The organism is Streptomyces sp. NPDC001381 (assembly GCF_042895685.1).
GTDB lineage: Bacteria > Actinomycetota > Actinomycetes > Streptomycetales > Streptomycetaceae > Streptomyces.
In genome coordinates, this window is sequence record NZ_JBIAWO010000002.1 from 1352399 (window position 1) to 1406595 (window position 54197).

The following is a 54197-nucleotide window of genomic DNA, read 5'->3' on the forward strand; positions in this document are numbered from 1 at the left end:
GTCGCCGTCGAGCGCCGCAGGCCCCGTGTAGCAGTAGCCGAGACAGCGGACGGTCTGTACCGAGACGTCACCGTTCGGCGAGGTCGTGCCGGGGGTGACCCCCAGCTCGTCCTCCACGTCCACGAGGTGCCGTCCGGCCCGCGCCGCGAAACACGCCGTCGCGGCGCACACCCGGACGTGACGGCGGCCGTGCGGGGCCGCGAGGTCGGAGTAGTAACTGGCCGGTCCGAGCGCGGCGGCGCCGGGCAGTCCGGCGCGGGCGCCCACGGACGGTGCCCAGACCTCCGGGCCGTCCGAGGTGGTGGCCCTGGCCTCGGCCAGCGACTCGATCAGCCTCGCTCCGGCCCGCCCCTGCCGGCCGGCCAAGGCCCGGAACGCGTCGAAACGGTCGGCAGGTCCGACGGGAACCATGTGTTCATCGTGGCGGTGGCCGGACGTGACCGCATCCCGGCTCACGGCGCCGGCCGCAGGACGCTCGGTTCATCGCCGCCCATAACGCCCCTGGAAAGGCACCTCGGTGGAAGGCGACCCGCCGGCTCCAGCGGGTGACGTCACCGGGGCCGGGCGTCCCTGGCGGCCGCACGGGACCGATCGCCGGGAAGCTGTCCGACCGGCTCCCGCACGGCCGTCGGCCGACAGAGCGGTCAGCCGGTGATCTCGATGCGCTGAGCCTTGCCCTTCTCGGTCTTGGGGACCTTCACCGTGAGGACTCCGTTGGTGAGATCCGCGCTGATGTGCTCCGTGTCGGAGTTCGGCGGCAGAATCGTGCGGTAGTCGAACTGGCCGACGTGGCGGGTCTGCCGCCGGACCGTCCCGGTGTGCTCCTTTTCCCTGATCTCGCCGTGGATGTCGAGCTCGCCTTCGGCGACCTCCACGGTGATCTGGTCCTTGTCCACTCCGGGCAGTTCCAGTTCCACCAGGTAGGCGTCCTCGGTGTCCTCGATGTCGGCCAGAGGTGCCCACGGTTCGGCCCCGCCGAACCCGGGGAAGCCGCCGCCCGGGAAGGCGGCGTGCATGAGCTGGTCCACCCTGGTACGCAGGTCCTCCAACTCCCGCAGGGCGGCCGGGAGCCCCCCTCTGCTGTGTCGTGCGGGATGTGTCATGGCTGATCCCTCCTTGACTTCTGCCTTGGCGGTCGATGTGCGAGGAGCAGGACGACGATCAGGACGCGGCGGAACCAGCGTTCGAACCTGTCGGACGCGCGCCGCAGGGAGGCCGCGCCCGAGGACGGGCCAGGGCCGCGCCCCGGCGGCGGACCGGACGTGTACGGCGAACCGTGCGTGCTCATGACTCGGCCTCCAGCGACTCGTCGGCCGTCCCCCGCCATCCGCTCCCACCGTCGAACGGCACCGCTCCCGGAGCACAGGGCCGAAGGTCCCTGCCGGTCCGACTTCCGGCCCGGGCCCACAGATTGCCGGACGGGCCCGGGACCAGTCTCCGCAGGCCGCGGTCATGTCGGTCATGTCTGGGGCACGACCGCGACAGGACACGGCGCGTGATGCAGCAGCGCGTGATTGATCAGGCCCAGTTGCAGGCCCGGATGCCCGTGTCGTCTGCGTGCGCCGACGACCAGGAGGTCCGCTTCCGCCGCTGCGTCCAGCAGCGCTCGGCGGGCCGGGCCCTCGATCACCGTGGAGCTTGGCCGGGCGTCGCGATACCGCTCCGCCAGACCGCGCAGGGCGTCGTCGAGCACCTGGGACGGCGGGCGCCGGTGCGCCTCCAGGGCGTACCACGACCGACCCGGCCGCGGGGTCAGAGCCCTGGACGACGGGTTCCAGGCGTGCACCGCCGTCAGACGGCAGCTCCGCACGTGGGCCTCCCGGAACGCGAACTGCAAGGCCGTGCCGCTGCCCTCTCCCTCCTCGACACCCACCACGATGTTCCCGAACCGGCCGTTCCGGTGCTCTGCGGTCCCGCGTACCACCACGACCGGGCAGTCCGCCCGGGCCGCCACGGCCAGGCTGACCGCGCCCAGGAGCATGTCGGCGAGGTCTCCGAGTCCTCTCGCCCCGAGCACCAGGGCGAAGGCGTCGCGGCCCCTGTCGACGAGGGCGGAGGCGGCGTCCTCGTGCAGCACCTCGCTCGACAGCCCGACCGTGGGGGCTCTCGCCCCGGCGCGCTCCGAGGCGGCACCGATCACGTCGGACGCCTCGGGTTCGCCGGCCGTCGCATGCAGGAGGTGGAGCGGTACGCCGTGCCGGACCGCCGCGTCGGCAGCCCAGTCCACCGCCTCCAGGCTCGCTTCGGACCCGTCGACGCCGACCACCAGGGAAACCGCCACCGCAGCTGTCTCCTCTCGAGGCGGGTGCCACGCGCCTCCTCCTCCACGGCTGCCCATGCGCGGGGGCGGGGATTGGGGTACTCCTCGAAGGAGAGGAGCACCGCGCTCGGCATGCCGGCGACGTCCGGACCCGGCACGCGGTCGGACTCGTTCACCGTCACCCACCGTCGTATCCAGCTTCGTACGAGACGGAGGCCGCCGCCATGCAACCGGTCGTCACCGTGGGCCTCGACGGCTCACCCGAGAGCCTCGCGGCCGCCCACTGGGCCGCCGACGAGGCCGAGAAGCGCAGGCTCACGCTGCGCCTGCTGCACGCGTGGCCCCTGCTCGCCCCGGAGCCCGCCCGCGTTCCCTCGGAAGTCGATCAGAACTACTGGGCGAAGCGTCTCGTCCACAGCGCGCGGGCGGAACTCCAAGCCCGCCATCCCGATCTGACCGTCGTCGAGAGCCTGGTGGCCGATGACGCCCAGAACGCCCTGCTCCGGGCGGCGTCGGAGTCGGAGATGCTCGTGCTCGGCTCGCGGGGACTGCAGTCCGTCGGGAGCTACTTCATGGGCGACATCAGCATGCCCGTCGTGGCCCGGGCGGAGCGGCCGGTGATCATGGTCCGCGCCGAGAACCGAGAGGAGGGCGCACACCCCGCGCCCGCGAGCCGTGTGGTGGTGGCCCTGAAACTCCACGGTTCCAGCGACGACCTGCTCGATTTCGCGTTCCACAGTGCTGCGGCCAGGGGTCTTCCGCTCCTCGCGGTCCATGGCCGAAGCGTGCCGCTCCACGCGCGCATGCCCTGGGGTACGGACCACGGCGTCAGCGAAGAGCTGACGAAGGACGCGCGTGAGGACCTGGGCAGGGCTCTCCGCTCCTGGCACGAGAAGTACCCGCGGGTGGAGGTGGTGGACAGCATCCGTCTGGCGAGCCCGGCCAAGGCCGTCGTACAGGCCGCCGAAGGCGCCGCACTGCTGGTCGTCGGCCGGCGCGCACACCGGCAGGGCGTGGCTCCCCACCTGGGTCCCGTCGCCCACGCCGCCCTGCATCACGGACGGTGCCCCGTCGCCGTCGTCCCTCATGACTGAGCCCGGCCACCACGGCAGGCGGCCACCGCGCGTGGAACCGCCGCTTCGCCCCCGATGTCTCGGGGAGGCCCGTGTTGCCGGGGTGTACCGCCGGGGTGACCGTGGAGGTGAGGCAGAGCGAGGGAGTGAGCATTGTGCGAGCGCTCGTCGATCACGGCCCGGGACACCTCTTCCGGGACACCGTCACGGGCCCCCCGACGGAGGAGACGGCCGACGCGATCGTGCGTGTGGACGCCCCCACCGTCTGCGGCAGCGACCTGCGCTTCCTGCGAGGAGAGCTCCCCGAGGTGAAGCGCGGAACGGTCCTCGGTCACGGGTCCACGCCGCACCGGCGGCCGGTCCCTCGGCCAGAATGCGGGCGGGGGCGCAGTGCCGGGAGGAGAACCGATGCACTGGGAAACCATCCGCAAGGACACCACGTCCGGTGTCCCGCCCCGTCTCGCGGACTACGAGCGTGCCCGCTCGGACTTCACCTGGCGGCAGGCCCGCGCCGAGCTGGACGGGCTGCCCGGCGGCGGGCTCAACATCGCCCACGAGGCGGTCGACCGGCACGCGAGCTCCGACGACGCGGACAAGGCCGCCCTGCGCTGCGTCGCGCGGGACGACTCCGTAACCACCGTCACGTACGCGGAACTGGCCCGCCGTACGGCCCGCTTCGCGAACGTCCTGCGCTCGCTCGGTGTCGGCGGCGGCGACCGGGTGTTCACCCTGCTCGGCCGCTGTCCCGAGCTGTACACCGCGGTGCTGGGCACGCTGAAGAACACCAGCGTGGTCTGCCCGCTCTTCTCCGCCTTCGGCCCCGACCCGGTCGCCCAGCGGCTGCGCCTCGGGGACGCACGGGTCCTGGTCACCACGGCGGCTCTCTACCGGCGCAAGGTCGCCGAGCGCCGCGCGTCCGTTCCCGGGCTGGAACACGTCCTGATCGTGGGGCCCGGCGCCGCGGAACTGCCCGGCACCACCTCCTTCGACGCCCTGATGACCGACGCTGCCGACACCTTCACCATCCCGCCGACCTCGCCCGACGACATGGCCCTGCTGCACTTCACCAGCGGCACCACCGGCACCCCCAAGGGCGCGGTCCACGTCCACGAGGCCGTCGTCGCCCACTACGCCACGGCCGCGTTCGCCCTCGACCTGCGCCCCGAGGACGTGTACTGGTGCACCGCCGATCCCGGCTGGGTCACCGGCATGTCCTACGGGATCATCGCGCCCCTCGTCCACGGCGCGACGGTGGTCGTCGACGAGGGGGACTACGACGCCCGGCGCTGGTACCGGATCCTCGGCGAGCACCGGGTCGGTGTCTGGTACACCGCTCCCACGGCCCTGCGCATGCTCATGCGCGCCACACCGCGCCAGGGTCCGTACGACCTGCCGCGCTCCCACGACTTGTCGGCCCTGCGCTTCATCGCCTCCGTCGGCGAGCCCCTCAACCCGGAGGCCGTCGTGTGGGGCAGGGACGTGCTGGGCCTGCCGGTGCACGACAACTGGTGGCAGACGGAGACCGGCTGCATCATGATCGCGAACTTCGCCGCCTGCGAGATCCGGCCGGGCTCGATGGGGCGGCCGCTGCCCGGCGTCGAGGCGACCGTGCTCGAGCAGGGTGAGGACGGCCGGGCCCTGGTCACCGACGGCCGGGTGAAGGAGGTGTCGAGCGCCGAGATCGAGGGCGAGCTGGCCCTGCGTCCGGGCTGGCCGTCGATGTTCCGCGGCTATCTGCACGACAAGGAGCGCTATGACGCCGCGTTCGCGGACGGCTGGTACCTGACCGGTGACCTGGTCCGCCGGGACGCCGACGGCTGGTACTGGTTCGTGGGGCGCGCCGACGACGTCATCAAGTCGGCCGGCCATCTGATCGGGCCCTTCGAGGTGGAGAGCGCCTTGATGGAGCACCCGTCAGTGGCCGAGGCCGGGGTGATCGGACGGCCGGACCCGGTCGCCGGGAGCATCGTCAAGGCCTTCGTGTCGCTGCGCCCCGGTGTTCTCCCGACCCCGGATCTGGAACGGGAGCTGCTGGCCTTCGGCCGCCGCAAACTGGGGCCCGCCGTCGCACCGAGGGAGATCACGTTCGACCAGAACCTGCCCAAGACCCGCAGCGGGAAGGTGATGCGCCGCCTGCTGCGCGCACGCGAACTCGGCCTGCCCACGGGCGACCTGTCCACCTTGGAGGGATCCTCATGAGCCTGGCCCGCCCCAGCCACGCGCGGCAGGACCCGGCGCCCCGCAGGTCCGGCGAGAAGAACGTGACGACCAGGAAGACGACCAAGAAGAAGACGCAGAGCACGACGGGCGACGGGCACCGGACGGACCTGCTGGAGTCCATGCTCCGTATCCGGCGCTTCGAGGAGCGGTGCGTCGAGTTGTACAGCGCCACGAAGATCCGCGGATTCGTCCACCTGTACATCGGCGAGGAGGCCGTCGCCGTCGGCGTCAACGAGGCCCTGACACCCGAGGACGCGATCGTCGCCACCTACCGCGAACACGGCCACGCCCTGGCCCGCGGCATCACGGCCGAAGCCGTCATGGCCGAGATGTACGGCAGGACGACCGGCTGCAGCGGCGGCCGGGGCGGATCCATGCACCTCTTCGACGCGAGCCGGCGCTTCTACGGCGGCAACGCGATCGTCGCCGGCGGACTTCCCCTGGCCGCCGGCCTCGCGCTCGCCGACCGCATGCGCGGACAGGACCGCGTCACCTGCTGCTTCTTCGGCGACGGAGCCTTCGCCGAGGGCGAGTTCCACGAAACGGCGAACCTCGCGGCCCTGTGGCGACTGCCCCTGCTGCTCGTGTGCGAGAACAACCTCTACGCCATGGGCACGGCCCTGGAACGGCACGAGGCGCAGACCGACCTGGCCATGCGGGCCGCCTCGTACGGCATGGTCGCCTGGGCCGTCGACGGCATGGACGTCGAGGCCGTGGAACAGGCCGCCCGCCGGGCCGCCGAGGCCATCAGGGCCGGTGCCGGGCCGCACTTCCTCGAACTGCGCACCTACCGCTTCCGCGCCCACTCCATGTACGACCCGGACCGGTACCGCGACAAGGCGGAGGTCGAGCGCTGGAAGGACCAGGACCCGATCAACCGGCTCCTCGACCGCATGCGCGAGGACGGCGACCCGGTCGACGAGACACTCGCCGGAATGGAGCGCAGGGTCGCCGCGGAGGTCGACCACGCCGTGGAGGCGGCCGAACAGGCGCCCGAGGAGCCGGTGGAGCATCTCCTGCACCACGTCACCAGCGCCCCGGCGGAGGTGAGCTGACCATGGGGAACGGCGAGCGGCCGGAGGCGGCGAAGACGACCTACCGGGAAGCGATGCGCGAGGCACTCCGGGATGCCCTGCGCTCCGACGACCGCGTCTTCCTGATGGGCGAGGACGTGGGCCGCTACGGCGGATGCTTCGGCGTCAGCCTCGGTCTGCTGGAGGAGTTCGGCCCCGAACGCGTCCGTGACACACCGCTGTCGGAGTCCGCGTTCGTGGGCGCCGGCATCGGCGCCGCCCTGGCAGGACTGCGGCCGATCGTCGAGATCATGACCGTCAACTTCAGCCTGCTCGCCCTCGACCAGATCCTCAACAACGCCGCCACGCTGCTGCACATGTCGGGCGGCCAGCTGGCCGTGCCGTTGGTCATCCGCATGACCACGGGCGCCGGGCGGCAGCTCGCCGCGCAGCACTCGCACAGCCTGGAGGGCTGGTACGCGCACATCCCCGGCATCCGTGTCCTCGCCCCCGCCACCCTCGAGGACGCACGCCACATGCTGGCCCCCGCACTCGCGGACCCCGACCCCGTACTGATCTTCGAGCACGGCAGCCTCTACAACGTCTCCGGCGAACTCCTCCCGGCCACCGCGCCCGTGGACCTGGTCCACGCCGCGATTCGCAGACCCGGCACGGACATCTCCCTGATCACCTACGGAGGTTCGCTGCCCAAGACCCTCGCGGCGGCGGACGAGCTGGCCGCCGCGGGCATCAGCCCCGAAGTGATCGACCTGCGCTCGCTCCGGCCCCTCGACGCCGAGGCCGTCGCGGCTTCCGTGGCCCGTACCCACCATGCGGTGGTCGTCGACGAGGCGTGGCGAACGGGAAGCCTCGCCGCCGAGGTGTCCGCCCGCATCGCCGAGGAGTCGTTCTACGACCTGGACGCCCCAGTGGAGCGGGTCTGCAGCGCGGAGGTGCCCATGCCGTACGCCCGACGGCTGGAGGAGGCCGCCCTGCCGCAGACCTCCGACATCGTCGCGGCCGCCCGCCGGGCGGTGGACTGATGGCCGAGTTCACCATGCCGTCCCTCGGCGCCGACATGGATGAGGGCACGCTCCTGGAGTGGCTGGTGGGAGCCGGTGACCTCGTCCACAAGGGCGATCCGGTCGCCGTCGTGGAAACCGCCAAGTCGACCATCGAGGTGGAGTGCTTCGAGACCGGAACCGTGGCCCGGCTGCTCGTCGAGCCCGGTACGACGGTGCCGGTGGGCACACCGCTCGCACTGATCGGGACGACGACGGAGAAGCCCGTCGAGGCGCCGGAAGAACCGGAGAAGGCGGAGAAGAGGAACGCGAAGGCGGAGAAGAGACAAGCCAAGGCGGAGAAGCGACGAGCGGCCGCTCGCACACCGAAGAAGGGCGAGCCGTCCAAGCCCCCGCCCGCGCCATCCGAACCGGCCACGGTCCCGGCCCCGGTGCCGTCCACCGCTCGACAGGGCGGTCACCTGGAAGCGGGCCCCCTGGCCCGGCACCTCGCGGAGCAGAGCGGTGTCGACCTGGAAACGCTGCACGGCTCCGGACCCGGAGGACGCGTCACCCGAACCGACGTCGAAGAAGCGGCGGCCGCCCTCGTCACGTCCCCGCCATCGCGCCTGAGGGCGACCCCCCTCGCCCGGCGGCTGGCCGCCGAACTGGGCGTCGACCTGACCACGGTGCGGGGGACCGGCAAGCACTCGGCGGTCCGCGCCGAAGACGTACGCCGTGCGGCTCCCGGTCCGGCGGCCGAGGCCCCGAGCGCCCACGCCGGCGCGCCCACGGTTCGCCCGGCCGCCGAGCGCCTCCCGCAGGACCGGGGGCCGGCCGTCCGCCGCGCGATCGCCGGTCTGATGAGCCGCGCCAACCGGGAGATCCCCCACTACTACCTCTCCACGACCGTGGACATGGGCGCCGCCATGGACTGGCTGCACGAGCACAACCGGCGCAGCCCGGTCGGCGAACGGCTGCTCCCCGCCGCCCTGCTCCTCAAGGCGGGGGCCCTGGCCGCCCGGGAGGTCCCCGAGCTCAACGGCTTCTGGACGGACGACCACTTCACGGGCGGCGAGGGCGTACACCTCGGCGTGGCCGTGTCCCTGCGAGGCGGAGGGCTTGTCGCCCCCGCACTGCACCACGCCGACACTCTGGCGCTGCCGCAGCTGATGGCGGCCCTGAAAGACCTCGTCACCCGGGCCCGCACGGGCAGACTGCGGGCATCCGAGGTGTCGGACGCCACGATCACGGTCACCAACCTCGGAGATCAGGGCGTGGAGACCGTGTTCGGAGTGATCTACCCACCGCAGGTGGCCCTCGTCGGTTTCGGGCGGCTGGTCGACCGGCCGTGCGCCGTCGACGGCCTGCTGGGTGTGCGGCCCGTGGTCACGGCGACCCTCTCGGCCGACCACCGGGCGACGGACGGCGCCGTCGGAGCCCGCTACCTCACGGCGGTCACCCGCCTCCTGCAGAACCCGGAGCAGCTGTGAACATCGACCGGACCGACGCACTGGACATGGTGAGGGAATCGATCGCCCGGGTCGTTCCGGACGCGGACGTCGCCGCCCTGAGGCCCGACGACGCGTTCCGTGACGTACTGGAGATGGACTCCCTGGACTTCCTGAGTTTCGTCGAGGTGCTCAGCGAACGCACGGGCATCCGCATCGACGACGAGGACACGCCGCGGCTGGCCACGCTGTCCGGCAGCGCCGACTTCCTCGTCGCCCGCGCGGGGTGACGCGCGCCCCCGCGGACGCAAGCGGCTCAGAGCGCTTCGGTGTTGTCGACGACACCCACCACGTCGTCGATGTCCCGTACCGAGGCGAGCAGTTCGGGGACGAGAGACTTGTCCACTCTCCCCGACACGGTCACCACGCCGTGCTCCACCGCGACCTCGACACCGCGCGGATCCAGCAGATGCCGGCCGACCAGGGACTCGACCTCCGTGAGGATGTCGGCGTCGTCGCGGATCAGGGCACGCAGCAGATCGAGTCGGCTCACCACGCCGACGAGCCGACCGTGATGGTCGGTCACGGGCAGCCGCTTCAGCCGGCCGTGCGCGGCGGTCCACGCCGCGTCCGCCACCCTCTGCTCCGGGTGGACGGTGACGGGCGGGAAGGTCATCAACGTGGCGGCCGTGTCGCCGTGGCTCTTGTCGTACAGGCGGTGCTGCCACAGCCTGCCGACCGCTCCGTGCCGACGGGGCTCCGCCATCACGGCGGCCTTGGCCAGCAGATCCGACTCCGAGACGACACCGATCACATGGTCGTCGGCGTCGACCACCGGCAGGGCGCTCACCTGCTCCCGGGCCAGTGTGTGGGCCACGTCAGGGAACGGCATGTCACCGGGGACGGAGGCCGCCGGCACCCGCATGACGTCCCGCACGCGCGGTACGGCCGGTTCCCGGGCGGGCGGCCGGGGCGCGGCGGTGGGGGGCGCCTCGGAACCCGCCGCGCCGTGGGGGCGCTCGGACTCCTCGGCGGTCCTCGCCGACGCGGCGCCGGCGATTGCCGCGAGGTAGCGGCGCAGAGCCTCCTGGCGGGGCTCCTCCTGGGGTGTCCAGGGACGGCCCGGTTGGGCACGGCGGGCTTCCTTCTCCGCAGAAATGTGCTCGAAGTCGCTCACGGCTGCCTCCCGGGGACGCCGTCCGCCTACCGGATCAGTTTCGCATCGTTCGACCCGTGCGGCCTCTGGGCCGAGCGGCCCTGGTGGGGGACTGGTGGGCCAGGCGCGACGCGACAGGTCACCGCCCACCGGGGAGACTGGGAAGCGGGGCCCCAAGCCCACCTGGAGGAGAGCGTGTGACGGGTTTCCGGGACTTTCTGACGCGGTTCCGGCCGGCAGCCTCGCCCGGCCGCGCCGCACCGGCCGGTGTCCCCACGGACCGTTCAGCGGAACTCCGCGCCGAACTCGCGCCACCCCTGGCCCTGCTCGACCAGACGGAGGCGGAAGCCGGGAGCATACGCGAACGGGCCGAGGCGACCGCCACCTCGCGCCGGCAGGAAGCCGCGCAGCGGGCCGAGGCGATCGTGGCCACCGCGCGTGAACAGGCCCGCCAGGTACAGGCGCGTACCGCCGAGCAGGCTGCCCGTGCGGCCGAGGGCGAGGCTGCGGCGCTCCTCGCCGCAGCAGAACGTGAGGCGGTCGCCGTACGCGACCGTGCCAGAAGCCGCACACCCGCGCTCGTCGACCGGGTGCTCGCCCTCGTGCAGGAGGACCTCGAGGCGGATGGGACGCCGAAAGGCCGGGGAGGCGGTTCCTGATGGGCGCCGGTTGGGTCGCGGGCGTGACCCGGGCACGGGCCCTGCGGACCAGGTGCCTGGGCGCCGACGGCACCGGGCAGGTGGCCGCGTCCCGCGAACTCGACGAAGCCCTGCGCTACTTGGCGGCCACCCCGTACCGGCACGATGTCACGCCGGGCGCCACACTCGCGGAAGCCCAGCGTGCGGTGTCGACGACACTGCTGTGGCATCTGCGAGTCCTCGCCGGCTGGCAGCCGGCCACCGGCGCCCACGCGGTCCGGGCCCTCGCCGCGGGATTCGAGATCTCCAACACCGAGCACCGACTGCGCGAACTCCTGGCCGGCCCGCGACAGCCGGGCACGGAACGTCTTCACCCCCCGCCCCACCGTCTGGGCGCGCTGGCGGTCGCCTGGACGCGGCTCGCCCGCACCCGCTCGCCGTCTGAGCTGCGCACCGCGCTGGCAGCCTCCGCCTGGGGCGACCCCGGGGGCGACTCGCCGGCCGCGGTCGCCACGGGCATGCGCGTCTCCGCCGCCGTACGGCTCGCCGCCGCCGTGCCCGATGCGGGGCGCTGGGCGGCGGCCCGGCTCGCCCTGCTCGTCGGCCGTGAGGTCTTCGTCGTCGGCCGTCGGCTGCCGGACCTCTCCGCCCGCCGGGCGGCCCGCCTGCTCGGCCGGCGAGCGCTCGGCGCGGGAACGTATGCCGACTTCCGGCAGGCGCTGCCGGCCGCCGCCGGATGGCTGCTCGCCGACGTCGGTGAGGCGGCGGACCTGTGGCGGGCGGAAGCACGCTGGTGGGACGCGGTCGAGCGGGACGGCCGCGACCTGCTGCGCCGGGCCGGCTTCGGTCCGCAGCCGGTCGTGGGGGCCGTGGCACTGCTGTCGGCCGATGCGTGGCGGACCCGCGGCGCCCTGGAGCTGGCCGCGCGGGGCGGCGGCGCCGGGGACTGGACCGCGGAGGTGTTCGGTGCCCCGCGCTGAGGCGGCGGTTCCCGTCAGGATGCGCCGGGTGGCCGTCGTGGCTCCCGAGCAGGCGCTGCGGGAGAGCCTGGTGCGGATCGCCGAGGCCGGCTGCGTCGAGATCGATCTGGCCGGGGACGGCGGGCCGGACGGCACCAGCGGCGACGCGGCGACGCGCCTGGGGCAGCTGCGCGCCGAGTCGGACCGAGCGGTTCTCAGCGAGACTCCTCCCGACCTGGACGTCCTGGAGCGCGCGGGCCGGACGGACCTGCTGGCGGGCGAGGCGCAGCTGGAGGAACGACTCGGCAGCGCCGTCCGCCACGGCGGGGCCGCCGCCCTGGCGGGCTGGTGCCCCGAGAGAGAGGTCGGCACCACAGCTGCGCGCATCGCCGGTGCCGGGGGCGCGCTGGTGGTGCTGAGGTCCCCGCGCGGCGTCGATCCGCCGACCTTGCTGACGGGAGCTGCGACGACGCCCCCGGCGGGAACCGTGCGCCGTTCCTTCACGCCGTTGGTCAGGACGTACGGCACGGTGCCCTACGCCGACCTCGACCCCACGCTGGCGGCCGGGATCGTCTACGTGGTGATGTTCGGCCTGATGTTCGGCGATGCCGGGCACGGGCTGCTGCTCGTCGCCCTCGCCCTTCTGCTCCGGACGGGCCGACCGCGTCGGCTGGCGGCGCTGCGCCCGCTGTGGCCCTTCGTCGCGTGGGCCGGGCTGGCCGCCACCGCGGCCGGCGTGGCGTACGGCGAGTTCTTCGGCCCGACCGGAGTGCTGCCGGTGCTGTGGCTGGCGCCGCTGGACGAGCCCATGCGGCTGCTGGCCGCCGCCGTCGTGCTCGGCGCCGTGTTGCTGGCCGTCGCCTATGCCGCGGGGATCGTGAACCGGTGGCGCGAGAACGGACCGACCTCGGCCCTGTACTCGCAGACCGGTATCGCCGGGGCCGCGCTCTATCTCGGCCTCGCGGCCGGTGCCGGATGTGTGTGGCTCGGCCGGACGGCGTTCGCCGCCGCGGGCGTCGTGGTCGCCGTCGCAGGACTCATCCTGGTCGCGGCGGGTCTGTACGCGACCACGGCGGGCGGGCCGGGCGGTGCCGCGCAGACCGGCGTCCAGCTCGTGGACGCGGTGGTCCGGATCGCCTCCAACGTCGTGTCCTTCGCGCGTCTCGCGGCCTTCGGGCTGACACACGCGGCGCTCGGCGCGATCGTCTGGGACGGCACGACCGCTCTGGCGGGCCGGGGCCCCGTCGGTGCCGCCGCCGCCCTGGTGGTGTTCCTCGCGGGCAACGTCCTGGCCTTCTCGCTGGAGGCACTGGTCGCCGGTGTCCAGGCACTGCGCCTGGAGTACTACGAACTCTTCTCCCGGCTCTTCGAGGGAGAGGGACGCCCCTTCAGACCCTGGCATCTGCCCGTCGAACACAGCCCGGTGAGGGAGGAGCAGCCGTGAGCGCCTGGTTCTTGGCCCTGCCCGTGATCGCGGCCGGATTCGTCGCCGCACGCCTGGCGCTGCGGCGCTCGGGCCGGACCGCCCTGTGGTGGATGATCGCTGCGGACGCCGTTCTCCTGGCGGCGGCCACCGTGGTCCTGACCCTGGCGCTCGGCAGCGGATCGGCCCAGGCCGCGACCACGGCAGCCCAGGACTCGGGCTCCGGCTCCGCCGCGCTGATCGGCGCCGCGATCGCGGTCGCCGGGGCGACGATCGGGGCGGGCGTCGCCGTCGCCTACACCGGCGCGGCGGCCCTCGCGGCTCTCAGTGAACGGCCCGAACTGTTCGGCCGCGCCATGGTCATCGTCGGGCTGGCCGAGGGCATCGCCATCTACGGCCTGGTCGTCGCGGTCATCCTCATCGGGAAGGCGTGACCATGGGACGCGTCGCCGCCCTCGGCGAGCGGTCCCGGGTGGCCGGTCTCGCCCTGGCCGGCGCCGTCGTTCTCATCGCCGACGACCCCGAGACGGTACGCCGGGGCTGGCGGAGCCTCCCGGCCGACATCGACCTGGTGATCCTCACCCCTGCCGCGGCCGAGACACTCGAGCACGAACCGGCCCTGCCCGCGGACCGCCGTCTGACCGTGGTGATGCCGCCGTGACGACCCGAGCTCCCGACCAGACGACGGACGCGCTCCAGCCGGTCCGGGCACGATTGCTGCGGGCCGCTCACGCCGATGCGGAAGCGCTCCTGGCCGACGCCGGGCGAGAGGCGGCCGCCCGGCTCGACCAGGCCAGGGCCCAGGCCCGGGCGATCCTCGACGACGCCCGCCGCCAGGGCGAGGCCGACGGCGTGGACGCCGCCCGTGACCTCCTCGTCAGGGCCCGGCGGCAGGCCAGGTCCCGCACACTCTCCGCTCGGCGGGAGGCGTACGAGGAGATGCGCCGCGAGGCGGCCGAACGGGTCCGCGCGTTGCGCCGGGCCGACGGCTACGCGTCGCTCCGGGAGCGACTGGAGCAGCGGGCCCGCACGCTCCTCGGCCCCGAGGCCCAGGTGACGGAGCATGCCGACGGGGGCGTGGTGGCCCAGGTGCCGGGAAGGCGGGTCGACCTGTCGCTGACCGCGTTGGCCGAGCGGGCCCTGGACGGCATGGGAGCGGAGGTGCGAAGCCTGTGGGAGCCGTGACGGAGTCCACCCGGACGGACCGGCCGCCCGCCTCCCGGCGGCCGGTTTCCCGGATCCTGCGTGTCACAGGGCCGCTGGTCGAGATCGGGTACACGAGCGGAACCGCGATGTACGACCTGGTCTCGATCGGCCCCGCCGGACTGCCCGGTGAGGTGGTGGCCATCAGCGATGACCTGGTCACCGTCCAGGCGTACGAGTACACCGGAGGGCTCGCCCCGGGACAGACGGCGCTGCCCCAGGGCCGTCCGCTGTCGGTGCACCTCGGTCCGCACCTGCTCGGCGGAATCTTCGACGGGCTGCTGCGCCCGCTGTCCGACGCCGGAGACTGGCTGCTGCCGGACACGCGGCGGACCGGGGCGGCGGAGCGCACCTGGTCCTTCTCCCCCCTGGTGGAGGAGGGCCAGGAACTGGCCGAGGGACAGGCGCTGGGGGAGATCCGCGACGCGGGGCCGGTACGGGTGAAGGTCCTGGTGCCACCCGGCTGCGGGGGTACCGTGACGGAGATCGCCGCTCCCGGGCACCATCCGACGGACGCCGTGGTGGCCGCGGTGGGCGGCGCCGAAGTGGGCCTGGGCGCCCTGTGGCCGGTGCGCAGCCCCCGGCCCGTGCGGGAGCGCGTCGACGCCCACGAGGCCCTCGGCACCGGCCAGCGGGTGATCGACCTGCTCTTCCCCGTGGCCCGGGGCGGCACGGTCGCGGTGCCCGGTGGCTTCGGCACCGGCAAGACGGTGCTGCTGCAGCAGATCGCGAAGTGGTGCGACGCGGATGTCATCGTCTACGTCGGCTGCGGCGAGCGCGGCAACGAGATGGCCGACGTCATCACCGAGCTGTCGGAGCTTCAGGACCCGCGGACGAGCGGACGCCTGGCGGACCGCACGGTGACCATCGCCAACACCTCCAACATGCCGATGATGGCCCGCGAGGCCGGCGTCCACACGGGGGTGACGGTCGCCGAGTACTTCCGTGACATGGGTCTGGACGTGGTGGTCATCGCCGACTCGACGTCCCGATGGGCCGAGGCGTTGCGCGAGTTCGCCTCCCGTACCGGCGCGCTGCCCGCGGAGGAGGGCTACCCGGCCGGACTTGCCTCGGCCATCGCGGCCTTCTACGAGCGGGCCGCCGCCGTGACCACGCTCGGCGGTGACCGTGGCTCGGTGACCGTGATCGGCGCGGTGTCCCCGCCCGGCGGGGACATGACCGAACCGGTCACCGCCCACACCGAACGCTTCGTCCGCTGCCTGTGGACCCTGGACCGCGACCTCGCCTACGCCCGTCACTACCCGGCGGTCTCCTGGGCGGGGTCCTTCTCCCGGGACGTCCCGGTGCTGGCCGCCGGACACCGGGCGGCCGGGGATCCGGCGTGGTCGCGGCGCCGCGACCGGGTGGGAGCGGCGCTGGCGGAGGCCGACCGGCTGGCCGACCTCGTGGACCTGATCGGGATCGCCGCCCTTCCGGCGCGGGAGCGGATCAGTGTGCTCGCGGGCCGGCTGGTGAGGGAGGGCGTGCTGCAGCAGAGCGCGCTGTCGCAACGCGACGCGTACTGCGGGCCGGAGAAGACGGCGGCGCTGGCCGACGCCGTCCTGGCGGTCGTCGACCGCTGCCGGGAGCTGGTGGACTCCGGGGTACCGGCGGCATCGGTCGAGGAGTTCGACTTCGGTCCGCTGCTGCGCGCCCGGGAGGACACCGGTCCGCACGACGCCACCGGCGTGGCGGCGCGCCGGGACGCCATGCTCTCCCGCCTGGGAGAAGTGCGGCCATGAGCCTGTCGGGCGGGACCGAGTACACGGCGGTGCGCGAACTGCGGGGACCGCTCGCGGTCGTCGAGGGCGTCTCGGGGGTCGGCTGGGACGAGTACGCGCACATCACCCTCGCCTCGGGCGAACGGCGCCACGGCGTGGTCCTGGACGCCGACCGCGGCCTGGCGGTGGTCCAGATGCTGGAGGGCACCGCGGGTATGGACCCGCAGGGCGTCCGCGCGGTCTTCACGGGCAGCCCACTGCGCGTCCCGGTCGGCACGGACTGGCTCGGCCGCGTCTGCAACGGCCGCGGCGACCCCGTCGACGACGGGCCACCCGTCTTCGGCTCCCACCAGGCCGAGGTGGGAGGCGCTCCCCTCAACCCGGTCCGGCGCGAGCCGCCGTCCGAACCGGTGCTCACCGGCGTCGGAGCCATCGACGCCCTGACCACTCTGGTACGGGGACAGAAACTCCCGGTGTTCTCGGTGGCCGGGCTGCCACATCTGGAACTGGCAGCCCAGATCGCCGCGCAGGCCACCGTCGGCGGAGAGGCGTTCTGCGTCGTCTTCGCGGGCATGGGACTCACCCACGCCGACGCCTCCTTCGTACGAGACGCCCTGGAGGAACGGTCGGCGGCCGGGGAACTGGTCCTGCTGCTGAACACGGCCGACGACCCGGTGATCGAACGGATCCTCACCCCGCGGATCGCGCTCACCGTCGCCGAGCACCTCGCCTTCACCGAAGGACGGCACGTCCTGGTCGTGATGACCGACATGACGACGTACGCGGAAGCCCTGCGCGAGGTCTCCGCCGCCCGCGGGGAGATCCCCGCCCGCCGCGCCTACCCCGGCTACCTCTACAGCGACCTGGCCTCCCTGTACGAACGTTGCGGACGCATCCGCGGACGGCCCGGCTCGGTCACCGTGCTGCCGGTGCTCACCATGCCCGCGGGTGACATCACCCATCCCGTGCCCGACCTGACCGGCTACATCACCGAGGGGCAGATCGTGCTCTCGCCGGAGACACACGCGCGCGGTGTGTATCCGCCGCTGGACGCCCTGTCCTCCCTCTCCCGGCTGATGCGCAAGGGCGCCGGCCCCGGCCGTACCCGCGACGACCACCTCGACGTCGCGGCCCAGCTGCTCGCCGCCCTGGCCCGCGCCCGGCAGGTCCGCGATCTCGCGGACCTGGTCGGTCAGGGGGCGCTGAGCCCCATCGACCGCCGCTACCTCGACTTCGACGAGGCGTTCCTGCGGGACTTCGTCGACCAGCGCGGCGACGAGTCCCGAAGTCTCGACACCTCGCTTGAGCGGGGCTGGCGGGCCCTGCTCACCCTGCCCCGCAGCCAGCTCTCCATGCTCCCCGCAGCGCTCCTCGACGCCCACGGCGCGAAGGGTGCCCCGGAGACGGAGGCGCACTGATGACCGGCGCCCGCCGGACACCGCCCGGTCGGGCGGGACGGCTGAGACTGCGGCACAGCCTCGCTGTCGCCGAACGCGGAGCCGACCTGCTGGAGCAGAAACTCCGCATCCTGCGCGCCGAGCACGAGCGGCTGCAGAGAACGGAGACGGAAGCCGCCCGCGCCTGGCGGGACCTGCTGTCCGAGGCCGAGGACTGGCTGCTGAGGGGGCTCCTGCTGGGCGGGGAACAGGCTCTCGGCACGGCCACAGCGGGTATCGGTCCCGCCGAGGTCACGGTGGGCTGGACCACCTCCATGGGGGTACGCCACCCCACGGCGGCCGCTGTTTCCGTGCCCAGCCGCCCGCCCACCGCCGCCGCTCCCACGAACACGGCTCTCGTGCACGCCGAAGCGGCCTACGGCCGGTCCCTGCGCGCCGCCGCCGAGTACGCCGCCGCCCATACCGCCGCCCAACTGCTGGGCGCCGAGGTCACCAGCACCCGGCACCGGGTCCGCGCCCTGCGGCGCCACTGGATCCCCCGCCTGCGCCAGGCGCTCGACCGGGCCGACCTCGCCCTGGAGCAGGCCGAACACGAGGACGGCGTCCGGCGTCGCTGGGCGGCCCGGAGCACCGAGCGGTGAAATCCGGAGCCCTCACCGCGGCGAGGCGCCTGAGCGCGGCGGCCGGCCGTACGGGGCAGCGAACCGAACCGGTCCGTGCCTCAGACCGGGACCGTGATGACCGGGCAGTGGGCGTGATGCAGCACTCCCTGGCTCACCGAGCCCAGCAGCATGCCCGTGAAACCTCCGTGCCCGCGCGTTCCCACGACCAGACCCAACGCGTGCTCCGAGGCCTCCGTCAGGACCCGCACCGGGTGGCCCCGTACGACCTCGTGGTGCAGCTCCACTTCCGGGTGCGTCGCGGTGCGGCCCGCGACCGTCTCGGACAGCACCCGGCGGCACTCCCGCAAGGCCGCGTCCTCGTCCAGGGCACCGAGGAGCGGCGGATGCCACACGTACAGGGCCCGGAGGGCCGCACCGCGCAGGGCCGCCTCGTCGAACGCAAGGTCCACCGCCGCCGCCGCGTGCGCACTGCCGTCCACGCCGACCACGAAGTACGCGGGCTCCTGGGTGATGTGCTCCGGCTCCGGAACGACGACGACCGGGCACGGAGCGTGGGCGGTGAGCGGCAGCGCCACGGCGGCGGAGGTGAAGAGTTCGCGCCGGGTGCTCAGATGCCAAGAGCCCACCACGACCAGCGAGGCGTTCCGAGCCTCCTCGCGCAGAACCCAGGCCGGCTCTCCTTCCGCCAGCACTGTCGACACCTCCACCGACGGCCGCCGGGACTCCACGAAGGCGACCGACCCCTTCAGCAACTCGGCACCCTCTTCGTGCAGCGTCCGGTTCCACTCCTCCCAGGACGGCCGTACCTCGCCCGACCGGTATCCACCCGTCGGTACGCCCTGGGCGTGCACGAGCCGTACCGGCAGGCCGTGTCGATCCGCCTCGTCGACGGCCCAGGCGAGTGCCAGCCGCTTCGAGGGATCCGGGTCGACACCCACGACGATCGGCCCACGCCCATCCCCAGCGCTCATGGCACCTCCAGCAGATTCCCGTACCGCCGTTCTTCCAGCGTGACCCCGGCCGTGGGGAGCCGCCACGCCACGGCGCTCCCCGGGCCGTCCCGGAGCCTCGGGGCTCAGCGGCGTGCGCCGCCCTGGCTCCCTGCCGTGCGGGTCACCGGCTCCCGACCCGCTCGTCCCCTGGGACGGTCGCGCCCCCGCCGGCCCGCACGGCGTCCACCACCGCCTGGTGCAGCTGCCTGCTGCCCTGCTCGGACAGGCAGGACACCGGGCTGCCGGCGAGGGTGTGCCACTGGGAGGTTCCGGTGTACCGCACCAGCACATCCGCCTGGACACCGTCCCAGGTGGTGCGCACGGTCAGGTTGCCGCTCATCACACCGCCCTCGTCCGTGCGGGTGCCTCCCCGCCCGGCGAACACGTCCGGTGTGGTCCATGTCGCTCTGGTCATGACGTCGTTCCTTCGCTCCTGATCGCCGACGCTCCTCCAGCCGCCGTGCCCGTCCGACGGGCGGCCTCAGCGGACCGCGGGCCCTTTCTTCCGAGCATGCTCGTCGGGCCGACCGATGCACTGGGCCGTTCGGGTACTCCACGTGGGCCGTGCGGCCCAAGGAACGACGGGTCGGCGGGGGACGGCGGTGCGGGCGCCGCGGGAACGGGGGGGCCGGACCCCTGATGTCCGGCCCCACCCTCGCCACCGCCTGCGTGGATGCGGTGGCTGCCCGACGGCCCGGCGCGTCGACGCGTCAGGTCATCCCGTCACCTCGGCCCCGGTCGGCAGGGGCGGTTCCGCCTCCCCGCGCCGCCGCTCCTCGTCGGTGAGCGGCCGGGAGCGCAGCAGGAACCGCACGCCCTCCGGGGCTTCCAGGGAGAAGCCGCCGCCCCGTCCCTGGACCACGTCGACGGTGAGGTGGGTGTGCCGCCAGGACGCGTACTGGTCGGCGCTCATCCAGAACGGAGTGTTGCCGGCGACATGACCGAGCAGGACGTCCGCCGCGCCGACGCGGAACTCGCCGCGCGGGTAGCACATCGGAGCGCTGCCGTCACAGCAGCCGCCGGACTGGTGGAACATGACCGGTCCGTGACGAGCCGTCAGCCGGCGCACCAGCTCCTCCGCGGGGCCGGCCAGTTCCACGCGCGCCACCCGGGTTCCCATCAGAAGAGGCCGAGCTTCTGCTCCGAGTAGCTGACCAGGAGGTTCTTGGTCTGCTGGTAGTGGTCGAGCATCATCTTGTGGGTCTCGCGGCCGATGCCGGATCCCTTGTAGCCGCCGAAGGCCGCGTGCGCGGGGTAGGCGTGGTAGCAGTTGGTCCACACGCGGCCCGCCTTGATCTCGCGGCCCAGTCGGTAGGCGAGGTTGCCGTTGCGGGACCACACGCCGGCGCCGAGTCCGTAGGGCGTGTCGTTGGCGATCTTCGCGGCCTCTTCGGGCGAGTCGAAGGTGGTGACCGAGACGACCGGACCGAAGATCTCCTCCTGGAAGATCCGCATGTCGTTGGTGCCCTTGAAGACGGTCGGCTCGACGTAGTAGCCGTCCAGACCGGGAACGGTGCGCGGGTTGCCGCCGGTGAGGAGTTCGGCGCCCTCCTTCTTGCCGATGTCGATGTAGGACATGATCTTCTCGAACTGGTCGATGCTGGCCTGCGCGCCGATCATCGTCTCAGGGTCCAGCGGGTTGCCGCCCTTGATGGCCCGGGTGCGCTCCAGGGCGCGGGCCATGAACTCGTCGTAGATCGAGGAGGCGATCAGGGCCCGGGACGGGCAGGTGCACACCTCGCCCTGGTTCACCGCGAACATCACGAAGCCCTCGACGGCCTTGTCCAGGTAGGCGTCGTCGGCGTCCATGACGTCGGCCAGGAAGATGTTCGGGCTCTTGCCGCCCAGCTCCAGGGTGACCGGGATGATGTTCTCGGACGCGTACTGCATGATCAGCCGGCCGGTCGAGGTCTCACCGGTGAAGGCGATCTTGGCGATGCGCGGGCTGGACGCGAGCGGCTTGCCGGCCTCGACGCCGAAGCCGTTGACCACGTTGAGCACGCCGGGCGGGAGCAGGTCGGCGATCAGCTCGACGACCACCAGCAGGCTGACCGGGGTCTGCTCGGCAGGCTTGATGATCACGCAGTTGCCCGCCGCCAGGGCGGGGGCGAGCTTCCACGCCGCCATCAGGATCGGGAAGTTCCACGGGATGATCTGGCCCACGACACCCAGCGGCTCGTGGAAGTGGTAGGCGACGGTGTCCTCGTCGATCTCGCCGACGGTGCCCTCCTGGCTGCGCACCACGCCCGCGAAGTACCGGAAGTGGTCCACGGCGAGCGGGATGTCGACGTTGAGGGTCTCCCGGACCGGCTTGCCGTTCTCCCAGGTCTCGGCCACGGCGATCTTCTCGAGGTTCGCCTCGATCCGGTCCGCGATCCGGTTGAGGATGTTGGCCCGCTCGGCGATGGAGGTGCGGCCCCAGCGGTCGGCCACGGCGTGCGCGGCGTTCAGCGCCAGGTCGATGTCGGCGGCGGAGGAACGGGCGACCTCACAGAACACCTTGCCGGACACCGGCGAGACGTTGTCGAAGTAGCGGCCGTCGACGGGGGCGACCCACTCGCCGCCTATGAAGTTGTCGTAACGCGGGGCGAAGCTGACGACACTGCCTTCTGTCCCAGGCTGCGCGTACACCATGGCGGCTCTCCTCAGTGGGCGATGCGGTGATACGACGGCCCTCGCCGTCGTGGTGCGCATCACTGTGAGCCCGCAAGGTTGGCGCGAGGTTGGCGTCCCGCCCCCGGTGTACGTCAGTCGCGCAGGGCCGTGGTCAGGCGGCCGGCGGGGATCGCGCGGCGGGCGTCGGCCCGGTCGAGCAGGCGCAGCGCGTGCTCGTGCACCTCCGCGTCGTACGGCGCCCGTTCGCCGTAGCGCAGGGCGTGCTCCGGGCGGGTGCTCGCCAGGACCGCCTCCCGTACGGCCACCTCCAGGCGGGTGCGCCACTCCTCGATCCCGGGCGCTTCGGAGCGCGGGAGCAGCGGGCCGCGGTAGAGGCGCAGCGCGGTGTCCGCGTCACCGCTCTCCAGTGCCCGCAGTACGTCGACGGCGTCGCAGGACACGGGGGTGGTGAGGGCGTAGCGGCGGGTGGCGACGCCGCCGCCGAGGGCGCGGCGCAGATGGGAGATCTCCGCCTTGAAGGTGGAGGCGGAGACGGGACGGTCGCCGTACAGGGCGTCGCGCAGCCGCTCCGGTGAGAAGCCGTCCGGCTCCAGCGCGAGGAGCGTCAGGATCTCGAGCTGCCGCGGGCGCAGGGGGAGCGACACGCCCTCGCGTACGGCCTTCTCCTCGCCCATGCACGACAGCCGCAGCTGCGGCAGGTCCGGGCGGGGCGACTCGCTGCGGAGTCCGGCCTCGATGGCGGAGACCAGACCGCGCACCGTGGACATGGCCAGCGGGTGCGAGCGGTCCCAGGTGGTCGACAGGTCCAGGACGCCGAGGACGTGACCGTCGGGGCTGTGGATCGGGGCGCAGTAGCAGACCCAGCCGTGCAACGCGGTCACCAGGTGTTCCGCCGAGAACACGGTGCTCGGGCGGCCGGTGCGCAGCGCCAGGGAGAGCGCGTTGGTGCCCATGGCCTGCTCGTCCCAGCGGCCGCCCGGGGCGAAGTTGACCCGCTCGGCTCGTCGGCGCATGTCCTGCCCGGCGCAGGTCCACATGATCGTGCCGGACTCGTCGGTGACCGCGGTGACGAAGCCGGCGTCGTCGGCGATGCTCCGCAACTCGTCGGAGAGGGCGCCGACAGGCCGGCGCAGCAGCGAGTCGGTCCAGCGGTGCTGGATCGCGCCGCCGTCGGTCACCGGGGCGCTGTCCCGGGCGGGGTCCACGCTCGGCAGCGAGCGCACCCAGGACTCGGCCACCTCGTGGCGCAGCGCCTGGTAGCTGCTCGGCGCCGAGCCCGTGGATTTCACCAGCGACACCGCACGGGACCACTCGTCCTCCAACGTGGCCCTGCGCCGCCGAAGGTCACTGCGCTGTGACATGTGCTTCCCTGTCGTGAAAGGAGCCGGCAACCATTATCCGCCTCGACGCGCGGAGCGCACCGCCCGATCAGGCGGTGGCCCCATCCGGCCGGCGGGTGCCGCGTCCGGCTGTACGCCCCGGCTTCGTCTGCGTGTGACGACAGTGTTATCGGCGAATGAAGCAGTGAAATCAAGGTGTCGCACAGACTACGGACTTCCCGCCCTACCGCAGGTCACAAGTCGCTCACGCCCCGTGCCGCTGCGGGCGCCCACCGGCTCGTGGGCGCCCGCAGCGGCACGCAGACCTCGGGCGTGCCCCAGGGCCATCGCCCGTCAGCCGACCGGCTTGAACGTCCACATCAGGTTGGTGCTCTGCGTCCAGGTCCACTGCTTGGTCACGGACCCCGCGGCGACCATACCGCCGCCGTCGAGGACCAGTCCCGTGCTGCGGTTGGCGATCGAGTACTGGCCGTTGCCGCGGTCGGTGATCTGCCACTGCTGGTTGCCGCCGCCGTTCCAGGGGCCCTGCCGGGCCGGGTCGCCGTTGTTGGTGGCGCCCCAGCCGTCGGCGACCAGGCCGTTGGTGCGATTGACGAGCCTGTAGTAGCCGTTGCCGAGTTCGATCGCCTGCCACTGGACGTTGGCGTTGTCCACGGGCTCCCACTGCTTCAGGTTCGAGCCGCTGCTGAAACTGCCGCCGCTGTCCAGCACCAGGCCGCTCGTGGCGTTGCCCAGGCGGAAGTACGTGGCCGGGTTGAACGTCACCTTCAGCGAGGCGATGGCGTCATTGTTGCCGGTCGTGCGAAGGTCGGCGGCGTTCGAGGTGAACGTCCAGGCGGTCCCGGTGAAGTTGTCGCCGGAGTAGCCCGTCACCTGGTAGCCGTCGGGCACCAGGATGGAGGAGGCCTGGGCGGGCCCCAGACCGGCGGCGGACAGCTGGGAGGAGGTGTAGCTGCCCAGCGTCAGCGCGGCGCGGGTGCCTTGGTAGCCGACGTTCTGGAACACCGTCGGTGAGACCCTCCTGGGCGTGCCCTGGACCTCGACGCACACCACGGAGAGGTCGGCGTTCGGCGCGGTGGCCGGCATGGTGACGTTGATCTGGTCGGTGACGGTGAACGAGAGCGAGACCGAGGGGTTGTTCAACAGATAGACGCGGTTGATCGTGTTGTCGATCGCCGGGATCTGGAGCTGGCCGTTCGTGGGCCAGGTGAAGACATGGGCGAAGAGCTTGCCGTTCTTCTTGGTGACCCTGCCCCATGCGGGGTCGCTGAAGAACGGGCTGGCGCCGGCGCCGTGAACGCTGTCGCTGTGCGTCGCCATCCATGAGGCCAGGCCGGTCAGGACCGTCTGGGAACCGGCGGTGACCGAGCCGTCGCCCTTGGGGCCGATGTTCAGCAGGAGGTTGCCGTCCCGGGACACCACCGTGACGAGCTCTTGGAGGACGTCCTTGACGGATCTGTAGGTGTTCTCCTTCGACGCGTTGTAACCCCAGGCGTCGTTCACGCTGGCGCACCGCTCCCACTGTCTGCCCATCGGCTCGGCGGGTATCCCGAACTCCGCGACGTCGTAGTCGGCGAGACGGTGGCCCCGCTTGACCCGTTCGTTGACGATGAGGTTGGGCTTGCGGGCGATCAGCCAGTTGTAGAGGTCGACGCCGTCCGACTCCAGCCACCAGTCCTGCAGGGTGGCGCTGGACGGCTCGTTGAACCAGTCGCCGTCGAACCACAGCAGCGCAGGGTCGTAGCGGTCCAGCAGTTCCTGAAGCTGCGCCTTCATGTCGGCGATGTAGCCCGTGCGGGCGGCCTGCGAGGACATCGTCGTGAGGCCGTTGTCGTGGCGGTCGGTCTGGGAGGGGTGGTTCCAGTCGAGGATCGAGTAGTACAGGCAGAACTTGACCCCACGGCTCTCGCACTCGGTCTTGAGTTGCATGAGCGGGTCGGCCTGGAAGCCCTTGTAGTCGTGCAGGTTGTACAGCTTGGTGCCGGTGGTGTCGGTGAAACCGGGGACGCTGGAGTCCCACATCGCGTAGCCCTCGTGGTGCTTGGCGGTGATCACGAGGTACTTCATGCCGGCGTTCGCGGCCAGCCCGGCGATCTGGGCGGCGTTGAACTGGGTCGGGTTGAAGTTCTGAGTGACCTGGGTCTGGTAGTTCGCCTTGCTCCACTGCTGCGTGGTGAACGCCCACTCGCCCTGGCCGAGCTGCGAGTACGACCCGAAGTGGATGAACATCCCGAACCGGGCCTGGTACCACCAGTCCATCTTCGAGGGGACCGTGTACGCCTCGGCGGTGGCGGGCCACAGGGCCTGCGGCAGGCCGATGGCCGCCATTCCTCCGGCGAGGGCGGCGGCCTTCATCAGAGAGCGTCTGCTGAGGGGGGCTGAGGACATGGTGCGGCTCCGTGTGTCAGGGAGAGGCCGGGCAAGGCGCAAGAGCGGAGGGGAGGCCTGGTGCCGTACTCGCGCCCCAGGAGAAGACATCGGATGGATTTATAGGATCACAAGGGTGGCTGTGTCCAGAGGTAAGGCAGAGTCAGCTATATAAATGGCCATCATCAGGCATCCTGAGGCTGGATTGGAGGGTCACTCGCTCCTCGACGGCAGACCCATACATCGGATCTATTCAAGGCCTGGCGTCACTTGGCCGATCTCGTCACAGCCGCTCCTCACGCGTGCGGACGGTGCGCTTCTCGATCTCGGCGACGCCTGGACCGCCATCGGCCCGGCCCCGCCGCCAACCTCCCGCCAACCCTCAGGGGTCACCGTGTCCACCTGGCGACGGTCGGCCGCCCGCCTCGGACGGCGGCCCCCTGCCGGTCAGCACCCCGCACCCCACTGGAGGATCCCGAATGTCGCGCTCCGTCCATCCCGACGTTCCCGAGAACCCGCTCGCCACCCGGGGCGCTGCCGTGTCCGGACTGCCGGAGCGAGCCGCGGCCGACCGTCTGGCCTTCTGGGCCCGGCAGGCCGGACAGCTCCACTGGGACACCGACTGGGACCAGGTGCTGGACTGGACGGACGCGCCCTTCGCCCGGTGGTTCACCGGCGGGAAGCTGAACGTGGCGTACAACTGCGTCGACCGGCACGTCGAGGCGGGCCACGGCGAGCAGGTCGCCTTCCACTGGGAGGGCGAGCCGGGTGACACCCGCACGATCACCTACGCGGAGCTCAGGCGCGAGGTGTGCCGGACGGCGAACGCCCTGCTCCGTCTCGGCCTCAGGCCGGGCGACCGGGTCGCCATCCAGCTGCCGATGATCCCCGAGGCGGTCTTCGCCATGCTGGCCTGCGCCCGCCTCGGCCTGCCGCACAGCGTCGTGTTCGGCGGGTTCTCCCCGGCAGCCCTGCAGGCGCGCATCGAGGACGCCCAGGCCAGGCTGCTGATCACCGCGGACGGCCAGTACCGGCGGGGCAAGGCCGAGCCCATGAAGGCGAACACCGACGAGGCGACCAGGGACACCCCGGGCATCGAGCACGTGCTGGTGGTCCGGCGCACCGGCACCGACGTGCCGTGGACCGAGGGCCGCGACCTGTGGTGGCACGACCTGGTCGACGCCCAGTCCGACGAGCACACCCCGCAGTCCTTCGACGCCGAGCACCCGCTGTTCATCCTGTACACCTCCGGGACGACGGGCAGCCCGAAGGGCATCCTGCACACCTCCGGCGGCTACCTCACCCAGGCCGCCTCCACCCACCGCACCGTCTTCGACCTCGACCCCGAGACCGACGTCTACTGGTGCACCGCCGACATCGGCTGGATCACCGGGCACTCCTACATCGTGTACGGGCCCCTCGCCAACCGGGCGACCTCGGTCATGTACGAGGGCACGCCCAACACCCCGCACGAGGGGCGGCACTTCGAGATCATCGAGAAGTACGGCGTCACGGTCTACTACACCGCCCCGACCGTCATCCGCACGTTCATGAAGTGGGGCGAGCAGATCCCCGCCCGCTACGACCTCTCCTCGGTCCGGGTGCTCGGCAGCGTCGGCGAACCGATCAACCCCGAGGCGTGGCGCTGGTACCGCACGCACATCGGGGCCGGCAAGGCGCCGATCGTGGACACCTGGTGGCAGACCGAGACCGGCGCCGTCATGATCTCACCGCTGCCCGACAGGTCCGGCGCGAAGCCCGGCTCGGCCCGGGCACCGCTGCCGGGTCTGTCCGCCAGGGTGGTCGACGACCAGGGCCGTCAGGTCGGCAAGGGAGAGAGCGGCTACCTGGTCCTCGACCAGCCCTGGCCGTCCATGCTGCGCGGGATCTGGGGCGACGCCGAGCGGTACCGGGAGACGTACTGGTCCCGTTTCGCCGACCAGGGCTACTACTTCGCCGGCGACGGCGCGCGCTACGACGAGGACGGCGACATCTGGCTGCTGGGCCGTGTGGACGACGTCATGAACGTCTCCGGGCACCGGATCTCCACCGCCGAGGTCGAGTCGGCGCTCGTCTCGCACCCCGCGGTGGCCGAGGCGGCGGTGGTGGGCGCGTCGGACGCGACGACCGGGCAGGCCATCGTCGCCTTCGTCATCCTGCGTGCGGGCACCGACGCGGACGTCACGGCGGCGCTGCGCGAGCAGGTCGCCCAGGAGATCGGCCCGATCGCCAAGCCCCGCCGGATCATGGTCGTCCCCGAACTGCCCAAGACCCGGTCCGGGAAGATCATGCGCAGGCTGCTCCGCGACATCGCCGAGCACCGGGAGGTCGGAGACGTCACCACGCTCGCCGACGCCTCCGTGATCGACTCGATCACCGCAGGTCTCGGCTGCGGGCCGCACGAGACGACGGGCCCTGCATGAACGGCCCTGCATGAACGGCCCTGAGCGCGGCGAGCCTCCCTGTCGCCGCGGGCCGCGCACGGCCGCTCGACCGAAGCACGCCGACGACGGCGAGAAGAAGAGCGAAGAACGACGAAGAACGACGACTGGAAGGCACGCACACGCTGATGCGACTCGTCCTCATCGGCCCTCCCGGAGCGGGCAAGGGCACCCAGGCAGCCATCCTCAGCGAGAGACTCGGCATCCCGCACGTCTCCACCGGAGACCTGTTCCGCGAACACGTCACCCGCCGGACGCCCCTCGGGCAGGACGCCGAGCGGTATCTCGACGCCGGTGAACTCGTACCCGACCACGTCACCGGCGGCATGGTCCGCCAGCGGCTGGCCGAGCCGGACGCGCGGCGCGGATTCCTCCTCGACGGCTTCCCGCGCACCGTGCCACAGGCGCGGGAACTCGCCGCGATCCTGGATTCCGCCGGAGTCGCCCTGGACGCGGTGGTCGAGTTCACCGCTCCCCGGGACGTCGTGGTGAAACGGCTGCTGAACCGCGGACGCCAGGACGACCACGAGGACGTCATCCGCCACCGTCAGCGGGTCTACGAACACCGGACCGCCCCTCTGCTCGACCACTACGCGGACATCCTCCTCACCGTCGAGGCCGTCGGACCGATCGAGGAGATCGCCGCGCGGGCACTCAAGGGGCTGCCGGAAGCGGCGCGCGGTCCCGCCCGGCACGCGCGCCCCGCACCGTGATCCTTCGACCCGGGGGAACGACGGCGGTACGTCCGGGACTTCGCCGTGCGGCCCGTGGGCGCGCCGCCGGCGCCCGCCCCATGTGCCGCGAGGGGGAGCGGGCGGACACGCGAGCCGGGCCGACGCCAGCGGGACCGTACGGATCCGACCGGCGCGCCGATCGGCCCATGGCATTGCCGACGCATACGGTCCGGCGGGATCCGCGCAAGCCGACGAGGCGTGCCGAGGCCGGGCACGACGGCGGCGCCTGGACGCGGTCGCCGGTGAGCATCACCAGCCGTCCGACGACCGGTGCTTGCGGCAGGGGACGAACACCGGCGCTGCCAGGGCCGGCCGGAGGCGTCGACGCCTGCCGGTCAGGTCCGGTCGTCGTCCGTGTGCAGGGCGAGGACGGGGCAGGCGGCGACGGCGCGGCGGGCGTGGGCGCGAAGCCGGTCGGGGACGGTCGCGCCCTTGAGGACCGGGTATCCCCATTCGTCGAGGTCGATGAGTTCCGGGAGGAGTTCGGCGCACAGGCCGTGCCCGGTGCAGGCGATGCGGTCGATGCGCAGGGTGCGGGTGCGGCTGATCGTGCTCATCGCCAGGTCTCCGGGGCGGTGGCGGGCGGCACGGAAAGCCGGGGCGGCTGACCGGCGGCCGGGCAGGTGCCGTGGGCGAGGTGGCGGGCGACGTCGTCGGCGAAGGCGTCCAGGGCGGAGGCCGCGAGGCGGGCGGCGCCGTCGGGATGGCGGCAGGCACCACGGCCCGGGAGCAGGCCGACGCGGCGGCGCAGGCGGGACAGCAGGGCCGCGTCCGCCCGTCCGGTGGCCAGGGCGGTGAAGTCCTCCGCCACGGCGGGCAGACCGACGTGGCAGGGGCCGCACTGGCCGGCGCTGTGCGCGGCCAGGTAGGTGAGGATGTGGGCCGTCTCGGTCAGCCCGCAGGACGCCTCGGGCAGCGCGACCAGCACGCCGGCGCCGGGTGCTGCGCCCAGCGGGGCCAGACCGCGCCGGGAGAGCGGGGTGCGCAGATGCTCCGGGCGGAGCCAGGTGCCGGAGAAGCCGCCGAGGAGGACCCCGCGCAGGGGCCGTGTGGCGCCGCCTGCCCGGGCGAGGACCGTGGCGAGCGGCGTGCCCAGCGCCACCTCCAGCACGGCGGGGGCGCGGACGGCGCCGGAGACGGTGACGAGCAGGGTGCCCGGCTCGTCCGGAGTTCCGGCCTGCCGGAACCAGGCCGGTCCGTGGCGAGCGATCAGAGCCAGATGGGCGAGGGTCTCGGCGTTGTGGACCAGCGTGGGGCGTCGGCCGACGCCCCGCTCGTGAACGTGCGGCGGGTGGCCCTGGGGCCGGGCGGGGCCTCCGTTGAGCCAGCGCACCAGAGAGGTCGACTCACTGGAGACGTAGGCGTGCGGAAGGGCGTGCAGCCGCAGCCGCACCTGGTCCAGGCGGGCGCGTCGGCGTTCGTCCAGGGCAGCGCTCACCTGTCGGTACTGGGCGGTGCGGTCGCGGGGCAGACACACGTGGACGGTGTCCGCGCCGACCGCCGTGGCGGCCAGCACGGCGCCGTCCAGGGCGAGATGGGGCGCGACGGCGATCAGGAACCGGTCCTTGAGGCTTGCCGGCTCGCTCTCCATGGCGTTGACGACGACCACGCAGCGGCCCGGCCGGGCGGCGACCGCGCCCAGCTTGCGGCCGGTCGGGAACCCGGCGCCGCCGCGCCCCGTGAGCCCCGCCGCCGCTACGGCCTCCACCAGTGGCAGGGAGCCGCCGTCTCCGGTGGGAGGCGGCCCGTGGCGCCTCAGATGCTCGGTCAGGTCGGCCGGTCGGCCTGAGGCGTACCAGCCCGCCAGCAGCCGGGCGTCGGCCGGATCGCCTGGTCCGGGGGAGAGGCGGTGGAGGGCGGAACGCGCCGCGGCCGAGGAGTTCACCTTCCACCTCCGAGGAGGACCGCCGTCGAGGCGGCGCGCTGGGACCAGCCGGGCGCCAGCGGTCCGGTGGCCAGGAAGGCGGTGAGCACCACCGGTACGGCGGTCGCGGCCACGGCAGCCGCCAGGCGCCCGGCGGCCCGCCCGGGACCGGCTTTCACCAGCCGCCACCACACGGCTGCGACCACCGAGCCGAGACACCCGGCGTACAGCCACAGCTGGAGGGGCAGCCGGGTGTCGGTGCCGGCGCCCACCCCGTGGAAGAGAGCGAGCGGCCAGGCCGCGTACGCCAGCCAGTGCACGGCTTTCCAGCGGCGTGCCCCGAGGCGTCGGCGCAGCGCGCTGGTGACCGCGACGGCCAGGAGCAGATCCAGCCCGGCCGTGCCGAGGCCGAGCCACAGCGGACGATAGGAGGCCCCGAACGGCACCACCGACACCGCCCACCCCAGGTGGACGAACGGATCGAGCACCGCCGTCACCACGTGCGCGACGAGGAACGCCAGCGTGAGCAGGGACAGGTTGCGGTGCAGCACGCCGAGCTCGAAGCGGCCGAGCCGACGCGGCCGGGCCCGTCCGCCGGAGGCGATCCCGAGCACCACGGTGGCGGTGAGCAGCAGCAGGGCGACGGTTCCGCTCGCGCGGCCGGCGTACCACAGGGGGCTTCCGGTCAGGGCCAGGGTCGTCATCGCGGATCTCCAGAGGCGACTTCGGTGGCGGAGGCGGAATCGGGCGGCCAGCCGCCGACACACACGGGGCGGCCGTCCAGCCCGACCAGCCGGGCGGGCAGAGCCGTGCCACGCAGCCAGTCGACCGCCGTGTCGCCCAGCACGACCGCCGCCGTACTGGCGGTGTTGGCGTCCACGCAGGTGGCGGCCGCGACGGTGACGGTGCGCCAGACGGGGGTGGCGGGTTCACCGGTGGCCGGGTCGACGATGTGATGCAGGGTGCGCCCGGCGCGGTGCCAGGTGCGTACCCGGAGGCCGGAGGTCGCGAGGGCCCCGCCGGTCACCGCGACGGCGGGGCCGTGGTCCCCGCCGGGCCGGGCGTGGTCGTCGGCGAGGGCGATCCGCCAGCCCCCGTCCGGGGCCGGACCGGCCACCGCGAGGTCGCCGCCGAGGCTGACCAGAACGCCGCAGCCGGCGGCCTCGGAGGCGCGGCGGGCGGCACGGTCGGCCGTGAGGGCCTTCGCGGTCGCGCCCAGGTCGAGGTGGGTGTACGGGGGCAGGCGCAGCCGCCGGGAGCGTGGGTCGAAGACGATCCGCCGCCATCCGGGGGCGGGCACGGCAGCAGGCAGCGGACGGGCGTCCTCGGGGCGCAGGGCGGCGAAGGTCCGGTCGTAGCCGAGGGCGGTCATGGCGCGCCCCACCGTCGGGTCGACGGCGCCGTCGGTGAGCCGGGCGGCGCGGAGGGCGGCCTGGAGCGCCTCGGCGAACCGTTCGCTCACCGTCGTCGGCCTTCCCGCGTTCAGATTGACGCGGGTGAGTTCGGAGTCCGGCCGGAAGCGGCTGCAGGCGCGGTCGACGGCGGCCAGTTCGGCCCGCAGGACGCCCTCCGCGGCGGGCAGGGCCTTCGGGTCGGTCACGAGCAGCACGGCCGTGGTGCCGAGCGCCGGGAACACGGCCTCGGCGGGGGGCGGTGCGGGAGCGCGGGTGGTCATGACGCCCCCGTCGTCGTGTGGGGCGGCTGCTGGGTGGGGGCGGGCGGCTGCGCCGGGGGCCGCGGTGCCGGCTGCGACACGGGGGCCGCTCCCGCATCGTCGTCCTCGCCCTCGTCCTCGTCGTCGTTCTCGTGGCGGGCCGCGTCGCCGTGGTCCCCGTCGTCGCCGGCTTTCGGGGCGCCGGCGGAGGGCGCCGAGGGGCTGTGCGGGGCCGGGTTCGACGGCACGGGTGAGGCCGAACTCCCGGGCACCAGATGGGTGTAGAGGCTGCCCAGGGCCGCCGCACTGGTCACCGCTACCGCGGCGATCCAGCGGGTGAGACGGCGGCCCCGCCGCAGGCCGCGATCGCGGTCGCGTGCGCGTGCCGGGTCCGGCGGCGGCAGCGGCTGGTCGAAGTCGTCGGGCGAGGGGTACATGGCAGCGGCTCCTGGTGGATCGGCGGCCCGGAATCGGCTGCGTGCACCTCCAGGCTGCGCGCAGCGCACCGGGGAACCTGCTCACGTCTTCTTCAGAACCGGTAAAGATCTCAGGGCTCTCCCGCCCACAGAGGCAGGTCCAGTACCACGGTCAGCCCGCCGCCCGGGGTGTCCCGCAACCGCGCGCTGCCCCCGTTCACGGTGACCAGCCGGTGGACGATGGCCAGCCCCAGCCCCGCGCCCCTGGCCTCGGGGTTGCCGAACCGGCGGAACGCGACCGCCTTGGCCGCGGCGGGCATGCCGGGGCCGTCGTCCGTCACGCACACCTGGGCCGACCTGCCCACCAGCCGGTGGCCGACGGTCACGTTCCCTTCGTCGGGAACGGCGTCCAAGGCGTTGGCGATCAGGTTGTCGAGGATCTGCTCCAGGTGGCCACCGCCCAGCGAGGCGGTCAGGGCGGGCCCCTCCGACGCTTGCAGCCGCACGCCGCGCTCCTGGGCCACCGGCGACCACGCGGCCACCCGCTCGGTGACCACCTCGTCCACCCGGACGGCGGTCGGCCGGGGCGTCGCCTGCTCGGCCCGGGCCACCGCGAGCAGCCCGTCGACCAGCCGTGACAGCCGTGCGATCTCTTCCTGGGCCGCGTCCAGCTCCGCCGCGACGTCGCCCTGGGCGCCGGTGCGCAGGACGTCGAGCCGCAGCCGCAGCGCGGCCAACGGGGTGCGCAGCTGATGGGACACGTCGGCGATCACGGCCCGGTGGCCGTGCACCAGGGCCTCCGTACGGGCGGCCATGGTGTTGAACGTGGCGGCCAGACGACGTACTTCCGGCGGTCCGTCGCCGGCCTCGGCCCGCTCGTCGAGGGAGCCCTCGCCCAGCTTCCGTGCCGTTGCGTCGAGTGCCGACAGCGGGCGGCTCACCCAGCGGGCGAGGCGGACGGACAGCAGCACGGACGCGGCGAGCCCCGCGGTGCCGATCGCCGCGGACCATCCCCAGATCGCGGCCGTGCGGGCGTCGAGCGGGGCCGCGGAGCGGGCGAGGACGACGGCGCCGGCGGGCCGGTGGACCTCACCGGCCGGTTCCGCGGTCAGCAGCCGGCCCTCGTCTTCCGGCGGTTCCGGCTCCTGCCCGGCCAGCACGTCCTTCACCAGCTCCTCCGCCTCCTCGCCCTGCGCGGCGGTGCAGGGGGTACTCGCCACCAGCCGCGCGGCGGCGTCGTACACGGCGGCACAGTCCCCGGCCCGTGCCGCGGCGTCCAGTTCCCGGAGCATGCCCCTCTGCGGCTTGCGGTCGGAAAGGTGCTCCTCGGCCGCCGCGGCCACCACACGGGTGGCCGCCCGCTGATCGTCGCGGAAGGCGACGCGCTCACGTGCCGTCATCAACACGGCCAGTGGTACGAGCGCCAGCACCAGCAGGACGGAGGTCAGGGCGAGCAGCGTCCAGGTGATGCGCCGGGTCACGGCTGCTCCCGCGCCCCTTCGGCCGCACCGAGCCGGAAGCCGTGCCCGTACACCGTCTCGATCAGTCCCGGCACGCCGAGCTTGCGGCGCAGCGCCGCGATGTGCACGTCCAGGACCTTGGTGGGGCCGTACCAGTGGGCGTCCCAGGCCCGCTCCAGGATCTGCTGGCGGCTCACCACCCGGCCCGGGTCGGCGGCCAGGCACTCCAGAATCCCGAACTCCTTCGGCGTCAGCGCGATCGGGCGGCCGTCCATCGACACCTGGCGGGTCCGCAGGTCGAGCGCCAGCGGCCCGTGCCGCAGGACTTCCGGACCGACCGGACGTCTGCGGCGCAGTACGGCCCGGACCCGCGCCAGCAGCTCGGCCAGCCCGAACGGTTTGACCAGGTAGTCGTCGGCGCCCTCGTCCAGGGCCACCACCCGGTCCGCCTCCTCACCACGCGCGGTCACCGCGATGATCGCGGCATCCGACCGCGCGCGCAGCATCCGGCACACCTCGACCCCGTCGATGTCGGGCAGCCCCAGATCGAGCAGGACGACGTCGGGAGACGCGGCGGTCAAGGCCGCCCTGCCGGTACGGACCCCCTCGACCGCGTATCCGGCCTGCCGCAGCCCGCGCACCAAGGACTCCGCGATGCTGCGGTCGTCCTCCACGACCAGCACCCGCGTCTCGGCCAAGCCCGTGACCTGCCCGTTCATGCGTCAGACCCGCTTTCGGACGATGAGATCGACGTCCCACGTCATCCAGTCTGCGTCTCCGGCACGGCCGCGCCACAAGGGGCCGTTCGACCCTCGGTCCTCCGTGGCGGGCCGCGGTGGGCCGATGAGGACGCCCGTCGCTGCTCGGGACCGACCCGGCAGCGTAAAATCGATCTATTGGGTGCGAATCGACCGTTTCGGGTGTGCCGCGCTGATCTGATCCACATCCGCGCCGGATCACCGGGCCGGCCGTTCCGTACCCGCATCGGTCTGAAGAGGCACGCAATGGATCCATGGCTGATCTGGTTGATCGTCGCGGCCGTGCTGGCTGTGGTGGAGATCTTCACCCTGACCGCCGCACTCGGAATGCTGAGCGCGGCCGCGCTGGTCACGGCGGGGTCGGCCGCGGTCGGGCTGCCGCTGCCCTTCCAGTTCCTGGTGTTCACCGTCGTCGCCACCGTCACCCTGCTGTTCGTGCGGCCCATCGCGCTGCGGCACGTGCTCCAGCCTCAGGCGGCGCGGTTCGGGGTGGACGCCCTGGTGGGCAGGACCGCCCATGTCGTCTCGGAGGTGACGGGCACGGGCGGCAGGGTGCTCATCGACGGCGAGGAATGGACGGCCCGCGCTTACGACGAGACGCTGGTGATTCCTGCCGGACGGACCGTCGACGTCATGGAGATCAGCGGCGCCACCGCGATCGTCTACCCCCGGGACTGAAACCATGGAGACCTCGGCGTTCCTCATTGCCGGCCTGATCGTCGCGCTGTTCGCGGTTTTCACCGTGGTGCGTGCGGTCCGTATCGTTCCCCAGGCGCGCGCTCGCAACGTCGAGCGACTCGGCCGCTACCACCGGACCCTGAATCCCGGCCTCAATCTCGTCATCCCGTACATCGACCGCGTGCATCCGGTGATCGACCTGCGGGAACAGGTCGTCTCCTTCAAGCCGCAACCGGTCATCACCGAGGACAATCTGGTGGTCGAGATCGACACCGTCCTCTATTTCCAGGTCACCGATCCGCGAGCGGCGTTCTACGAGATCGCGAACTTCCTGCAGGCCGTCGAACAGCTGACCGTCACCACGTTGCGCAACGTGGTGGGTTCCATGGACCTGGAGAAGACGCTCACCTCGCGGGACACCATCAACAGCCAGCTCCGTGGCGTGCTGGACGAGGCCACCGGGAAGTGGGGGCTGAGGGTCAACCGGGTGGAGATCAAGGCCATCGACCCTCCGCAGACCATCAAGGACGCGATGCAGAAGCAGATGCGAGCGGAGCGGGACAAGCGGGCCGCGATCCTCGGAGCCGAGGGGCAACGCCAGTCGCAGATACTCACCGCCGAAGGCGACAAGCAGGCCGCCGTCCTGCGCGCGGAGGGCAACCGTACCGCTGCGATCCTCCAGGCCGAGGGCCAGTCGCGGGCCATCGACGAGGTGTTCCAGGCCGTACATCGCAACGACCCCGATCCCAAGCTGCTCGCCTACCAGTACCTCCAGACGCTGCCCCAACTCGCGCAAGGTCCGGGCAACAATTTCTGGGTGATCCCGAGCGAGATCACCTCCGCACTTCAGGGCGTTTCCCGCGCCTTCACCGAGGTGCTGCCCCAGTCGCCGGCCACCCGTGAGAAGCCCTCGGACGACATGGTCGCCCAGGCCGCCAACGACAAGGCTCAGGCGGAGGAAGCCGCTGCCGCCGCCCTCGCCGACGCAGCCAAGGCCGAGCGTACAAAGCCCCGATGATCTCCCGCTCCGCCCGCCTCGCTGACGGCGGGCGGCGTCCCGATCATGGACCCCGCGTGGGGTGCGGCCGCCGTCGGCCGGGCGGAGCACGACCAGCCGCAGTCCGTGTGCGCTGCCGTCTCTCGTTCCCATGGCCGCGCATCGTGCCGGCCCCGACCGGCAACGCCGGGCGGACGTCCGACGCGGACGTTCCCGGGCCCGGATCCTCGTCGCACGTGCGGGGTGCGCGGACCCGGGCAGGGGAGGCGTGCGGTCGCCCGGGGTGGTGTCAGCTTCCGGCGTCGGCCGCGGTGAGGGCGGTGAGCGCGGCGTCGAGGCGGCGGGTGGCTTCCTCGGCGACGGGGCGCAGGGCGTCGAGTTCGGTGAGGGCGACCATGGTGTTCGGGTCGAGGGCCTGTACGGCGGTGTGGTCGCCGTCGCGGCGGACGACGACGTTGCAGGGCAGCAGCAGGCCGATCGAGCGGTCGGTCTCCAGGGCGCGGTGGGCGAGGGGCGGGTTGCAGGCGCCCAGGATGACGTAGTCCTCCATGTCGTGGTCGAGCTTGGCCTTGAGGGTGGCGGCGACGTCGATCTCGGTGAGGATGCCGAACCCCTGCTCCGCGAGGGCGTCGCGGGTGCGGGCGACGGCGGTGGCGAAGTCGGCGTGGAGGCGGACTGTGCGGTCGTAGCGCATGGGGTGGGCCCTTCTCAGCGGTGCGTGCGGCGGGGGACGGGTGTCCGGCCGGGTGCGGGTGCACGGGTGCTCCTGCGGCGGTTCCCGGGGGCTTTCGTTGCCTCTGAAAATACCCCCTGGGGTACTCATGCTACCGTCGAAGACATACCCCCTGGGGTAATTCTTCGCTGGAAGGGAGTACCTCGTGTTCTTCGTCGACACGATCGAGGTGGCCGGGCTCGGCAACCGGAGCTATCTCGCGGGCGGTGAGCGCACCGCCGTGGCCGTCGACCCGCCGCGCGACATCGACCAGGTGATCGCGGCGGCCGCGCGGCGAGGGGTGCGGATCGCGCAGGTCGTCGAGACGCATGTCCACAACGACTACGTCACCGGCGGCCTGGAGCTGGCCCGGGTCACCGGTGCCGCCTACCTCGTGCCCGCCGGGGCCCGCGTCTCCTTCGAGCGCGTTCCGGTGCACGACGGCGACCGGGTGCAGGTCGACGGCGACGCCGGCCTCACCCTGCGCGCGCTGGCCACGCCCGGTCACACCCCGCACCACACCTCCTACGTACTGGAGGAGAACGGCGTCGCGGTCGCGGTGTTCACCGGCGGTTCGCTGCTGATCGGCACCGTCGGCCGCCCGGACCTCGTCGAGCCGCGGCTGACCGAGCGGCTCGCCCGCGCCCAGCACGCCTCCGCGCACCGGCTGGCCGCCGAGCTGCCCGACGAGACGGCGGTGCTGCCCACGCACGGCTTCGGCAGCTTCTGCTCGTCGTCCCAGGCCGAGGGCAGCGCCACGACCATCGGCAAGGAGAAGGCGTCCAACGAGGCCTTCACCCGGGACGTGGACACCTTCGTCGCCGATCTGCTGGCCGGCCTGGACGACATCCCCGCCTACTACGCGCACATGGGGCCGGCCAATGCCGCGGGCCCGGCGGCCGTCGACCTGACCCCGCCCGCCGTCGCGGACGCCGAGGAGATCGCGGCCCGGCTGGCGGCGGGGGAGTGGGTGGTGGACCTGCGCAACCGTGTCGCGTTCGCCGCCGGGCATGTGTCCGGCTCGTTCAACTTCGAGGCCGAGGGACAGCTCGCCACCTATCTGGCCTGGCTGATCCCGTGGGGCAAACCGGTGACGCTGCTCGCCGAGTCACCCGGACAGCTCGCCGCCGCACAGCGCGAGCTGGTCCGCGTCGGCATCGACCGGCCGGCCGCCGCGGCCACCGGCGAGCCTGCCGACTGGGTGCGCGACGGCGACAAGCCGGTCTCCTTCCCGCGGGCGACCTTCGCCGACCTCGCGGACCGGCACCCGGCCGAAGGTGTCGTCGTCCTGGACGTCCGGCGGGCGTCGGAGCGAGGCGGCGGGTACATCGAGGGCTCGGTCCACATCCCGGTCCACACCCTGCACCGCCGTCTCGACGAGGTCCCCGAGGGTGAGGTGTGGGTGCACTGCGCGGGCGGCATGCGCGCCGCCATCGCCGCCTCCCTGCTCGACGCCGCCGGCCGGGACGTCGTCGCCGTGGACGACTCCTTCGACGCGGCCGAGAAGGCAGGACTCACCGTCCGCAACCCCTGACGGCGCGAGGCGCCGCACAGGCCCCGCCGCATTTCCACACCGACAACGGAAACAGGAGCGAGAACCGAGATGAGCATCTTCCGACGAGGTCGGGGAGGTCCGGGCCGCGTGACCGTACGGGAGGCGGCCGCGCGCACCGGCCACGGCGACGCCGCCGGCGGCGGAGGCGACGCCGTGCTGCTGGACGTGCGCGAGCCGCACGAGTGGCGGGCGGGGCATGCGCCGCGAGCCGTGCACGTGCCGTTGTCCTCGCTGGCCGCCGGGGCGGGGCTTCCCGATGTCGCGCAGGCGCGGCCCCTGGTGGTGATCTGCCGTTCCGGCAACCGTTCGCTGCAGGCCGCCGACATCCTCGCCGCCCGCGGTTCGGAGGCCGTGGACGTGGTGGGCGGGATGAAGGGCTGGGCCGCGGCCGGACTGCCGGTCGTGGACGCGCGCGGCGGGAACGGCGTCGTCGCGTGAGCGCTGTGGTCCTCGCCCTGGCCGCCGGGGCCGTGATCGGTCTGGCGCTGGGTGCGCTCGGGGGCGGTGGCAGTGTGCTGGCGGTCCCGGCCCTGATCTACCTGCTCGGTTTCACCCCCGTGGCGGCCACCACGGCGAGTCTGGTCATCGTCGTCCTGACATCCGCCACCGCACTGTCCGCGCATGCTCGCGACGGTCATGTGCGCTGGCGTACGGGGCTGCTGTTCGCGGCGGCCGGGATCGGCCCGGCGATGCTGGGCGGCGCGCTGTCCGCCCGTATTCCGGCGGCCGAGCTGACGGCGGCCTTCGGCGTGGTCGCGGGAGCGGCCGCGCTGCGCATGCTGCGGTACCGGCCGAGTGCGGAGGGTGTGGCGCCGGCGCGGCCGGGCCGTGCCGCGGCCGCCGGGGCGGGGCTCGGCGCGGTCACCGGTGTTCTCGGTGTCGGCGGCGGATTCCTCGCCGTCCCGGCGCTGGTGGGCGTGCTGGGTATGCGGATGCGGAAGGCGGTGGGTACCAGCCTGCTGGTCATCACCGTCAACTCGCTGGCCGCGCTGGCGACGCGCGTCGGCACGGTCGAGGGGCTGGACTGGGCGGTCGTCGCGCCGTTCGTCGGGGCCGCGATCCTCGGCGCGTGGGACGGGAAACGGCTGGCCGCGAAGGTCTCCGGGAACACGCTTCAACGGATCTTCGCCCTGGTGCTGCTGACGGTGGCCGCGTTCATGCTGATCGACGCGGTGCTGTGACAGCCGCCGCGGTGCAGGCTCTCAAGCGAGCGACAGGAAGAGTTTTTCCAGCCGGGCGCGCATCGCGTCCGTGTCCTCACCGTTCCTGCGGCCGGAGTCGATGTCCGCCAGGCACTGCTGCAGGCCCGTCGCGATGATCGCGAAACCGGCCCGGTCGAGCGCGCGCGAGGCGGCGGCGAGCTGCGTCACGACGTCCCCGCAGTCGCGTCCCTCCTCGATCATCCGGATCACGCCGGAGATCTGACCCTGCGCCCGGCGCAGCCGGTTCAGCACCGACTTCAGGTCGGCACCCTCGAGCTCCAGTTCCACGATCACTCCTAGAAAAATACCCCTAGGGGTACTGTACGTCCCGGTTCGGGGCGGCGTCGACCATCAACCATCCCGGCCATCTCGACCCATCAAGGATCACATCTGCCATGACCAGTTCCCCGACCCCGGTCGCCCTCGCCACCCACGAGGCCCGCGCCCGGCTCCACGAGTTCACCGTCATCGACGTGCGCACGCCCGCCGAGTACGCCTCCGGGCACCTGCCCGGCGCCGTCAACATCCCCCTGGACCACATCCGGCGGGCACTGCCGGAGATCCGGCACGCCGCCGAGCGCGGTGACGTCCTGGTCGTGTGCGCCTCAGGCGCCCGCTCCGAGAACGCCTGCAAGCTGCTGGCCGAACAGGGCATCCCCACGGCCACGCTCACCGGCGGTACCGGCGCCTGGGCCGCCGGAGGGCACGACCTGCACACACCGGTCGCCTGCGACTCCCGCGCCGGCTGGAGCATGGAACGCCAGGTCCGCTTCACCGCGGGCAGCCTGGTCCTGATCGGCCTCGTCCTCGGGTGGCTCGTGCACCCGCTCCTCCAGCTGATCTCGGCCGGTATCGCGGGTGGCCTGGTCTTCTCCGCGCTCACGAACACCTGCGGCATGGCGGCCCTCCTCGGCAAGCTGCCCCACAACCGCCCCCGGGCCGCCGACCTCGACACCGCGCTCGCCGCCCTGCGCGGGCGCTGACCGGCACACCGAAGGGCACCCGTGGAATCCACGGGTGCCCTTCGGTGTCAGTTCGCTTCCGCCCGGCCTGCGGCTTGTCGGCGCACGTCCTTCATGTCGACGGCCCGGATCCTGCCGATGAGCTCCTCCAGCGCCTGTGGCGGCAGCGCGCCCGGCTGCGCGTACAGGACGGTACGGTCGCGGACGGCCATGAGGGTGGGGATGGACGAGATCCGGAAGGCCCCGGCGAGTTCGGGCTGTGCCTCGGTGTCGACCTTGCCGAAGACGATGTCGGGGTGGCGGGCGGCCGCCTTCTCGTAGACGGGGCCGAACATCCGGCACGGTCCGCACCAGGCCGCCCAGAAGTCGATCAGGAGGATCTCCGAACCGGCAACGGTCTCCTCGAAGTTGTCCTTGGTCAGTTCGATCGTCGGCATGGCTTCCGGTCTCCTCTCATATACCCGGTGGGGTATCTGCTTCAACCGGAACCGGTCCGGATTTGTTCCAGGCTGACAGGCAGACGGGCGGCAGCGGGAACCAGCGCATGCGCTCGAAGTCGGCAGGCAGCCCGGTGGGGCCGGCGTCCAGACGGTCGGGACGTGAGGCGAACACCTCGCGGGCGCGCTCGAGTTGGCCGGGCAGTGCCTCCTCTTCCAGCCGGCGGCGGCGCAGGGCCGGGGCGGTGACCCGTCCGTCGGCGGTGAAACGCACGCCGGTCAGGCGCAGCGGCGGATCGGCGGCGCCGGCGTGGTGACGCCACTGCCCGGTGTGCGGGTCGAAGCGGTAGTCGGGCAGGAGCCGGTGGCCGTACAGGGCGATCAGGTCGACGGCGTCGATGAGGTAGTCGCGGACCGTGTCGCTGATGAAGTAGTTGAAGTTGACGCGGGCCCAGCCGGGTTTGATGCCGTCGCAGCCGTGGACGATCTCGTCGCGCAGGGCGTGGGAGGTGGCGGCGTCGATGGCGAGCAGGCGGTGTCCGTACGGTCCTGCGCACGAGCAGCCTCCGCGGGCCTGGATGCCGAACAGGTCGTTGAGCAGGGCGACGACGTAGTTGTGGTGCAGTGAGGAGCGGTCGCCATGGCGGATGCGGAAGGAGACGATGGACAGCCGCCGGGCGTGGTGGTTGCCGAGCACCTCGATCCGCGGGTTGCCCTCCCAGCGGGTCAGTGCCTGCCGCCAGTGCCGTTCCTCGGCTGCCTGGATCGTGTCGGTGCCGACGGCCTGTTTGAGGGCGAAGACCAGCCCGGCGCGGACGGACTCGACGATGGCCGGGGTGCCGCCCTCCTCCCGGGCGACCGGGTCGTCGAGGTAGCGGTGGCCGAGGGGGTCCACGAAGGCGACGGTGCCGCCGCCGGGTGCGGTGGGCACCCGGTCGCGGACGAGTTCGCGGCGTACGACGAGCACGCCCGGGGTCTGCGGGCCGCCGACGAACTTGTGCGGTGACAGGAAGAGGGCGTCCTTGTGATCGCCCGCGCCGGGCTCGCTCTCCGCGACCCGGATCGGGACGTACGGAGCGGCGGCCGCGTAGTCCCAGAAGGAGAGGGCGCCGTGCGCGTGCAGCAGCCGGGCGACACGGTCGGCGTCGGTGAGGATGCCGGTCACGTTGGAGGCGGCGGAGAAGCTGCCGATGCGCAGCGGCCGGCCGGCGTACCGCCGCAGTCCCGCTTCGAGCAGGGCGAGGTCGATGTGGCCGTCCGGATCCTCGTCGATGACCACGACGTCGGCGACCGACTCACGCCAGGGCAGTTCGTTCGAGTGGTGCTCGTACGGCCCGACGAAGACGACCGGACGCCGTGCCTCCGGTGGTCGGTCCGGGCGGCGCAGGCCGAGGATCCCGACCAGCTTGTTGACGGCGGTGGTGGCGCCCGAACCGCAGAAGACGACGAGGTCGTCCTCGGTGCCGCCCACTGCGTCGCGGATGATCCGGCGGGCGTCCTCGCGCAGGCGGGTCGTCTGCAGACCGGTGCTGGAGCTCTCCGTGTGGGTGTTGCCGTACCGGGGCAGAACCTGCTCCCGGATGAAGTCCTCGACGAAGTCCAGTGAGCGGCCGGAGGCGGTGTAGTCCGCGTACACGATCCGCTTCGGGCCGTACGGGCCGTCCAGTACCTCGTCGTCCCCGATGAGGCCGGCCCGGATGCGCTCCAGCAGGGCCGACGTGACGGGCGCGGAGGAGGGGCTCATGACTCCAGCTCGATGGCGACCTCGGGCGGCTCGTGGAGGGTGTTGTGCACCGTGCAGTGCGAGGCCACGGCCAGCAGGGCCGCCCGGCGCTGCTCGGGAAGACCTGGCGGCGGTATGACCACGACACGCAGGGAGGCGACGCGGGCGGGGCGGTCGGTCGCCATGGTGAACTCCGTACGGACCCGCAGGCCGGTGCGGTGCAGGCCGTGCCGGTGGAGGTAGCGGCCCGCGTAGAAGGCGACGCAGGTGGCCAGGGAGGCGGCGAAGAGTTCCGTGGGAGTGGGCGCGGTGTCCGTGCCGCCCGCCTCGGGGGGCTGGTCGACCTGGAGGCGGTGGCCGCGGATGTCCACGGTGTAGGCGTCGCGATCGACGTGGGTGACCTCCAAACGGTGCACATCCGTGGACTGCGGCCGGTTCGTACCGGGGGTCTGCTGCGTGCTGGCGGTCATGGCCGGGCCCTTCTCGCTCGTGCCGACTGCTGCCGGATTCCAGTCGACCACGGACGGCACGGCGGATCGAGAGGCCGACGGGGTGCGGCAGGGGGCTTTCGGCCCTCGCGCAAGCTGCCGCGGTGATATACCCTGCCGGGTATTTTATCAGCGGGTTTGCGGCGGACAAGTCGGTTGCGGCGAGTAAAGGGGGCCGGGTGAAGGCATACCCCGGTGGGTACCCGGGTGGGGACGAGTGGCCCATGTCCCGCTCTCATCTGCCGTACGACAGTGGGGACATGGGCCAACACATCGTGATTCTCGGAAGCGGAACCGCCGGCACCATGGCGGCCAACCGCCTGCGGCGCGTGTACGACGAGCGGGATTGTCGGATCACGGTCGTCGACCAGAACGACGACCACCTCTACCAGCCCGGCCTGCTGTTCGTCCCCTTCGGGCTCGCCCAGCCGCACCACCTCGTCCGCTCCCGCCCGCGGCAGCTGCACACCGCCGTCGACTACAAGCAGGCCCGGATCGAGCGGGTCGACCTGACCGAGCGGACGGTGCACCTCGCCGACCGTATCCGGCTGACCTACGACGTGCTGGTGGTCGCCACCGGCGCCCGGCTGCTGCCGGAGGAGACCGAGGGACTGACCGGCCCCGGCTGGGGTGAGAACGTCTTCACCTTCTACGACCTGCCCGGCGCCGTCGGCCTGCGCGACGCCCTGGAGCGTTTCGACGGCGGTCGCGTCGTGGTCGACGTCGCGGACCTGCCGCTCAAGTGTCCCGTCGCACCAATGGAGTTCGCCTTCCTCGCCGACTGGTACTTCCAGCGGCGCGGCATCCGCGACAAGGTCCGGCTGACCTACGCCACTCCGCTCGACGCGGCCTTCACCAAGCCGGTCGCGGCGAAGGCGCTGGGCGGGCTGCTGACGGAGAAGGGCGTGGAGCTGGTCACCGAGTTCACGCTCGGCGAGGTCGACGGCAGGGGCGGCCGGCTGGTCTCGTACGACGAACGGGAGCTGCCGTTCGACCTGGCCGTCGTCGTACCCCTGCACGGGGGCGCGGAGTACGTCGGACGCTCCGAGGGCCTGGGCGACGAGCTGGACTTCGTACCCGTCGACCCGCACACCCTCCAGCACCCCGACCATCCCGAGGTGTTCGCCATCGGCGACGCGGCCGGTCTGCCGGCGTCGAAAGCCGGGTCGGTGGCCCACTTCGAGGGCGAGGTGCTGGTGCGCAACGTCACCCGCTTCCTCGCCGGACAGCCGCTGGACGCCTCCTTCGACGGACACGCCAACTGCTTCGTCGAGACCGGGTTCCACAAGGCGCTGCTCATCGACTTCAACTACGCCACCGAGCCGCTGCCCGGCCACTTCCCGGCCGCCGTCGGCCTGCCGCTGCTGAAGGAGTCCCACGCGGCCCACCTCGGCAAGCTCGCCTTCGAGTGGCTCTACTGGCACAGCCTGCTGCCCGGCCGGGACCTGCCCGGCATCGGCTCGGCGATGCCCGAGCACGGCAAGCACCACATCCACGCCTGAGTCCAAGGAGCATCGCCATGCCCACCGCCACTTACGGCGACACGACCGTCCCCGTCGACGACGAGGGCTTCTTCACCGACCCCGGCCGGTGGACCGAGCCCATGGCCGAACAGCTCGCCCACGAGCAGGGCATCGAGACACTGACCGACCGGCACTGGACGGTCATCCGCTTCATGCGGGAGCAGTACGCCGCCAAGGGCACCGGACCCACCGTCCGGGTGCTCGGCAAGACCTCCGGTGTCAGCGTCAAGGAGCTCTACCAGCTGTTCCCGAAGGGCCCGGCCAAGACCGCCGCGAAGATCGCCGGGATTCCCAAGCCCCGTGGCTGCATCTGAGAAGGAGAGGGCCCGCCATGTCCGACACCGCCACGATCGAGAAGGTCTCGATCATCGTCTCCAAGGGATCCCTGGAGGGGATCTACCCGGCCCTGATCATGGCCAACGGCGCCCGCGCCGAGGGCATCGAGGCCGACCTGTTCTTCACCTTCTTCGGTCTCGACGCCATCACGAAGAAGCGCTGGGAGCACATCAAGCTGGCCACGGTCGGCAATCCCGGTCTGCACCTGCCGACCCTGCTGGGCGGCATACCGGGGGTGCCGGACCTGGTCACCCGGTACATGGAACGCAAGATGGAGAAGCTCGACATCCCGCCGATCCCCGAGTTCATCGAGATGATCTCCGACACCGGCGCCGGGATCTACGCCTGCAAGGCGTCCGTCGACCTCTTCGAGCTCGACAAGGACGACCTCGTCGAGCAGGTCCGGGGCATCATCACCGTCGGCGAGTTCTACGAGCACGCGGCCGGCGGCCAGATCATCTACACCTGAGGTGGCAGGCGCCGTACCCGGCCTTCAGGGGTGAAGCTTCTGCTGGTCGGCCAGCATCGCTACATACTTCTCGATCCGTCGCGCTCGGGTCTCGGGCTTCTTCGCGTCCTGGACGCGGTACAGGATCGCGTATCGGTTCTGGCCGTCCAGCGCCGCGAAGAACTCCGCGGCGGCGGGGTTCGCCGCCAGGGCCTCGGCCAGATCGTCCGGCACCGAGGCATTCTTCGCCCCGTCGTACGCGGCGTCCCAGCGGCCATCCGCCTTGGCGCGCTCGACCTCGGCAAGTCCCGGCGGTCGCATGCGTCCCTGTTCGCGCAGGGACGCGACCTTGTCGCGGTTGATCTTGGACCACCTGCTGTTCGGCTTGCGCGGCGTGAACCGCTGCAGCCAATGGCAGTCGTCGTACTTGCGCTTCTGCCCGTCGATCCAGCCGTAGCAAAGTGCCACATCGAGGGCCTGCGCGTAGTCCAGAGCCACGACCCCGCGGGCCTTCTTCCTGAGCTTCAGCCAGATCCCGGGCGAGGAGGAGTGATGCTCGCCCAGCCAGGACTCGAATGCCTCGCCAGACTCGAACAGAATGATTTCCAGTTCATCGGCCACCTTGGCAGTGAACCATGCGTCGGCCGACCGTTACAGCGCCTTCGCGCATGGTGCGGGTCCTGCAGTGGCCCGGACCGGTGGGAGGTCAGAAGGCGGGGGAGCCCGTTCGGGACGGTCCGGCGGGCTCGGTTCCGCGCTCGGCCAGACCGGCCTGCGCGAGGAGCAGGCGGGCCAGGTCACGAGCCTCGCCAGGGGTGAGTGCCGCCCACACGCCCGGTTCGCCCCCCTGGTCCCTTCCCACGCGCAGGGTGACCCGGTTGATGGGCCGGTCCGCGGGTGCGAGCCGCAGGCATCGCACGGCGATCCTGCGCCCGCAGGTGGTCACGAGAGAGCCGTCCTCGCTCGTAGGGAGCCGGTCAGGTCCTGTCGTCGTCATCGTTCTCACGCTCCTGTGCCGGGGCGGTGACGGTTCCCGGCGGGTGTCTTCCGGAACTTGAATACCTGGCGAGGTATACGTGGAAGCATCGCGCAAGGCCGTATTGTTCCCCTGCTCCCGCGGGCCGACAGCGCTCCCGTGATGCGGGCGGCTCCGTCGGACAACCGGACCTGATCGCTCTCACCCACGGCCTCATCGGGCGTCCTGCCCGGCTACGGCGCCACCTACGGCCGCACACACCCCACCCCCGTGGGTGACCGGGCGAGGCAGACGGCGGTACGGCCCGCCCCGGCACCGCCAGTGAGAGCGAACCTGGAGGCGACCGTCGGCCGGCGGCCGCGCCGACCCCACAGTCCCCGCCCGAAAGGCACGCCCGCATGACCTTCACCCCACTGCACCGGGGCCGCACCGCTGCCGCCCTGGCGGGCGTTTCCACCCTGCTCGCCCTGGCCGGCTGCTCCGATGGCGGCGGCGGCAACGGCCCAGCCAGCACCAGTGCCCCGCCCGCCGCCACCAGTACCGGCCCCGCCGTGGCGCGCATCGTGATCGAGAACTTCGCCTTCAGCCCGGCGAACCTTCGCGTACGCCCGGGAACGAAGATCACCGTCGTCAATCGCGACTCCACCGCGCACACCGTGACGGCCACCGGGGACAAGACCTTCGACACCGGAAGCATCGCGAGCGACGCAACGACCACCTTCACCGCACCGACCGCACCCGGCGGCTACTCCTACATCTGCACCATCCACCCGAACATGAAGGGCACCCTCACCGTGGGCTGACACCCGGGCGGCGAGCCCGCGCGCCGAGCCCAGGCCCCGGCTCACGACGCTGTGAGCCCCGTAGAGACGAGTCGGTGACACGTCATGCCCCAGCAGAGCAGGCCACCCATCCCCTCGCGCCCGGTCTTCGCCCGCTTCTACAGCAAGGTCGCCGGTCCCGCCCTGGTGAAGGCGGGCGTCACGGAACACCGAAGGCGCCTGCTGGCCGGCCTGTCCGGCGAGGTCGTCGAGATCGGCGCGGGCAACGGTCTGAACTTCCCCCACTACCCCGGCGAGGTGACCCGGCTGCTTGCGGTGGAACCCGAGCCGCATCTGCGTGAGCTGGCCGTCCGGAGCGCCCGATCCGCGGCCGTTCCCATTCAGGTGGTGGACGGACGGGCCGAGCAACTGCCTGCCGAGGACGCCTCGTTCGACGCGGCAGTCGTCTGCCTGACCCTGTGCTCGGTCGCCGACCCGCACGCCGCGCTCGCCGAACTCCACCGGGTGCTGCGGCCGGGCGGACAACTCCGCTTCTTCGAGCACGTGTGCGCCGACTCGCCCGCGATGCGGCGCACACAGCAGGTCCTGGACGCGACCGTCTGGCCCCTGCTGATGGGCGGCTGCCATGTCAGCCGCGACACCCGGGCCGCGATCGCCGCAGCCGGTTTCCGCCTCACCGAGCTGGAGACGTTCTCCTTCCCCGACACCCGGCTGCCCTCGCCCGCCGCCACGCACATCCTCGGCACGGCCCGGCGTGAACCCCCAGGAGCATCGTGATCACGCTGCCCGCGGAGGGAGGTCGACGAGCAGGGCCACCGGCGAGAGCCCACCGGTACACAAGGCGCCCTGCATGCCGCATGGCCAACCCCAAGGGTCACTGGTGAGCTGGTCGCCGCACCGGGAGGGACGCTTGCCCTGGGTGCCACCCTGCCCTCCCGCCAGCGGCGGACCCGAAGTGCGGCGTGTGCGGCAGGATCCGGCGGGGCATCCCTTCTGTCTGTCGACACACGGAACACGAGGGGGACCATGACGGACGACACCACAAAGGCCGGGCCGGTGAGAATCAGCGTGCCGCGGGTGGCCTTCCGCATCGTCATGGCCGCCCTGGTCCTCTTCCTCGCCGTACGCACATACGAGGAGACCGGCATAGCCCTTGCACGGTCGAGTGGGTCCCTGCGCACCAGCGGGGCCACCGTGACGGAGCTGACGGGGGACACGAAGACCGGCAGCTCCGGCGGCGGTCAGGACGGTGGCGGCACGACGTACACCTACACCGTCTACACGGTCGAACTGCGCCTGGACCACGGGGTGAAGCGACTGGCCGGTGTCTCCGAAGCCGGCGTGTCGGGCCTGTCCACCGGGCAGCGGGTCGCGGCCGGGCTGTGGCACGGTCGTGTCGTGGAGATCGACGGGCGGCAGGTGTGGCCAGGCTGGAACCGGGACGGCTGGGATCTCGCGGTGATGGCCGTATATCCGCTGATCATGGGCTATCTGATCGCCACGGCGGTGGCCGGGGCGGCGTATCTGACGGCCCGTGGCGGCCGGGCCCGGCTGGAACCCCGGGAGCGTGTCGGTGCCACGTTCCCGGGGATCCTCGCGGGACTGGCCGCGATCATCGTGCTCTTCGCGAGCGCCCTGGCGGGATCCGCGCCCGCCTCCTGGCCGCTCATCCCTCTGGGGAGCGGACTGGCCGTCGCGCTGTGGCGCCTGCGCAAACTGATCCGACGCGCCGGGCGTGCCGCCCACGCCCAGGTGTGAGCGAGGCTCCGCCACGGCACTGAGCCCCTCGTGAGGTGATCTGCGCCTCACGAGCAACCACCTTGACGCACATGGCGTCTTGATCGGCAACAGATGAATCCGAGGCCCGCGGGCCAGTGTTCCATTACAGCGCTCTATACACGCCATGTATACGCAGAGTGTATAGACGGTGTGCATAGACGGCATGCACCAGCGGCATGCGTACGGACCGAAAGGCAACCATGTACGGCAAGGCGTTCGCCCCCGAATACCAGGGCGCCCTGACCACCCTGTCCGTGAATTCCTCTCTTCCCGAGGTACTGGCGGCCGGCACGCGGCAGTTGAGAGAGGCCGAGCGCGCAGGGGAACACGGCGAGGCGGCGCGCTCCGGACTCGCGGTGGCCGAGGCGCACCGGCGGCTGGGACAGATCGGGGAGGCCGACCGGGCGTGGAAGGCGAGTTACCGGGCGGCCAGGGCGGCGGGAGACAAGGGGGCGATGGCCTGGGCGCTGTGGAGCGGCGGCACTCTGGCCCGGCAGCGGGGCTCGTTCGCGCTGGCCCGGCGGCTGCTCGGGCTCGCCGCCGAGCTGGGCGAGCAAGGAGGCGATGTGGTCGTGCGCGGCTACTCCCTCGCGGGGCTGGCCGAGACGGGCAGGATCCAGGGCGACTACGAGGCCGTCGCCCGGCTGCACGAGCAGTTGCTGGCCGAGGCCCGGCGGCGCGGTGAGGCGCGGCACACGGTGTGGGCGCTGGAGGGCATCGCGCAGATCCACCGCCAGCGGGGCGCGTACGACAGCGCGTACGCGCTGTTCGAGGAGGCGGCCGGGATAGCCGCGGACGCCGACGACCGGCGCGGCCACGCCTGGGCGCTGCGCGGGCTCGCCGACATCGTCTCCGCGCGGGACGGGGACGTCGAGCAGGCGCTCGCCCTGCTGTCGGAGGCGGAGGTCACCTGCCGGGCGATGCGGCTCTCCAGCGCGCTCGCCTACAACCACAAGATGCGCGGCAACGTCCTCTACCGCGCGGGGCGTCATGCCGAGGCGCGGGACATGTACGAGGTGGCGCTGGCGGAGTTCAGTGAGATGAGCGAGCCACGCGGGCAGGGGCTGGCCCGGCTGGGGCTGGTCAAGTCGCTTGCCCGGCTGGGCCGCGACCGCGCCGAGACGGCTGCCGACCTGGCTGTTCTGGAGGGGGAGCTGGACCGGATCGGGCTACGGCACGCCAGGCAGATGGTGGCGCGGGCGCGGGACGAACTGGGTGTGCGGGTCCAGGAGGAGTGCGGCGTCCGGGCGGAGGCCGCACGGTGACGCCGGTCTCCTCGGCACTGCGGGTGCCGGCCGACGCCCCCCTCGTCCTGGAACGCTGCCGCGAGATCGTGCGGCCCGCGCTGCGGGAGGCGGTCGGGCGGATGCATCCCTGGGTGGGTGAGATGGCCGCCTACTCGTTCGGCTGGTGCGAGGTGGGCGGCGCTCCCACTGCCTCGTCCGGTGGCAAGGGGGTGCGGCAGGCACTGGCCGTGCTCGCGGCCGAAGCGGTCGGTGCCCCTGGCCGGGCCGGGGTGCCCGCGGCGGTGGCGGTGGAACTGGTGCACGCCTTCTCGCTGCTGCACGACGACATCATGGACGGCGACCCGGCTCGGCGCCGTCGCCCCGCGGTCTGGAAGGCGTACGGCACCGGGCCCGCGGTCCTCGCGGGCGACGCCCTCTTCGCGCTCGCCGTGGAGACGCTCGCCGCCACCGAGGCGGGCACGTCCGCGGTGCGGATGCTGTCGACGGCGCTGAGTGATCTGGTGCGCGGGCAGGCGGACGACCTGCTGTTCGCCGCACGCCCCTGGACGGGGCCGGAGCGGGTGCGGTCGGCGGAGTACCAGGCGATGGCCGAGCACAAGACCGGCGCCCTGCTGGGCTGCGCGGCCGCGCTGGGCGCCCTGCTCGGGGGCGGCCCGCCCTCTGCGGTCGCCGCTCTCGACCGGGCCGGCCGCCGTCTCGGCCTGGCGTTCCAGATCGTCGACGACGTGCTGGGCATCTGGGGCGAACCCGAGGTCACCGGCAAACCCGTCCACGGCGATCTCCGCGAGCGCAAGAAGACCTTCCCCGTGCTGGCCGCGCTCGACTCCCCGTCCCCCGAATCCCGCCGCCTGGCCGCGCTGCTGGAGTCGGGCGCGGACCCCGAGGAAGCGGCCGTACTCGTCGAGGCGGCGGGCGGCCGGGCGGCGGCGCTGGCCGAGGCACGGCGTCACATCGAGGCGGCGCGGCTCGCACTGGCGGACGCTTCGCCGCAGGGCACCGCCGGGGAGGAGCTGCGAGCGCTGTCGGCGTTCCTCGTACGACGCGACCTCTGAGAGTGTCCTGATCGCCGGTCCGGGAGACCGAAGCCGCGGCCGAGCGCACCGCCACGCAGGTCAAGTACGGCAGGGCCGCACCCGGAGATGTGCGGCCCTGACCGCACCCGGCGCGGACGGGGCGGTGCCGGAGATCGTCAGGAAGCCGAGGGCGTTCCCTCGCGGGCTGCGAGGCCCCTCGCGACGCGAGCACGGAGCTGCGGAAACCGAGCGGAACCGCCCAGTCGGCGGAGAGCCCCGGGCAACCCCGGCAGGGCCTGTCGCCGCCCTTCTCACCAGCTGGCCGGCATCAACGGGGCCCTGTACGCCGACGTGACGGATCGGCGCCCACCACGGTGTGGACGAGCCAGCCCGCTGCCGCGCCGACTGCGTACCAGAACAGGTCGGGTGGGTTGAAGGTGGAACCGAGCACGAGGCGGGCGACGGCGCTGCGCTGGGAGAGCTCCTCCGTCACCTCGCTGAGCTGCAGGAACTCGATCCCCCAACTGACAGCCAGCGCGCTTCCGGCGGCCGTCAGGGGCGTCACTCTCGGAGCCGCCAGAACCACAAGGGTGAGAAGCAGGACGGTGTACAGCGCGTCTCCGCCGTACTTGCCCAGGCTTCCCGAGGCCACCGCCCGGAGTCCCAGCCCTGCGCCGACGGTCACCATCGCGGCCCCGGCGGCCGCCAGACGGATCCGTGCCGGTGCGACGGCACGGTCATCGAGCTCTTTCAAGTGGCCCCCGAGCGGGTGACGGTCACCCGATGATCAATCGGCATCCGCCCGACCAGCAGTGTGGACAGGCCTTGTGAAGGACTCACGGATCCGCGTTGCTCAGCCGCCCGGTCCGGTCACCGTGAGCGGCCGTACCGCTGGTTCGAGCAGTGACAGTGTCCGCTGCTGCGCGTCGAGGGCGACGCGGATGCCGACCGGCATCGGCAGGTTCGGGCCGGCGTGTCCGACCTCGACGTTGCCCAGGACCGGGATGTCACGGTCGCCGAGGACGTCGAGGACTATCTCTCGCAGGGTCGGGGACGCGTCGGGCGTGTCGAGTCCGTCGATCGCGGCCGGGACGCCCACGACCATGCCGGCGATTCGATCGAGGATGCCGGCGTGCCGCAGAACCTGCAGATAGCTCCACACATGCGAGGCTTGGCCGCCCGACTCCTCCCAGAACAGCACCGCGCCGTCGAACCGTTCGAGCGGCAGCGCGTAGGGCGTCGCCTGCGCCAGCACGATGCGATTGATCACCCCACCGATCAGCCGGCCTTCGGCACGACCGGCACGCCAGCACTCCCACGAGGGACTGGCAGGCAGCGCACCGATCGCCTCCGTACCGGTCAGCAGCGTCGCGTAGAGCTTCTCCAGCACCGCCCGGCGCGCCGCGGGCGCGGCCTGCCAGTGCCCGCCGAGTCCGGAAGTGGCCGAATCGGCATGGAACCCGACCAGACCCGTACGCGCGTGGAGCACCAGATGCAGCAGCGAGATGTCGCTGTAGCCGAGGATCGGCTTGGGGTCGGCGGTGATCGCCTCGACGTCGATCAGGTCGAGGTAACCGAGCACCGTCTGGCCGCCGTCATGCGCGATGATCGCGCGTACTTCAGGATCACGCAGAAGAGCATTGAATTCCCCGGCGATCTCCGCCGGCGTCGCCGCACTCCACCAGCGCTGTCGCCCTGCTTCGAGGAGCGGTGCACGACGCACGCGGAATCCCATCCGTTCCAGCACGACCACCGCCTGCTCGAGGTCGGGCTCGTAAGCGGCATGGAGCGGCCCGGACAGCGATGCGACAACGACGAGATCTCCGGGCCTCAGGGCGCGAGGTCGAAGCAGCCGAGGCAGTGCGGATTCGATCACCGACGCAGTATCCCGACACCCTGAGCAACACGCGACACATTTACCGATCGACCGCAGAGCCGAGAGGTGGTGCTCTCTCCTCGCTTACGCAGTACGAGTGAATGTGCAGGTTGTTGAGTTCGGGGCAGGTGGCGATTCTTCTACGGTCTCTGAATGGATCTGTGGCCTGCAGGAAAGGCCCTGCGGGCGGGGGACCGGTGGAAAGGCGCACCTGATGTCGGGGTTGGGGAAGTCGCCGGACGTGCTCAGGGGCCGGGCGGGCCGCTGCCATCGGACCGGGGCGTGGGCCTGGGGCGCGGCCGGCGTGGCCTGTCTCGTGGGAGCAGCGCTGACTTTCGGCGGGCCGTGGGGGGCTGGGAGCGTGGCGGGGCGGATGGTGGCTTTCGGGCCGTCCATCGGTTGCTGGGTGGTGGCGGCCTCCCTCGCGCTTCGTGCGTGGGGGGCGAGTGGACGGGTGCGGATGCGTCTGCTGCTGTTGGGGGGTTCGGCGGTAGCCGGGGGTGTGTACCGGGGGGCGGTCAGCGTACTGTCGGCGCACCCTCAAGGTTCGGGACGGGACGGGCGATCGCTGCTCGGTTCGGTGGTGTTCACCGGAGTGACGCTGGCGGTCGGCCTGGGGATGGCCGGTCTGGTGGTCGCGGCGGATGCCGGCACAGGGCGGCACGTGCTGCTGCGGCGCGTAC

General features: G+C 72.4%; 58 protein-coding genes (2 of these 58 running past the window's edge). 32 read left to right on the forward strand and 26 right to left on the reverse strand.

From position 1 onward, the window contains the following. The 3 genes from ACFY2L_RS13015 to ACFY2L_RS13025 all read right to left on the reverse strand — a co-directional run. Window positions 1-411, reverse strand: partial view of an NAD(P)H-dependent oxidoreductase subunit E gene (locus ACFY2L_RS13015; protein WP_390822298.1) — the 5' portion only. The gene continues 1275 nt to the left of window position 1, outside the view; 411 of the gene's 1686 nt are visible here — the first part of the coding sequence; its start codon is at window positions 409-411; the stop codon falls past the left edge of the window. A 233-nt stretch (window positions 412-644) separates the two neighbouring features. Next, the gene (locus tag ACFY2L_RS13020; protein ID WP_390657011.1) at window positions 645-1103 is read right to left on the reverse strand and encodes an Hsp20/alpha crystallin family protein; all 459 of its coding nucleotides are present in this window, start codon (window positions 1101-1103) and stop codon (window positions 645-647) included. Window positions 1104-1459: 356 nt separating this feature from the next. After that, window positions 1460-2281 (reverse strand): universal stress protein, encoded by an 822-nt coding sequence (locus ACFY2L_RS13025; protein ID WP_390822299.1) that lies wholly within the window; start codon window positions 2279-2281, stop codon window positions 1460-1462. Window positions 2282-2484: 203 nt separating this feature from the next. Between ACFY2L_RS13025 and ACFY2L_RS13030 the strand changes: the two genes are divergently transcribed. From ACFY2L_RS13030 to ACFY2L_RS13055, 6 genes are all read left to right on the forward strand, one after another. Beyond that, window positions 2485-3354: a universal stress protein gene (locus tag ACFY2L_RS13030; RefSeq protein WP_390822300.1), complete on the forward strand. Its 870-nt coding sequence runs from the start codon at window positions 2485-2487 to the stop codon at window positions 3352-3354. Window positions 3355-3741: 387 nt separating this feature from the next. Then, complete coding sequence (gene acsA, locus ACFY2L_RS13035) at window positions 3742-5532, forward strand: acetate--CoA ligase (RefSeq protein WP_390657015.1); 1791 nt, start codon at window positions 3742-3744, stop codon at window positions 5530-5532. After that, window positions 5529-6608 carry a pyruvate dehydrogenase (acetyl-transferring) E1 component subunit alpha gene (pdhA, locus tag ACFY2L_RS13040; RefSeq protein ID WP_390657016.1) on the forward strand — a complete coding sequence of 360 codons (1080 nt, stop codon included), beginning with the start codon at window positions 5529-5531 and terminating at the stop codon, window positions 6606-6608. Before acsA ends, pdhA begins: the two co-directional genes overlap by 4 nt. Window positions 6609-6610: 2 nt before the next feature. Beyond that, window positions 6611-7609: an alpha-ketoacid dehydrogenase subunit beta gene (locus ACFY2L_RS13045; protein ID WP_390822301.1), complete on the forward strand. Its 999-nt coding sequence runs from the start codon at window positions 6611-6613 to the stop codon at window positions 7607-7609. Beyond that, window positions 7609-9060: a 2-oxo acid dehydrogenase subunit E2 gene (locus ACFY2L_RS13050; RefSeq protein WP_390822302.1), complete on the forward strand. Its 1452-nt coding sequence runs from the start codon at window positions 7609-7611 to the stop codon at window positions 9058-9060. The genes ACFY2L_RS13045 and ACFY2L_RS13050 overlap by 1 nt, the downstream gene beginning before the upstream one ends. Then, a complete protein-coding gene (locus ACFY2L_RS13055; RefSeq protein ID WP_390822303.1) occupies window positions 9057-9308 on the forward strand; it encodes an acyl carrier protein in 252 nt (83 codons plus the stop codon). The genes ACFY2L_RS13050 and ACFY2L_RS13055 overlap by 4 nt, the downstream gene beginning before the upstream one ends. A 26-nt stretch (window positions 9309-9334) precedes the next feature. Here the strand turns inward: ACFY2L_RS13055 and ACFY2L_RS13060 are convergent, their stop codons facing one another. Continuing rightward, entirely contained in the window at window positions 9335-10195 is an 861-nt protein-coding gene (locus ACFY2L_RS13060; RefSeq protein ID WP_390657020.1) for a CBS domain-containing protein, read from the reverse strand. Between the two features lie 176 nt (window positions 10196-10371). Here ACFY2L_RS13060 and ACFY2L_RS13065 point away from each other — a divergent pair, with 176 nt between their 5' ends. From ACFY2L_RS13065 to ACFY2L_RS13105, 9 genes are read left to right on the forward strand one after another with little or no spacing between them, the layout of a single operon-like run. Next, window positions 10372-10833, forward strand: coding sequence for a hypothetical protein (locus ACFY2L_RS13065; protein WP_390822304.1), 462 nt, complete (start codon window positions 10372-10374; stop codon window positions 10831-10833). After that, window positions 10833-11792, forward strand: coding sequence for a V-type ATPase subunit (locus tag ACFY2L_RS13070; protein ID WP_390822305.1), 960 nt, complete (start codon window positions 10833-10835; stop codon window positions 11790-11792). Before ACFY2L_RS13065 ends, ACFY2L_RS13070 begins: the two co-directional genes overlap by 1 nt. Before the next feature lie 19 nt (window positions 11793-11811). After that, window positions 11812-13215 carry a V-type ATPase 116kDa subunit family protein gene (locus tag ACFY2L_RS13075; protein ID WP_390822420.1) on the forward strand — a complete coding sequence of 468 codons (1404 nt, stop codon included), beginning with the start codon at window positions 11812-11814 and terminating at the stop codon, window positions 13213-13215. After that, window positions 13212-13628 (forward strand): ATP synthase subunit C, encoded by a 417-nt coding sequence (locus ACFY2L_RS13080; protein ID WP_390657024.1) that lies wholly within the window; start codon window positions 13212-13214, stop codon window positions 13626-13628. The genes ACFY2L_RS13075 and ACFY2L_RS13080 overlap by 4 nt, the downstream gene beginning before the upstream one ends. Before the next feature lie 2 nt (window positions 13629-13630). Next, entirely contained in the window at window positions 13631-13855 is a 225-nt protein-coding gene (locus ACFY2L_RS13085; protein WP_390657025.1) for a hypothetical protein, read from the forward strand. Continuing rightward, complete coding sequence (locus ACFY2L_RS13090) at window positions 13852-14379, forward strand: hypothetical protein (RefSeq protein WP_390657026.1); 528 nt, start codon at window positions 13852-13854, stop codon at window positions 14377-14379. The genes ACFY2L_RS13085 and ACFY2L_RS13090 overlap by 4 nt, the downstream gene beginning before the upstream one ends. After that, window positions 14376-16139: a V-type ATP synthase subunit A gene (locus ACFY2L_RS13095; RefSeq protein WP_390822306.1), complete on the forward strand. Its 1764-nt coding sequence runs from the start codon at window positions 14376-14378 to the stop codon at window positions 16137-16139. Before ACFY2L_RS13090 ends, ACFY2L_RS13095 begins: the two co-directional genes overlap by 4 nt. Continuing rightward, window positions 16136-17536 carry a V-type ATP synthase subunit B gene (locus tag ACFY2L_RS13100; protein WP_390822307.1) on the forward strand — a complete coding sequence of 467 codons (1401 nt, stop codon included), beginning with the start codon at window positions 16136-16138 and terminating at the stop codon, window positions 17534-17536. The genes ACFY2L_RS13095 and ACFY2L_RS13100 overlap by 4 nt, the downstream gene beginning before the upstream one ends. Continuing rightward, window positions 17536-18156 carry a V-type ATP synthase subunit D gene (locus ACFY2L_RS13105; RefSeq protein WP_390657029.1) on the forward strand — a complete coding sequence of 207 codons (621 nt, stop codon included), beginning with the start codon at window positions 17536-17538 and terminating at the stop codon, window positions 18154-18156. Before ACFY2L_RS13100 ends, ACFY2L_RS13105 begins: the two co-directional genes overlap by 1 nt. 80 nt (window positions 18157-18236) lie before the next feature. On the opposite strand, the gene ACFY2L_RS13110 is transcribed toward ACFY2L_RS13105, so the two are convergent. The 6 genes from ACFY2L_RS13110 to ACFY2L_RS13135 form a co-directional block, all read right to left on the reverse strand. After that, window positions 18237-19109 carry a universal stress protein gene (locus ACFY2L_RS13110; RefSeq protein WP_390822308.1) on the reverse strand — a complete coding sequence of 291 codons (873 nt, stop codon included), beginning with the start codon at window positions 19107-19109 and terminating at the stop codon, window positions 18237-18239. 142 nt (window positions 19110-19251) lie between these two features. Beyond that, window positions 19252-19545, reverse strand: coding sequence for a hypothetical protein (locus ACFY2L_RS13115; protein ID WP_390822309.1), 294 nt, complete (start codon window positions 19543-19545; stop codon window positions 19252-19254). A gap of 300 nt (window positions 19546-19845) precedes the next feature. Further along, entirely contained in the window at window positions 19846-20250 is a 405-nt protein-coding gene (locus ACFY2L_RS13120; RefSeq protein ID WP_390822310.1) for a DUF779 domain-containing protein, read from the reverse strand. Next, window positions 20250-21764: an aldehyde dehydrogenase family protein gene (locus tag ACFY2L_RS13125; RefSeq protein WP_390657033.1), complete on the reverse strand. Its 1515-nt coding sequence runs from the start codon at window positions 21762-21764 to the stop codon at window positions 20250-20252. Before ACFY2L_RS13125 ends, ACFY2L_RS13120 begins: the two co-directional genes overlap by 1 nt. 113 nt (window positions 21765-21877) lie before the next feature. Then, the gene (locus tag ACFY2L_RS13130) at window positions 21878-23107 is read right to left on the reverse strand and encodes a GAF domain-containing protein (protein ID WP_390822311.1); all 1230 of its coding nucleotides are present in this window, start codon (window positions 23105-23107) and stop codon (window positions 21878-21880) included. Between the two features lie 312 nt (window positions 23108-23419). Beyond that, window positions 23420-25474 (reverse strand): alpha-L-fucosidase, encoded by a 2055-nt coding sequence (locus tag ACFY2L_RS13135; protein WP_390822312.1) that lies wholly within the window; start codon window positions 25472-25474, stop codon window positions 23420-23422. Window positions 25475-25932: 458 nt separating this feature from the next. Between ACFY2L_RS13135 and acs the strand changes: the two genes are divergently transcribed. Beyond that, entirely contained in the window at window positions 25933-27876 is a 1944-nt protein-coding gene (gene acs, locus ACFY2L_RS13140) for an acetate--CoA ligase (RefSeq protein WP_390822313.1), read from the forward strand. A gap of 146 nt (window positions 27877-28022) precedes the next feature. After that, the gene (locus ACFY2L_RS13145; RefSeq protein WP_390822314.1) at window positions 28023-28607 is read left to right on the forward strand and encodes an adenylate kinase; all 585 of its coding nucleotides are present in this window, start codon (window positions 28023-28025) and stop codon (window positions 28605-28607) included. A 356-nt stretch (window positions 28608-28963) separates the two neighbouring features. Here the strand turns inward: ACFY2L_RS13145 and ACFY2L_RS13150 are convergent, their stop codons facing one another. The 7 genes from ACFY2L_RS13150 to ACFY2L_RS13180 all read right to left on the reverse strand — a co-directional run bounded on the left by ACFY2L_RS13150 (window position 28964) and on the right by ACFY2L_RS13180 (window position 34741). Further along, window positions 28964-29185, reverse strand: a complete 222-nt coding sequence (locus ACFY2L_RS13150; RefSeq protein WP_390657038.1) for a ferredoxin — start codon at window positions 29183-29185, stop codon at window positions 28964-28966. Beyond that, a complete protein-coding gene (locus ACFY2L_RS13155) occupies window positions 29182-30513 on the reverse strand; it encodes an NADH-ubiquinone oxidoreductase-F iron-sulfur binding region domain-containing protein (RefSeq protein WP_390657039.1) in 1332 nt (443 codons plus the stop codon). The genes ACFY2L_RS13150 and ACFY2L_RS13155 overlap by 4 nt, the downstream gene beginning before the upstream one ends. Next, window positions 30510-31196, reverse strand: a complete 687-nt coding sequence (locus ACFY2L_RS13160) for a ferric reductase-like transmembrane domain-containing protein (RefSeq protein ID WP_390657040.1) — start codon at window positions 31194-31196, stop codon at window positions 30510-30512. The genes ACFY2L_RS13155 and ACFY2L_RS13160 overlap by 4 nt, the downstream gene beginning before the upstream one ends. Next, window positions 31193-32167, reverse strand: coding sequence for an FAD:protein FMN transferase (locus ACFY2L_RS13165; protein WP_390822315.1), 975 nt, complete (start codon window positions 32165-32167; stop codon window positions 31193-31195). The genes ACFY2L_RS13160 and ACFY2L_RS13165 overlap by 4 nt, the downstream gene beginning before the upstream one ends. Continuing rightward, complete coding sequence (locus ACFY2L_RS13170; RefSeq protein WP_390822316.1) at window positions 32164-32583, reverse strand: hypothetical protein; 420 nt, start codon at window positions 32581-32583, stop codon at window positions 32164-32166. Before ACFY2L_RS13170 ends, ACFY2L_RS13165 begins: the two co-directional genes overlap by 4 nt. 110 nt (window positions 32584-32693) lie before the next feature. After that, window positions 32694-34043 (reverse strand): sensor histidine kinase, encoded by a 1350-nt coding sequence (locus ACFY2L_RS13175; protein WP_390822317.1) that lies wholly within the window; start codon window positions 34041-34043, stop codon window positions 32694-32696. Beyond that, window positions 34040-34741, reverse strand: coding sequence for a response regulator transcription factor (locus ACFY2L_RS13180; protein ID WP_390657044.1), 702 nt, complete (start codon window positions 34739-34741; stop codon window positions 34040-34042). The genes ACFY2L_RS13175 and ACFY2L_RS13180 overlap by 4 nt, the downstream gene beginning before the upstream one ends. A 285-nt stretch (window positions 34742-35026) precedes the next feature. Between ACFY2L_RS13180 and ACFY2L_RS13185 the strand changes: the two genes are divergently transcribed. Together ACFY2L_RS13185 and ACFY2L_RS13190 are read left to right on the forward strand one after the other, a co-directional pair. Continuing rightward, window positions 35027-35458 (forward strand): NfeD family protein, encoded by a 432-nt coding sequence (locus ACFY2L_RS13185; protein ID WP_390822318.1) that lies wholly within the window; start codon window positions 35027-35029, stop codon window positions 35456-35458. 4 nt (window positions 35459-35462) lie between these two features. Continuing rightward, window positions 35463-36476 carry an SPFH domain-containing protein gene (locus ACFY2L_RS13190; RefSeq protein ID WP_390657046.1) on the forward strand — a complete coding sequence of 338 codons (1014 nt, stop codon included), beginning with the start codon at window positions 35463-35465 and terminating at the stop codon, window positions 36474-36476. 268 nt (window positions 36477-36744) lie between these two features. Here the strand turns inward: ACFY2L_RS13190 and ACFY2L_RS13195 are convergent, their stop codons facing one another. Beyond that, the gene (locus ACFY2L_RS13195) at window positions 36745-37149 is read right to left on the reverse strand and encodes a DUF302 domain-containing protein (protein ID WP_390657047.1); all 405 of its coding nucleotides are present in this window, start codon (window positions 37147-37149) and stop codon (window positions 36745-36747) included. A gap of 184 nt (window positions 37150-37333) precedes the next feature. Here ACFY2L_RS13195 and ACFY2L_RS13200 point away from each other — a divergent pair, with 184 nt between their 5' ends. From ACFY2L_RS13200 to ACFY2L_RS13210, 3 genes are all read left to right on the forward strand, one after another. Next, window positions 37334-38701, forward strand: coding sequence for a rhodanese-like domain-containing protein (locus tag ACFY2L_RS13200; RefSeq protein WP_390657048.1), 1368 nt, complete (start codon window positions 37334-37336; stop codon window positions 38699-38701). Window positions 38702-38770: 69 nt separating this feature from the next. Next, window positions 38771-39160, forward strand: a complete 390-nt coding sequence (locus ACFY2L_RS13205) for a rhodanese-like domain-containing protein (RefSeq protein WP_390822319.1) — start codon at window positions 38771-38773, stop codon at window positions 39158-39160. Further along, a complete protein-coding gene (locus ACFY2L_RS13210; RefSeq protein ID WP_390822320.1) occupies window positions 39157-39903 on the forward strand; it encodes a sulfite exporter TauE/SafE family protein in 747 nt (248 codons plus the stop codon). The genes ACFY2L_RS13205 and ACFY2L_RS13210 overlap by 4 nt, the downstream gene beginning before the upstream one ends. A gap of 21 nt (window positions 39904-39924) precedes the next feature. On the opposite strand, the gene ACFY2L_RS13215 is transcribed toward ACFY2L_RS13210, so the two are convergent. Further along, on the reverse strand, window positions 39925-40212 hold the full coding sequence (locus ACFY2L_RS13215) for a metal-sensitive transcriptional regulator (RefSeq protein WP_390657051.1): 288 nt from the start codon (window positions 40210-40212) through the stop codon (window positions 39925-39927). A gap of 107 nt (window positions 40213-40319) precedes the next feature. Here ACFY2L_RS13215 and ACFY2L_RS13220 point away from each other — a divergent pair, with 107 nt between their 5' ends. Next, a complete protein-coding gene (locus ACFY2L_RS13220; RefSeq protein ID WP_390657052.1) occupies window positions 40320-40907 on the forward strand; it encodes a rhodanese-like domain-containing protein in 588 nt (195 codons plus the stop codon). A 47-nt stretch (window positions 40908-40954) separates the two neighbouring features. Here the strand turns inward: ACFY2L_RS13220 and ACFY2L_RS13225 are convergent, their stop codons facing one another. Genes ACFY2L_RS13225 through ACFY2L_RS13235 form a run of 3 tightly spaced genes read right to left on the reverse strand, consistent with a single transcriptional unit; the run spans window position 40955 to window position 43516 of the window. Next, the gene (locus ACFY2L_RS13225; protein ID WP_390657053.1) at window positions 40955-41323 is read right to left on the reverse strand and encodes a thioredoxin family protein; all 369 of its coding nucleotides are present in this window, start codon (window positions 41321-41323) and stop codon (window positions 40955-40957) included. Between the two features lie 16 nt (window positions 41324-41339). Continuing rightward, window positions 41340-43067, reverse strand: a complete 1728-nt coding sequence (locus tag ACFY2L_RS13230) for an aminotransferase class V-fold PLP-dependent enzyme (RefSeq protein WP_390822321.1) — start codon at window positions 43065-43067, stop codon at window positions 41340-41342. Next, entirely contained in the window at window positions 43064-43516 is a 453-nt protein-coding gene (locus ACFY2L_RS13235) for an OsmC family protein (RefSeq protein ID WP_390657055.1), read from the reverse strand. Before ACFY2L_RS13235 ends, ACFY2L_RS13230 begins: the two co-directional genes overlap by 4 nt. 278 nt (window positions 43517-43794) lie before the next feature. On the opposite strand from ACFY2L_RS13235, the gene ACFY2L_RS13240 reads away from it, so the two are divergent. From ACFY2L_RS13240 to ACFY2L_RS13250, 3 genes are read left to right on the forward strand one after another with little or no spacing between them, the layout of a single operon-like run. Further along, the gene (locus ACFY2L_RS13240) at window positions 43795-45036 is read left to right on the forward strand and encodes an NAD(P)/FAD-dependent oxidoreductase (protein ID WP_390822322.1); all 1242 of its coding nucleotides are present in this window, start codon (window positions 43795-43797) and stop codon (window positions 45034-45036) included. 17 nt (window positions 45037-45053) lie between these two features. Continuing rightward, window positions 45054-45371 carry a TusE/DsrC/DsvC family sulfur relay protein gene (locus tag ACFY2L_RS13245; RefSeq protein WP_390657057.1) on the forward strand — a complete coding sequence of 106 codons (318 nt, stop codon included), beginning with the start codon at window positions 45054-45056 and terminating at the stop codon, window positions 45369-45371. 17 nt (window positions 45372-45388) lie between these two features. Further along, window positions 45389-45862: a DsrE/DsrF/DrsH-like family protein gene (locus ACFY2L_RS13250; protein ID WP_390822323.1), complete on the forward strand. Its 474-nt coding sequence runs from the start codon at window positions 45389-45391 to the stop codon at window positions 45860-45862. A gap of 24 nt (window positions 45863-45886) precedes the next feature. Here ACFY2L_RS13250 and ACFY2L_RS13255 read toward each other — a convergent pair whose 3' ends face one another. After that, complete coding sequence (locus tag ACFY2L_RS13255; RefSeq protein ID WP_390822324.1) at window positions 45887-46462, reverse strand: YdeI family protein; 576 nt, start codon at window positions 46460-46462, stop codon at window positions 45887-45889. 85 nt (window positions 46463-46547) lie between these two features. Then, window positions 46548-46838 carry a hypothetical protein gene (locus ACFY2L_RS13260; protein WP_390657060.1) on the reverse strand — a complete coding sequence of 97 codons (291 nt, stop codon included), beginning with the start codon at window positions 46836-46838 and terminating at the stop codon, window positions 46548-46550. 377 nt (window positions 46839-47215) lie between these two features. Between ACFY2L_RS13260 and ACFY2L_RS13265 the strand changes: the two genes are divergently transcribed. The 5 genes from ACFY2L_RS13265 (at window position 47216) to ACFY2L_RS13285 (ending at window position 51677) form a co-directional block, all read left to right on the forward strand. Beyond that, window positions 47216-47620 (forward strand): cupredoxin domain-containing protein, encoded by a 405-nt coding sequence (locus ACFY2L_RS13265; RefSeq protein ID WP_390657061.1) that lies wholly within the window; start codon window positions 47216-47218, stop codon window positions 47618-47620. Window positions 47621-47704: 84 nt separating this feature from the next. Then, window positions 47705-48376 carry a class I SAM-dependent methyltransferase gene (locus ACFY2L_RS13270; RefSeq protein WP_390822325.1) on the forward strand — a complete coding sequence of 224 codons (672 nt, stop codon included), beginning with the start codon at window positions 47705-47707 and terminating at the stop codon, window positions 48374-48376. 249 nt (window positions 48377-48625) lie between these two features. Then, window positions 48626-49357 (forward strand): hypothetical protein, encoded by a 732-nt coding sequence (locus ACFY2L_RS13275; RefSeq protein WP_390822326.1) that lies wholly within the window; start codon window positions 48626-48628, stop codon window positions 49355-49357. A 221-nt stretch (window positions 49358-49578) separates the two neighbouring features. Then, window positions 49579-50643, forward strand: coding sequence for a tetratricopeptide repeat protein (locus ACFY2L_RS13280; RefSeq protein WP_390822421.1), 1065 nt, complete (start codon window positions 49579-49581; stop codon window positions 50641-50643). After that, window positions 50640-51677, forward strand: a complete 1038-nt coding sequence (locus tag ACFY2L_RS13285; protein WP_390657064.1) for a polyprenyl synthetase family protein — start codon at window positions 50640-50642, stop codon at window positions 51675-51677. Before ACFY2L_RS13280 ends, ACFY2L_RS13285 begins: the two co-directional genes overlap by 4 nt. A gap of 289 nt (window positions 51678-51966) precedes the next feature. On the opposite strand, the gene ACFY2L_RS13290 is transcribed toward ACFY2L_RS13285, so the two are convergent. After that, complete coding sequence (locus tag ACFY2L_RS13290; RefSeq protein WP_390657140.1) at window positions 51967-52326, reverse strand: DUF2809 domain-containing protein; 360 nt, start codon at window positions 52324-52326, stop codon at window positions 51967-51969. Between the two features lie 165 nt (window positions 52327-52491). Further along, window positions 52492-53514, reverse strand: a complete 1023-nt coding sequence (locus ACFY2L_RS13295; protein WP_390822327.1) for an LD-carboxypeptidase — start codon at window positions 53512-53514, stop codon at window positions 52492-52494. Between the two features lie 583 nt (window positions 53515-54097). Here ACFY2L_RS13295 and ACFY2L_RS13300 point away from each other — a divergent pair. Then, window positions 54098-54197 carry the beginning of a hypothetical protein gene (locus ACFY2L_RS13300; RefSeq protein ID WP_390657066.1) on the forward strand. 563 nt of this gene lie beyond the right edge of the window, so 100 of the gene's 663 nt are visible here — the first part of the coding sequence; it begins with the start codon at window positions 54098-54100; its stop codon lies off the right edge, out of view.

What these genes read in the sequence shown, in the direction of transcription:
- ACFY2L_RS13170 (WP_390822316.1), bottom strand. Translation starts at nt 32,583, where the DNA reads ATGTACCCCTCGCCCGACGACTTCGACCAGCCGCTGCCGCCGCCGGAC.
- ACFY2L_RS13125 (WP_390657033.1), bottom strand. Translation starts at nt 21,764, where the DNA reads ATGGTGTACGCGCAGCCTGGGACAGAAGGCAGTGTCGTCAGCTTCGCC.
- ACFY2L_RS13250 (WP_390822323.1), top strand. Translation starts at nt 45,389, where the DNA reads ATGTCCGACACCGCCACGATCGAGAAGGTCTCGATCATCGTCTCCAAG.
- ACFY2L_RS13280 (WP_390822421.1), top strand. Translation starts at nt 49,579, where the DNA reads ATGTACGGCAAGGCGTTCGCCCCCGAATACCAGGGCGCCCTGACCACC.
- ACFY2L_RS13240 (WP_390822322.1), top strand. Translation starts at nt 43,795, where the DNA reads ATGGGCCAACACATCGTGATTCTCGGAAGCGGAACCGCCGGCACCATG.
- ACFY2L_RS13115 (WP_390822309.1), bottom strand. Translation starts at nt 19,545, where the DNA reads ATGACCAGAGCGACATGGACCACACCGGACGTGTTCGCCGGGCGGGGA.
- ACFY2L_RS13230 (WP_390822321.1), bottom strand. Translation starts at nt 43,067, where the DNA reads ATGAGCCCCTCCTCCGCGCCCGTCACGTCGGCCCTGCTGGAGCGCATC.
- ACFY2L_RS13235 (WP_390657055.1), bottom strand. Translation starts at nt 43,516, where the DNA reads ATGACCGCCAGCACGCAGCAGACCCCCGGTACGAACCGGCCGCAGTCC.
- ACFY2L_RS13165 (WP_390822315.1), bottom strand. Translation starts at nt 32,167, where the DNA reads ATGACCACCCGCGCTCCCGCACCGCCCCCCGCCGAGGCCGTGTTCCCG.
- ACFY2L_RS13085 (WP_390657025.1), top strand. Translation starts at nt 13,631, where the DNA reads ATGGGACGCGTCGCCGCCCTCGGCGAGCGGTCCCGGGTGGCCGGTCTC.
- ACFY2L_RS13275 (WP_390822326.1), top strand. Translation starts at nt 48,626, where the DNA reads ATGACGGACGACACCACAAAGGCCGGGCCGGTGAGAATCAGCGTGCCG.
- pdhA (WP_390657016.1), top strand. Translation starts at nt 5,529, where the DNA reads ATGAGCCTGGCCCGCCCCAGCCACGCGCGGCAGGACCCGGCGCCCCGC.
- ACFY2L_RS13100 (WP_390822307.1), top strand. Translation starts at nt 16,136, where the DNA reads ATGAGCCTGTCGGGCGGGACCGAGTACACGGCGGTGCGCGAACTGCGG.
- ACFY2L_RS13265 (WP_390657061.1), top strand. Translation starts at nt 47,216, where the DNA reads ATGACCTTCACCCCACTGCACCGGGGCCGCACCGCTGCCGCCCTGGCG.
- ACFY2L_RS13070 (WP_390822305.1), top strand. Translation starts at nt 10,833, where the DNA reads ATGGGCGCCGGTTGGGTCGCGGGCGTGACCCGGGCACGGGCCCTGCGG.
- ACFY2L_RS13270 (WP_390822325.1), top strand. Translation starts at nt 47,705, where the DNA reads ATGCCCCAGCAGAGCAGGCCACCCATCCCCTCGCGCCCGGTCTTCGCC.
- ACFY2L_RS13030 (WP_390822300.1), top strand. Translation starts at nt 2,485, where the DNA reads ATGCAACCGGTCGTCACCGTGGGCCTCGACGGCTCACCCGAGAGCCTC.
- ACFY2L_RS13290 (WP_390657140.1), bottom strand. Translation starts at nt 52,326, where the DNA reads ATGGTGACCGTCGGCGCAGGGCTGGGACTCCGGGCGGTGGCCTCGGGA.
- acs (WP_390822313.1), top strand. Translation starts at nt 25,933, where the DNA reads ATGTCGCGCTCCGTCCATCCCGACGTTCCCGAGAACCCGCTCGCCACC.
- ACFY2L_RS13050 (WP_390822302.1), top strand. Translation starts at nt 7,609, where the DNA reads ATGGCCGAGTTCACCATGCCGTCCCTCGGCGCCGACATGGATGAGGGC.
- ACFY2L_RS13185 (WP_390822318.1), top strand. Translation starts at nt 35,027, where the DNA reads ATGGATCCATGGCTGATCTGGTTGATCGTCGCGGCCGTGCTGGCTGTG.
- ACFY2L_RS13105 (WP_390657029.1), top strand. Translation starts at nt 17,536, where the DNA reads ATGACCGGCGCCCGCCGGACACCGCCCGGTCGGGCGGGACGGCTGAGA.
- ACFY2L_RS13075 (WP_390822420.1), top strand. Translation starts at nt 11,812, where the DNA reads ATGCGCCGGGTGGCCGTCGTGGCTCCCGAGCAGGCGCTGCGGGAGAGC.
- ACFY2L_RS13020 (WP_390657011.1), bottom strand. Translation starts at nt 1,103, where the DNA reads ATGACACATCCCGCACGACACAGCAGAGGGGGGCTCCCGGCCGCCCTG.
- ACFY2L_RS13190 (WP_390657046.1), top strand. Translation starts at nt 35,463, where the DNA reads ATGGAGACCTCGGCGTTCCTCATTGCCGGCCTGATCGTCGCGCTGTTC.
- ACFY2L_RS13120 (WP_390822310.1), bottom strand. Translation starts at nt 20,250, where the DNA reads ATGGGAACCCGGGTGGCGCGCGTGGAACTGGCCGGCCCCGCGGAGGAG.
- ACFY2L_RS13260 (WP_390657060.1), bottom strand. Translation starts at nt 46,838, where the DNA reads ATGACGACGACAGGACCTGACCGGCTCCCTACGAGCGAGGACGGCTCT.
- acsA (WP_390657015.1), top strand. Translation starts at nt 3,742, where the DNA reads ATGCACTGGGAAACCATCCGCAAGGACACCACGTCCGGTGTCCCGCCC.
- ACFY2L_RS13145 (WP_390822314.1), top strand. Translation starts at nt 28,023, where the DNA reads ATGCGACTCGTCCTCATCGGCCCTCCCGGAGCGGGCAAGGGCACCCAG.
- ACFY2L_RS13045 (WP_390822301.1), top strand. Translation starts at nt 6,611, where the DNA reads ATGGGGAACGGCGAGCGGCCGGAGGCGGCGAAGACGACCTACCGGGAA.
- ACFY2L_RS13110 (WP_390822308.1), bottom strand. Translation starts at nt 19,109, where the DNA reads ATGAGCGCTGGGGATGGGCGTGGGCCGATCGTCGTGGGTGTCGACCCG.
- ACFY2L_RS13180 (WP_390657044.1), bottom strand. Translation starts at nt 34,741, where the DNA reads ATGAACGGGCAGGTCACGGGCTTGGCCGAGACGCGGGTGCTGGTCGTG.
- ACFY2L_RS13245 (WP_390657057.1), top strand. Translation starts at nt 45,054, where the DNA reads ATGCCCACCGCCACTTACGGCGACACGACCGTCCCCGTCGACGACGAG.
- ACFY2L_RS13135 (WP_390822312.1), bottom strand. Translation starts at nt 25,474, where the DNA reads ATGTCCTCAGCCCCCCTCAGCAGACGCTCTCTGATGAAGGCCGCCGCC.
- ACFY2L_RS13205 (WP_390822319.1), top strand. Translation starts at nt 38,771, where the DNA reads ATGAGCATCTTCCGACGAGGTCGGGGAGGTCCGGGCCGCGTGACCGTA.
- ACFY2L_RS13130 (WP_390822311.1), bottom strand. Translation starts at nt 23,107, where the DNA reads ATGTCACAGCGCAGTGACCTTCGGCGGCGCAGGGCCACGTTGGAGGAC.
- ACFY2L_RS13220 (WP_390657052.1), top strand. Translation starts at nt 40,320, where the DNA reads ATGACCAGTTCCCCGACCCCGGTCGCCCTCGCCACCCACGAGGCCCGC.
- ACFY2L_RS13150 (WP_390657038.1), bottom strand. Translation starts at nt 29,185, where the DNA reads ATGAGCACGATCAGCCGCACCCGCACCCTGCGCATCGACCGCATCGCC.
- ACFY2L_RS13195 (WP_390657047.1), bottom strand. Translation starts at nt 37,149, where the DNA reads ATGCGCTACGACCGCACAGTCCGCCTCCACGCCGACTTCGCCACCGCC.
- ACFY2L_RS13160 (WP_390657040.1), bottom strand. Translation starts at nt 31,196, where the DNA reads ATGACGACCCTGGCCCTGACCGGAAGCCCCCTGTGGTACGCCGGCCGC.
- ACFY2L_RS13225 (WP_390657053.1), bottom strand. Translation starts at nt 41,323, where the DNA reads ATGCCGACGATCGAACTGACCAAGGACAACTTCGAGGAGACCGTTGCC.